Source organism: uncultured Mailhella sp., from assembly GCF_963931295.1.
GTDB lineage: Bacteria > Desulfobacterota > Desulfovibrionia > Desulfovibrionales > Desulfovibrionaceae > Mailhella.
Map to the genome: position 1 here is coordinate 630,883 of NZ_OZ007001.1, position 57,671 is coordinate 688,553.

The 57,671-nt window shown below is 61.8% G+C and carries 43 protein-coding genes (2 of these 43 only partly in view); 29 read left to right on the forward strand and 14 right to left on the reverse strand.

What is annotated here, in order from left to right:
- From ABGT79_RS02475 to ABGT79_RS02495, 5 genes are all read left to right on the forward strand, one after another.
- Positions 1-312 carry the 3' portion of a permease gene (locus tag ABGT79_RS02475; RefSeq protein ID WP_346664860.1) on the forward strand. It extends 774 nt beyond the left edge of the window, so 312 of the gene's 1,086 nt are visible here — the last part of the coding sequence; its start codon lies beyond the left edge, outside the window; its stop codon occupies positions 310-312.
- A 282-nt stretch (positions 313-594) separates the two neighbouring features.
- Positions 595-843, forward strand: a complete 249-nt coding sequence (locus tag ABGT79_RS02480; RefSeq protein WP_346664861.1) for a thioredoxin family protein — start codon at positions 595-597, stop codon at positions 841-843.
- Between the two features lie 258 nt (positions 844-1,101).
- Positions 1,102-1,539: an arsenate reductase ArsC gene (locus tag ABGT79_RS02485; protein WP_346664862.1), complete on the forward strand. Its 438-nt coding sequence runs from the start codon at positions 1,102-1,104 to the stop codon at positions 1,537-1,539.
- Between the two features lie 26 nt (positions 1,540-1,565).
- Positions 1,566-1,946, forward strand: coding sequence for a thioredoxin family protein (locus tag ABGT79_RS02490; protein WP_346664863.1), 381 nt, complete (start codon positions 1,566-1,568; stop codon positions 1,944-1,946).
- 24 nt (positions 1,947-1,970) lie between these two features.
- Positions 1,971-2,690: a cytochrome c biogenesis protein CcdA gene (locus ABGT79_RS02495; protein WP_346664864.1), complete on the forward strand. Its 720-nt coding sequence runs from the start codon at positions 1,971-1,973 to the stop codon at positions 2,688-2,690.
- Positions 2,691-2,998: 308 nt separating this feature from the next.
- Here the strand turns inward: ABGT79_RS02495 and ABGT79_RS02500 are convergent, their stop codons facing one another.
- Positions 2,999-4,213, reverse strand: a complete 1,215-nt coding sequence (locus ABGT79_RS02500) for an aminotransferase class I/II-fold pyridoxal phosphate-dependent enzyme (RefSeq protein ID WP_346664865.1) — start codon at positions 4,211-4,213, stop codon at positions 2,999-3,001.
- 672 nt (positions 4,214-4,885) lie between these two features.
- On the opposite strand from ABGT79_RS02500, the gene ppdK reads away from it, so the two are divergent.
- Together ppdK and ABGT79_RS02510 are read left to right on the forward strand one after the other, a co-directional pair.
- Positions 4,886-7,534 (forward strand): pyruvate, phosphate dikinase, encoded by a 2,649-nt coding sequence (gene ppdK, locus ABGT79_RS02505; RefSeq protein WP_346664866.1) that lies wholly within the window; start codon positions 4,886-4,888, stop codon positions 7,532-7,534.
- Positions 7,535-8,263: 729 nt separating this feature from the next.
- A complete protein-coding gene (locus ABGT79_RS02510) occupies positions 8,264-9,736 on the forward strand; it encodes a bifunctional heptose 7-phosphate kinase/heptose 1-phosphate adenyltransferase (RefSeq protein WP_346664867.1) in 1,473 nt (490 codons plus the stop codon).
- 87 nt (positions 9,737-9,823) lie between these two features.
- Here the strand turns inward: ABGT79_RS02510 and ABGT79_RS02515 are convergent, their stop codons facing one another.
- Together ABGT79_RS02515 and ABGT79_RS02520 are read right to left on the reverse strand one after the other, a co-directional pair.
- Entirely contained in the window at positions 9,824-12,187 is a 2,364-nt protein-coding gene (locus ABGT79_RS02515) for a hypothetical protein (protein ID WP_346664868.1), read from the reverse strand.
- A gap of 74 nt (positions 12,188-12,261) precedes the next feature.
- A complete protein-coding gene (locus ABGT79_RS02520) occupies positions 12,262-13,692 on the reverse strand; it encodes a thioredoxin (protein WP_346664869.1) in 1,431 nt (476 codons plus the stop codon).
- Between the two features lie 236 nt (positions 13,693-13,928).
- Here ABGT79_RS02520 and ABGT79_RS02525 point away from each other — a divergent pair, with 236 nt between their 5' ends.
- From ABGT79_RS02525 to ABGT79_RS02545, 5 genes are all read left to right on the forward strand, one after another.
- Positions 13,929-15,476, forward strand: coding sequence for a sigma-54-dependent Fis family transcriptional regulator (locus ABGT79_RS02525; protein ID WP_346664870.1), 1,548 nt, complete (start codon positions 13,929-13,931; stop codon positions 15,474-15,476).
- Between the two features lie 537 nt (positions 15,477-16,013).
- A complete protein-coding gene (locus ABGT79_RS02530; RefSeq protein ID WP_346664871.1) occupies positions 16,014-16,979 on the forward strand; it encodes a hypothetical protein in 966 nt (321 codons plus the stop codon).
- Positions 16,980-17,085: 106 nt separating this feature from the next.
- Entirely contained in the window at positions 17,086-18,162 is a 1,077-nt protein-coding gene (gene dctP, locus ABGT79_RS02535; RefSeq protein WP_346664872.1) for a TRAP transporter substrate-binding protein DctP, read from the forward strand.
- Positions 18,163-18,223: 61 nt separating this feature from the next.
- Positions 18,224-18,694 carry a TRAP transporter small permease gene (locus ABGT79_RS02540; RefSeq protein ID WP_346664873.1) on the forward strand — a complete coding sequence of 157 codons (471 nt, stop codon included), beginning with the start codon at positions 18,224-18,226 and terminating at the stop codon, positions 18,692-18,694.
- Positions 18,695-18,775: 81 nt separating this feature from the next.
- The gene (locus tag ABGT79_RS02545; protein ID WP_346664874.1) at positions 18,776-20,071 is read left to right on the forward strand and encodes a TRAP transporter large permease; all 1,296 of its coding nucleotides are present in this window, start codon (positions 18,776-18,778) and stop codon (positions 20,069-20,071) included.
- Between the two features lie 102 nt (positions 20,072-20,173).
- Here the strand turns inward: ABGT79_RS02545 and ABGT79_RS02550 are convergent, their stop codons facing one another.
- The gene (locus tag ABGT79_RS02550) at positions 20,174-22,975 is read right to left on the reverse strand and encodes a hypothetical protein (protein ID WP_346664875.1); all 2,802 of its coding nucleotides are present in this window, start codon (positions 22,973-22,975) and stop codon (positions 20,174-20,176) included.
- 14 nt (positions 22,976-22,989) lie between these two features.
- Positions 22,990-23,706, reverse strand: coding sequence for a hypothetical protein (locus ABGT79_RS02555; RefSeq protein WP_346664876.1), 717 nt, complete (start codon positions 23,704-23,706; stop codon positions 22,990-22,992).
- A gap of 936 nt (positions 23,707-24,642) precedes the next feature.
- On the opposite strand from ABGT79_RS02555, the gene ABGT79_RS02560 reads away from it, so the two are divergent.
- The gene (locus tag ABGT79_RS02560) at positions 24,643-25,620 is read left to right on the forward strand and encodes a WYL domain-containing protein (RefSeq protein WP_346664877.1); all 978 of its coding nucleotides are present in this window, start codon (positions 24,643-24,645) and stop codon (positions 25,618-25,620) included.
- Positions 25,621-25,913: 293 nt separating this feature from the next.
- Here ABGT79_RS02560 and ABGT79_RS02565 read toward each other — a convergent pair whose 3' ends face one another.
- Positions 25,914-26,354: a helix-turn-helix domain-containing protein gene (locus ABGT79_RS02565; protein ID WP_346664878.1), complete on the reverse strand. Its 441-nt coding sequence runs from the start codon at positions 26,352-26,354 to the stop codon at positions 25,914-25,916.
- A 1,244-nt stretch (positions 26,355-27,598) separates the two neighbouring features.
- On the opposite strand from ABGT79_RS02565, the gene ABGT79_RS02570 reads away from it, so the two are divergent.
- Complete coding sequence (locus ABGT79_RS02570; protein ID WP_346664879.1) at positions 27,599-27,829, forward strand: hypothetical protein; 231 nt, start codon at positions 27,599-27,601, stop codon at positions 27,827-27,829.
- Between the two features lie 62 nt (positions 27,830-27,891).
- The gene (locus ABGT79_RS02575; protein WP_346664880.1) at positions 27,892-28,887 is read left to right on the forward strand and encodes a GGDEF domain-containing protein; all 996 of its coding nucleotides are present in this window, start codon (positions 27,892-27,894) and stop codon (positions 28,885-28,887) included.
- Between the two features lie 926 nt (positions 28,888-29,813).
- Here ABGT79_RS02575 and ABGT79_RS02580 read toward each other — a convergent pair.
- The 3 genes from ABGT79_RS02580 to ABGT79_RS02590 all read right to left on the reverse strand — a co-directional run bounded on the left by ABGT79_RS02580 (position 29,814) and on the right by ABGT79_RS02590 (position 34,724).
- Positions 29,814-31,628, reverse strand: coding sequence for an ABC transporter transmembrane domain-containing protein (locus ABGT79_RS02580; RefSeq protein ID WP_346664881.1), 1,815 nt, complete (start codon positions 31,626-31,628; stop codon positions 29,814-29,816).
- A gap of 120 nt (positions 31,629-31,748) precedes the next feature.
- Positions 31,749-33,587 carry a glutamine--fructose-6-phosphate transaminase (isomerizing) gene (gene glmS, locus ABGT79_RS02585; protein ID WP_346664882.1) on the reverse strand — a complete coding sequence of 613 codons (1,839 nt, stop codon included), beginning with the start codon at positions 33,585-33,587 and terminating at the stop codon, positions 31,749-31,751.
- Between the two features lie 462 nt (positions 33,588-34,049).
- Positions 34,050-34,724, reverse strand: a complete 675-nt coding sequence (locus tag ABGT79_RS02590; protein ID WP_346664883.1) for a hypothetical protein — start codon at positions 34,722-34,724, stop codon at positions 34,050-34,052.
- A gap of 288 nt (positions 34,725-35,012) precedes the next feature.
- Here ABGT79_RS02590 and ABGT79_RS02595 point away from each other — a divergent pair, with 288 nt between their 5' ends.
- Positions 35,013-35,300, forward strand: coding sequence for a chorismate mutase (locus tag ABGT79_RS02595; protein WP_294485293.1), 288 nt, complete (start codon positions 35,013-35,015; stop codon positions 35,298-35,300).
- 1,235 nt (positions 35,301-36,535) lie between these two features.
- Here ABGT79_RS02595 and ABGT79_RS02600 read toward each other — a convergent pair.
- Positions 36,536-37,096 carry a chromate transporter gene (locus ABGT79_RS02600; RefSeq protein WP_346664884.1) on the reverse strand — a complete coding sequence of 187 codons (561 nt, stop codon included), beginning with the start codon at positions 37,094-37,096 and terminating at the stop codon, positions 36,536-36,538.
- Positions 37,093-37,659: a chromate transporter gene (locus ABGT79_RS02605; protein ID WP_346664885.1), complete on the reverse strand. Its 567-nt coding sequence runs from the start codon at positions 37,657-37,659 to the stop codon at positions 37,093-37,095. The genes ABGT79_RS02600 and ABGT79_RS02605 overlap by 4 nt, the downstream gene beginning before the upstream one ends.
- 96 nt (positions 37,660-37,755) lie before the next feature.
- Between ABGT79_RS02605 and ABGT79_RS02610 the strand changes: the two genes are divergently transcribed.
- The gene (locus ABGT79_RS02610; protein ID WP_346664886.1) at positions 37,756-38,631 is read left to right on the forward strand and encodes a LysR family transcriptional regulator; all 876 of its coding nucleotides are present in this window, start codon (positions 37,756-37,758) and stop codon (positions 38,629-38,631) included.
- A 533-nt stretch (positions 38,632-39,164) separates the two neighbouring features.
- Here ABGT79_RS02610 and ABGT79_RS02615 read toward each other — a convergent pair.
- Positions 39,165-40,220 carry a DHH family phosphoesterase gene (locus tag ABGT79_RS02615; protein ID WP_346664887.1) on the reverse strand — a complete coding sequence of 352 codons (1,056 nt, stop codon included), beginning with the start codon at positions 40,218-40,220 and terminating at the stop codon, positions 39,165-39,167.
- Between the two features lie 12 nt (positions 40,221-40,232).
- Positions 40,233-41,198 (reverse strand): polyprenyl synthetase family protein, encoded by a 966-nt coding sequence (locus ABGT79_RS02620; RefSeq protein ID WP_346664888.1) that lies wholly within the window; start codon positions 41,196-41,198, stop codon positions 40,233-40,235.
- Between the two features lie 175 nt (positions 41,199-41,373).
- Here ABGT79_RS02620 and ABGT79_RS02625 point away from each other — a divergent pair, with 175 nt between their 5' ends.
- The 11 genes from ABGT79_RS02625 (at position 41,374) to ABGT79_RS02675 (ending at position 55,254) form a co-directional block, all read left to right on the forward strand.
- Positions 41,374-41,583, forward strand: coding sequence for a DUF2065 domain-containing protein (locus ABGT79_RS02625; protein ID WP_294485305.1), 210 nt, complete (start codon positions 41,374-41,376; stop codon positions 41,581-41,583).
- A 1-nt stretch (position 41,584) separates the two neighbouring features.
- Positions 41,585-42,973 carry a bifunctional UDP-N-acetylglucosamine diphosphorylase/glucosamine-1-phosphate N-acetyltransferase GlmU gene (glmU, locus tag ABGT79_RS02630; protein WP_346664889.1) on the forward strand — a complete coding sequence of 463 codons (1,389 nt, stop codon included), beginning with the start codon at positions 41,585-41,587 and terminating at the stop codon, positions 42,971-42,973.
- A gap of 112 nt (positions 42,974-43,085) precedes the next feature.
- Positions 43,086-44,402: a histidinol dehydrogenase gene (gene hisD, locus ABGT79_RS02635; RefSeq protein ID WP_346664890.1), complete on the forward strand. Its 1,317-nt coding sequence runs from the start codon at positions 43,086-43,088 to the stop codon at positions 44,400-44,402.
- 40 nt (positions 44,403-44,442) lie between these two features.
- Positions 44,443-45,348, forward strand: a complete 906-nt coding sequence (locus tag ABGT79_RS02640) for a phosphoribosylaminoimidazolesuccinocarboxamide synthase (RefSeq protein ID WP_294489487.1) — start codon at positions 44,443-44,445, stop codon at positions 45,346-45,348.
- A 38-nt stretch (positions 45,349-45,386) separates the two neighbouring features.
- Positions 45,387-46,151 carry an enoyl-ACP reductase gene (locus tag ABGT79_RS02645; RefSeq protein ID WP_346664891.1) on the forward strand — a complete coding sequence of 255 codons (765 nt, stop codon included), beginning with the start codon at positions 45,387-45,389 and terminating at the stop codon, positions 46,149-46,151.
- Positions 46,152-47,721: 1,570 nt separating this feature from the next.
- Entirely contained in the window at positions 47,722-49,449 is a 1,728-nt protein-coding gene (locus ABGT79_RS02650; RefSeq protein WP_346664892.1) for an ABC transporter substrate-binding protein, read from the forward strand.
- A gap of 134 nt (positions 49,450-49,583) precedes the next feature.
- Positions 49,584-49,877: an Asp-tRNA(Asn)/Glu-tRNA(Gln) amidotransferase subunit GatC gene (gatC, locus tag ABGT79_RS02655; protein WP_294488225.1), complete on the forward strand. Its 294-nt coding sequence runs from the start codon at positions 49,584-49,586 to the stop codon at positions 49,875-49,877.
- The gene (gatA, locus tag ABGT79_RS02660; RefSeq protein WP_346664893.1) at positions 49,878-51,347 is read left to right on the forward strand and encodes an Asp-tRNA(Asn)/Glu-tRNA(Gln) amidotransferase subunit GatA; all 1,470 of its coding nucleotides are present in this window, start codon (positions 49,878-49,880) and stop codon (positions 51,345-51,347) included.
- A 901-nt stretch (positions 51,348-52,248) separates the two neighbouring features.
- A complete protein-coding gene (locus ABGT79_RS02665) occupies positions 52,249-53,358 on the forward strand; it encodes an alanine--glyoxylate aminotransferase family protein (protein ID WP_346664894.1) in 1,110 nt (369 codons plus the stop codon).
- A gap of 15 nt (positions 53,359-53,373) precedes the next feature.
- The gene (locus ABGT79_RS02670; protein WP_346664895.1) at positions 53,374-54,717 is read left to right on the forward strand and encodes a malic enzyme-like NAD(P)-binding protein; all 1,344 of its coding nucleotides are present in this window, start codon (positions 53,374-53,376) and stop codon (positions 54,715-54,717) included.
- A gap of 84 nt (positions 54,718-54,801) precedes the next feature.
- Entirely contained in the window at positions 54,802-55,254 is a 453-nt protein-coding gene (locus tag ABGT79_RS02675; RefSeq protein ID WP_346664896.1) for a GNAT family N-acetyltransferase, read from the forward strand.
- Positions 55,255-55,364: 110 nt separating this feature from the next.
- On the opposite strand, the gene ABGT79_RS02680 is transcribed toward ABGT79_RS02675, so the two are convergent.
- On the reverse strand, positions 55,365-56,981 hold the full coding sequence (locus tag ABGT79_RS02680; protein WP_346664897.1) for an RNA repair transcriptional activator RtcR family protein: 1,617 nt from the start codon (positions 56,979-56,981) through the stop codon (positions 55,365-55,367).
- A 331-nt stretch (positions 56,982-57,312) separates the two neighbouring features.
- On the opposite strand from ABGT79_RS02680, the gene ABGT79_RS02685 reads away from it, so the two are divergent.
- On the forward strand, positions 57,313-57,671 hold the 5' end (the start) of the coding sequence (locus tag ABGT79_RS02685) for an FAD-binding protein (RefSeq protein WP_346664898.1). It continues 1,303 nt past the right edge of the window; the window shows 359 of its 1,662 coding nt (coding positions 1-359); the start codon lies at positions 57,313-57,315; its stop codon lies beyond the right edge, outside the window.

Below are 57,671 nucleotides of genomic sequence, written 5' to 3' on the forward strand. Positions count from 1 at the left end.
GGCCTCGTGCCCGCCAACTGGTTCGCCGAAAACCTCGGCGCGGGCGAGTGGTGGACCGTGCCCGCCGCCGTCATCGTGGGCATTCCCCTCTACTCCAACGTCACCGGCATCGTGCCCGTCATGGAAGGCCTCCTCACCAAGGGCATGCCCATAGGCACCACCATGGCCTTCTGCATGTCCGCCGTGGCCGCCAGCATCCCCGAAGTCGTCATGCTCAGACAGATCATGACCGCAAAACTCCAGGCCGCCTTCATCGGCTACCTGTGGGTGGTCTTCACCCTCACCGGCTGGCTCCTCAACGCGCTGTTCTAAGAGAGAGTTTGCGGGGGAAGGGGAGCCCCTTTTGAAAAAGGGGCTCCCCTTCCCCCGCGCCCCCCATCCCCTTCCCCAAAACTTTTCATTTCTGCCGTCAGGCTTCGCCTGCCGTCAGTCGAAGCGCAACTACCGAGCAAAATTTCGGAGAAAGTCGATCAATGAGGCACTGAGAAACGTGCAAAGAAGCCTCGAAACTTTCCCCGGCACTCCCTGAATCCCCGTTCCTCCCTGCCGCGTCTTTTGCGGACGCGACTACAAACTCCCAATGAAGAGGTTGCCATGATCATCAAAGTCTTCGGCCCCGGCTGCTCCAAGTGCAAGGAAACTGAACACATCGTCCGCGAGGCCGTGGAAGCCTCCGGCATGACCGTCACCGTGGAAAAGGTGACCGACCTGCGCGACATGATGGCCGCAGGCGTTCTTTCCACCCCCGCCGTCTCCATCAACGGCTCTCTCGTCTGCTCCGGCCGTGTGCCTTCCAAGGAAGAGGTCGTCTCCTGGATCATGACCGCAGCGGAAAAGGCATAACTGTTCCGCGGGGAAAGACGAACCGGTTCCGCCTTTCCCCGCCGGGCAGGAAAAGTCCGCGCCGAAGCGACGCAAATCTCCGCCCCTGTCCCGACACTTCGGCTCTCGCCACGCGTCCGCCTCCGCTTCCGGCAGTTTCTGAAAACGCAGTTTTTCCGAAAGGCTGCCGCCTCTCCGACCGGCAATGTCGTCCGGCACTAAGCGGCAAGGCTGCGCCGTCCGGCAGAGGCATTCCTCCCGTTCAGCACAGAGCACCGCATGAAAAAACGCATTCTCTTTCTCTGTACCGGCAACAGCTGCCGCAGTCAGATGGCCGAAGCTCTCGCCCGTCTTCTTCTGCCCTCGCTCGAAGCCTTTTCCGCCGGCTCCGCCCCGGCGCAGTGCATTGATCCGCTGGCCCGGGAAGTCATGGCGGAACTGGGAGCGGATCTTTCCCGACAAAAGCCGAAGGGCATCGACGATCTGCCCGCCGCGGACTTCGACCTGATCGTCACGCTCTGCGGCAACGCCCGGGAAAGCTGTCCCGTTTTTCCCGGAGGAGGCATGATCGTTCACCGGGGCTTCGACGATCCTCCTGCGCTGACCGGAAAAGTCGGCAGCCGTGAGGAAGAGCTGACGGTCTACCGCAGGGTACGCGACGAAATCGCCCTTTTTCTCCGCTCATTTCCCGACAATTTTCCCTTTCTTTTCCGCTGATCTTCAACGCTTCGGCAGGACTTCCCATGGTCAGACGCCTTTTTCTCTCCGTTTTTTCCGTTTTTCTGCTGTACTCTTCCCCCGCCTGCGCCGGGGAGGTTCCCGTGCCCGGCAGGGTCACCATGGTCGACATCGGAGCAGGCACCTGCATTCCCTGCAAAATGATGGCTCCCGTGATTGAAAAGGTGAAGGGACTTTACGAAGGCCGGGCTGAAATCGTCTTCATCGACATGCGGAAGGATCGCGAAGCGCCCGAGAAATTCGGCATCAGCGCCATTCCCACGCAGATATTCCATGACGGCAGCGGAAGGGAGCGTTCCAGACACGTCGGCTTCCTGGATGAAGCGGGCATACGGAAGATCCTGGACACCCTGCTTTCGGAAGCCGACGGCGCTTCCGCGCGCTGACGCTCGGCAGGAACGGTTCTTGCGATGTTCAACGACTTTCTCCTTACCATCAACATGTGGATGGCCGACTCACTCGGCTACGCACTCGTCGGCTGCTTTCTCTGGGGCGTGGTGAGCGTGCTGTTCAGCCCTTGTCACCTGGCGTCGATTCCCCTCATGACCGGGTACGTGGCCGGGCAGGAACGCCCTCTCTCAGGAATGGAAGCCGGAACCTACGCCGTCGTGTTCAGCGCGGGACTGTTTCTGTCCATCGCCGTCGTGGGGCTTGCCTGTTCCATGCTCGGGCGCATGCTGGGCGACGTGCCCCCGCTGTGGGGCCTGCCTGTGGGCGCGCTGCTCGTGTGGCTCGGCCTCGACCTCATGGGCGTGACGGCATGCCGCCTTCCGGGCAAGGGCCTCGGGCGCTTCTCCCTGCGCGGCTACCGGGGAGCGTTCGTGCTCGGAGGCACCTACGGCATACTTTCCGGCGCATGCACCTTCGGCTTCATCGCGCCCATTCTCGCCATCATCACCATGCAGCAGCGCGTGGCCGAAGGACTCATGCTCATTGTCGTCTTTGCCGCCGGGCACTGCCTGCCCATCGCCCTCGCGGGGAGTTCCGTGGCGCTCTGTCAGCGCCTCGTGGAATCGAGAGGCATGCGTACCGCCTCCGCATGGGGACGCCGTGCCGCCGGACTTCTCGTTGTGGCCGTGGGCCTCTACTTTCTTGCAACGGCGGTGACGGGCATGCCGGGAATGAACTGACGCCGCCTTGCATGCCGCCGGGGCGAGAACGCCTCCCGTGCAGGGGCAGGACGTCTGCCCGGGCCCGCCCTCGCCCATAGCTTCGGGCATAATCTTCCCGTTCACCCTGTCCTGCCGATCCGGCGAAGCCGGGAGGCAGAAACAGGGGGGCGCGGGGGGGAATTATTTCCCCCGCATGCCTTTCCTGCCTTTAAAAAAGTCGCCCCGCTCTTCGGGCTTCCTGTCAGGAGCAGGAGCCTTGGGAGCGGGGCTTGTTTCAAGGATGGCCACAGCCGCCCGCGTGGTGAGCGTCGGCCGGGCGGACGCGCCTAGCGACGGTAGTCACGCAGGAACGCGGCCAGCTTGTCCACCGCTTCTTCCAGAATGGAGATGCGCGGCAGATAGACGATACGGAAGTGGTCGGGCTTTTTCCAGTTGAAGCCTGAGCCGGGCACGAAGAGAATGCGCGTCTGGCGCAGGCAGTCCAGGGCGAACTGGGTATCGTCAACAATATTGTATCGTTCGGTGTCGATTTTGGGGAAGATGTAGAAGGCGGCCTTGGGCTTTTTGGCGGAGATGCCGGGCACGCTGTTGAGGGCCTCATAGATGAAGTTTCTCTGTTCGTAGATGCGGCCGCCGGGCACGATGTACTCGTTGACGCTCTGATAGCCGCCGAGGGCGGTCTGAATGATGGACTGTCCGGGCACGTTAGAGCACAGGCGCATGTTGGAGAGCATGTTGATGCCCGCGATGTAGTCGGCAGCCACGCTCTTGTTGCCGCTCAGGATCATCCAGCCCACGCGGAAGCCGCAGACCATGTGCGACTTGGAAAGGCCGCTGAAGGTCACGCAGAAGAGGTCGGGGGCGAGGGAGGCGATGGACACGTGCTTTTCGCCGTCCATGACGAGGCGGTCGTAGATTTCATCGGAAAAGATGATGAGCTCGTGGCGTCTGGCGATCTCCACGATGCGTTCGAGCACCTCCACGGGATAGAGCGCGCCGGTGGGGTTGTTGGGATTGATGATGACGAGGGCTTTGGTTCTGTCGGTGATCTTGCTTTCCATGTCGTCAAGATCGGGATACCAGTCGGATTCCTCGTCGCAGATGTAGTGAACGGCCTTGCCGCCGGCGAGGTTGGCGCAGGCGGTCCAGAGGGGATAGTCGGGCGAGGGAATGAGAATTTCGTCGCCGTTGTTGAGCAGGGCCTGCATGGAAAGCTGAATAAGTTCGCTCGCGCCGTTGCCCGTGTAGATATCCTTCATGGTGACGTTGGGGATATTCTTTATCTGGGCATACTGCATGATGGCCTTGCGGGCGGAGAAGATGCCGCGCGATTCGGAATAGCCCTGCGACTGCACGATGGAATCGCGCATGTCGAAAATCACTTCTTCGGGCGCGGAAAAGCCGAACGGGGCGGGGTTGCCGATGTTCAGCTTAAGAATTTTCATGCCGCTTTCTTCCATGCGGGCGGCTTCGTCCACGACAGGTCCGCGCACGTCGTAAAGAACGTTGTCGAGCTTGCTGGATTTTGAAAAAGTTCTCATCGTAGGGCTTTCTCCGGAGTGTTTTTTTTAGCGGCTGTCGTTCATGTGCCGACTGCACAATGCCGTCACAACGATAAACGTAGCACTATTCTCTGCGGACGCAAACAAAAACTCGGGCCTGTCGAAAAAAAATCGCAGGATTCCCCGCCCTTGCCGCCTTCCGGAGCCGGAAAGAGAACGGATGCGCTCCCGTCTCACGCGTATTCGTCGCCTGCGGAGCTCGCCCGGAACGGAAAAACGACGCTTTCCGGCGTTTCGGGCTTTGTTCGGCGTTTCAGGCGTCCTTTTGGACGCGAGCCAATCCGCCCCTCTTCTCCGGCGGACGTCCGCCGGACGCGTTGCCGCGCCCCAAGGGAAAAGCCTCTCATTTCTGTCCTGCTTAAGTTTGGCGCTTGCGTTTTCGTGCCCCCCGGGAAAAAGCCCGCGCAGTTTTTCAAAGCGTCTGCGCCGCAACGAAATGAGGATGTTCCGCGCGTCGCGACCGCATGTGACAGCGCAGCGGCCTCTCTTCCGCTGCGATTTTCCGCCGCAGACCGCCTGAAAAAAGTTTCTTTTTCCGCCGCTCTCTGCAGAAACCTTGTAAAACTCTTTTCCCGTATTGACCGAAATCCGGGAGTTTCGTATCCTGAAGCAAAGAACTGTCACCCTCTAGCGATGAAGGAGAACGTCCATATGCGGTACGTGTATCTGTTCCACGAAGGGAATGCACAGATGAAGAGTCTGCTGGGCGGCAAGGGAGCCAATCTGGCGGAAATGACCAATCTCGGCCTTCCCGTCCCCTACGGCATGACCATTTCCACCGACGCCTGCCGCGACTACTACGCTCACGGCGGAAAGCTGCCCGAAGGACTCGTGAACGAGGTCATGACCGCCCTCGCCAGGGTGGAAGAAAAAGTGGGCAAGCGCTTCGGCGACGAACACGACCCGCTCCTTCTTTCGGTGCGCTCCGGCGCCGTGTTCTCCATGCCCGGCATGATGGACACCATCCTCAACCTCGGCCTGAACAAGGTGACCTTCCCCGCGCTGGCGAGGCTCACGAACAATCAGTGGTTCGCCTGCGACACCTACCGTCGCTTCATTCAGATGTTCTCCGACGTGGTCATGGAAGTTCCCAAGGAAAAGTTCGAGCACATTCTCGCGGAACAGAAGGCCGCGCAGGGCGTCGAACTCGATCAGGAACTTTCCGTCGAATCGCTTGAAACCGTCATCGAACGCTACAAGGAACTCTATCGGCAGGAAGTGGGCGGCGATTTCCCCGAAAACGTGCATGAACAGCTTCTGCTCGCCATCGAGGCGGTGTTCCGCTCCTGGAACAATCACCGCGCCATCGTGTACCGCACCATCAACAAGATAGATCACAACCTCGGCACCGCCGTGAACATTCAGTCCATGGTGTTCGGCAACATGGGCGACAATTCCGGCAGCGGCGTGGCCTTCACCCGCAACCCCTCCACCGGCGAAAAGAAGCTCTACGGCGAATATCTGTTCAACGCCCAGGGCGAAGACGTGGTGGCCGGCGTGCGCACACCCAAGCCCATCGCCCGCCTTGCCGACGAAATGCCGGAAATCTACAATCAGTTCAGCAGCATCGCCGAAACCCTCGAAAAGCACTATCGCGACATGCAGGACATCGAGCTCACCATCGAACGCGGCAAGCTCTTCATCCTGCAGACCAGAAACGGCAAGCGCACCGCGCAGGCCGCCCTCAGAATCGCCTGCGAAATGGTGGACGAAGGCCTCATCGACAAGAAGGAAGCCATTCTCCGCATTGATCCCGAACACCTCGCCAACGTGCTCCACCGGCAGATCGACAGCTCGGCGAATCCGCACGTGCTGGCCACGGGTCTGGCCGCCTCGCCGGGTGCGGCGTTCGGTTCGGTGGTGTTCGACGCCAACGAGGCCGAACATCTCGGCCGCATGGGCGCCAAGGTGATACTCGTGCGCGTGGAAACCACTCCCGACGACATTCACGGCATCGTGCAGGCGCAGGGCATTCTCACGAGCCGCGGCGGCATGACCAGCCATGCGGCCGTGGTCACGCGCGGCATGGGCAAGCCGTGCGTGTGCGGCTGCGAAGCCGTCACCGTGGATTACGACGATCAGCAGTTCACCGTGGGCGACACCGTGGTGAAGAAGGGCGACCTCATCTCCATCGACGGCACCACCGGACGCGTCATTCTCGGAGCCGTACCCCTCAAGGATCCGGAACTCTCCCACGAGTACCAGACCATCCTGGGCTGGGCCGACGAGGTGCGCGATCTTCAGGTGCGCGCCAACGCCGATACCCCGGAAGACGCCGAAAAGTCCCGCCGCTTCGGCGCGGAAGGCATAGGACTCACCCGCACGGAACACATGTTCATGGCGCAGGAACGCCTGCCCTACGTGCAGAAGATGATCCTTGCCGAAACCACCGAAGAACGCACCGCCGCGCTCCTTCCCCTCCAGATCATGCAGGAAAACGACTTCTACGGCATTCTGAAGGCCATGAACGGCCTGCCCGTGTGCATCCGCCTGCTCGATCCGCCGCTGCACGAATTCCTGCCCAGCCTCGACAAGCTGCTCGTGGAAACCACCGAACTGCGCGTGCGCGGCGACAACCCCGACCTGCTCGCCGAAAAGGAACGCATCCTCGCCCAGGTCGAAAAGCTGCATGAAGTCAATCCCATGCTCGGCCACCGCGGCTGCCGCCTCGGCATCACCTACCCCGAAGTCTATGAAATGCAGATGTACGCCATCTTCAACGCGGCCTCCAGACTCGCGCGCGACGGCTACACCCCCCTGCCGGAAATCGAAATCCCGCTCACCATCAGCCTCGCCGAAATGGCCATGCTCAAGGAACGCTGCGACCGCATCGCCAAGGAATGCATGGAACTGCACAAGGTCGAATTCCCCTACCTGTGCGGCAGCATGATAGAACTGCCCCGGGCCGCCCTGCTCGCCGGAGAAATCGCCGAGGCCGCGGAATTCTTCAGCTTCGGCACCAACGACCTTACCCAGACCTGCTTCGGCTTCAGCCGCGACGACGCCGAAGGCAAGTTCCTCCCCGTGTACATCAACCAGCATATCCTCAAGGACAACCCCTTCGCCGTCCTCGACCGCAAGGGCGTGGGCAGACTCATGGAAATCGCCATCGACGAAGGCCGTAAGACCAGACCCGGCCTCATGATCGGCATCTGCGGCGAACACGGCGGCGACCCGAGCTCCGTCGAATTCTGCCACCAGGCAGGCCTCGACCTCGTCAGCTGCTCCCCCTACCGCATACCCATCGCCCGCCTCGCCGCCGCCCAGGCCGCCCTCAAGTTCCCCAGGAACAAGGAATAACCCCTGAATAGTCACTGCCAACGGAGGCCGCCCCAGAGGTCGCAGAGGAACCCTCGGGCGGCCTCAACACGTTCAGGAAAAAGGCAGGAAAGGCATGCGGGGGAAATAATTCCCCCCGCGCCCCCCTGGTTCCGCCTCAGGCTTCGCCCTCGGCGGGCGGGAGTGCAGGGGCAGGGCGAGTTGCCGAAAATGGCGGGATGGCGGAAAGGCTGGGACTGCGGGGAGCGGGTGTGCCTGGCGAACGCTGTTCGGGCTGCGGGCTCAGTGCAGGTGTGTCCTGTCGGACCCACCTGCGGTGGCCGACTCCTGTCCGACAACAGTCGGACAGTCGTGTCAAAGGACGGGATTTCCAGATAGTTGGGGAGAACACCGAGGAGCAATAGAGACTTCATCAATCATGATGAAGCTGCGATGGTGATGGAAAAACACCAATGAAGGAACGCGTTTTGCGTCTCTGCCGGAAATGGAAATCCGCCCCCGCGTTCAATTAATCCTCCCCCTGTTCTCCCCCCCATAAAAATTAAAAAGTTTTGAAAGGAGAGATGGGGGCGCGGGGGAAGAGAGGGAAAATTTTTCAAAATTTTCCCTCTCTTCCCCCGCATTCCTCCCTTCCCTCCCCCCTTTCTGCCTTCTTCTTTACTTCGGTTTTAGCGGCTGGTATTCTTGCCGGGGCTGAGGGGGCGGCGGCGCTCTCTTTTTTTTGAAGACTGCAAACGTTTGGGAGCGACCATGCTGCTTTCCTCCATTGTGAAGGGGTACAGGAAGATCAGGGTACTTTGTATCGGCGATGTGATGCTCGATCATTTTCTTTACGGGAAGGTTGAGCGTATTTCGCCGGAAGCGCCTGTACCCGTTTTCAATTTTCAGAGCGAGAAGAAGATGCTCGGCGGAGCGGGCAACGTGGTGGCCAATCTGCACAGTCTGGGCTGCTCGGCGGACATCATCTGCTTCATCGGCGACGACGAGGCGGGGCGGCAGGTGCATGCGCTTTTGGAGCAGGTATGCGATCATGTGGCCGCGCTGGTGATTCCCGGATTTCCCACCATTGAAAAAACGCGCGTGATTGCGGGCAACAATCATCTGCTGCGCATTGACAACGAGCGTCGTTTCCAGTGCGACGACGAGATTCTCGGCTCGAAGCTTGAAGAGCGCGTGCGGGAAGCGGACATCGTGCTGCTTTCCGACTATGCCAAGGGGCTGCTTTCCCCGGAGCGTTGTCAGCGTGTGGTGAAGGCGTGTGTGGAAGCGCAAAAGTCCGTCATTGTTGATCCCAAGGGCGACGATTACTCAAAGTACGCCGGGGCCACGGTGGTGAAGCCCAATCTTAAGGAATTCAATCAGGCCACGGGCCTGAGCTGTCATCCCTCCGAGCCGGATTTTCAGGACAGGCTGCGCGAAGGGGCGACCCGGCTTTTTGAGCGCTACGGCATACGGAATCTGCTGGTCACGCTGAGCGAATACGGCATGGCCTTCGTTTCGGCGGAGCATCCCGACGACGTGTTCCGTATTCCCACCGAGGCGCGGGAAGTGTTCGACGTTTCGGGCGCGGGCGACACGTCGCTCGCAACGTTCGGGGCGTCGCTGGCGGCCGGAGCCGACATTCAGGACGCCATGAAGCTGGCCAACATTGCGTCCGGGGTGGCGGTAGGCAAGCTCGGCACCTCCTGCGTGACCGCGCAGGAAATTCTCGACGCGCTTTCGCGGCGGCGCTCTTCAACGGGGCTCGGCTGGAAGCAGAAGAACAAGATCGTGAGTCGGCGCGAGGCCGCGGCCATTGCGGCGCAGTGTCGCGAACAGGGCAAAAAGGTGGGCTTCACCAACGGCTGTTTCGATCTGCTGCATCAGGGGCATCTGCATTCTCTCATGCAGGCGCGCTCGCAGTGCGACGTGCTCATGGTGGGCCTGAACACCGATGCCTCGATCAAGCGGCTCAAGGGGCCGGAACGTCCGATTCAGGACGAAAAGACCCGCGCCCTGCTGCTCGCCTCACTGGAATTTGTGGATTTCGTCATCATGTTCGACGACGACACCGCCCTGCCCCTTGTGGACGCCATTCGTCCCGACGTCATTCTCAAGGAAGGCTACACCATCGACCGCTGGCCCGAGGCGCAGCTTGTGGAAAGCTACGGCGGCAAGGCCGTCACGCTCTCGCGGCTCGACGGCTACTCCACCACGCAGACCATTGCGCGGATGAAGGGCTGAGACGCCTGAAATCACGGAGCCGGACGCGAAATGCGTCCGGCTTTTTTGTTGATGCAGGGCGTTTGCCGCCTGCGGGAGCGCAGAACCTCAGAACGGCCCGGCCATGCGCACCGACGTATTGATGAGACGGGTGCGACGCAGGGAAAATTCCCTCTGCCAGTAAGCGTCGGGCAGAAAATCCGGCGACGCGTTGCGCCGCACGGCCTCGGCCGTGGACAGATGCTCAAACAGCTCCACCGCGCTGCGGAAGGTCTGCCGTTCCGAGCTTTCAAACTCCAGTCTCGGCCGATCCAGAACATATTCCTCACCGCTCCGGGCAAAGGCCCGAAAATCTTCATCGACAAGCAGCAGCGCGGCAGCCGCGGAAGCGCGCGTCTGAAGCGCCGCCGAGCCAGACACCCGCGCAAGTTCGCGGAAGAAGCCCGGAACCTCGTCCAGCGTCCGCCACTGCCGCGACGAGAGCATCATCGGGCGCAGGCTGCCCGTCATCACGGGATCCACGCCGTTCCACCACAGGCGGCAGAACGGAAACGCCGCGGCAAAGCTCTTCATCACGCTGCGGGCCTGTTCCGGGGTCATCTGCCCGCAGGGCAGCGGCATGGAAAACACGCCGTCCGGCGTCAGATGCGCGGCCGCGTTCCGGAAAAATTCCACCGTGTAGAACACCGCCCCGCGGTAGCCGAAATACGGCGGCGTGGGCTCCGCAAGAATGAGATCCCAGCGCTCGGCGCTCTGACGCAGGAATCGAAAGGCGTCCTCAAAGTGAAAACGCACCCGCGCGTCGTCCTGCCAGCGGGCGTTGTCGTGAAAATATTTCAGGGCGAGCTCGACGTTTTCCCGGGAAATGTCCACCATGTCGAAGCGCTTCGCCTGCGGCAGCATGCCTGCCGCCACGGTGGAAAGTCCGCCGCCGAAGCACAGCGAAAGCACGCGCTGCGGCGCGCTCTCCGCGGCAAGCAGCGGCACGAAGCCTTCCGTGCGGAAGCTCGCCGAACGGTCGCGGCTGATGATAACGCGGCCGGAAAACAGAAAGCGCTCTCCGCCCGGCAGTTCCGCCGCCCAAGAATCGCCGTAACGCCCTTCACGAACGTCGAGAACGCGCGCCATGGACGCCCACGGCCCGAGATCCTCCCGAAGCTTGGCTTCCAGCGCGGCGCGCGCCAGATCGGGCGAAAACACGCCGCACGTCACGCACAGAAGCGCCGCCGCCGTTCCCGCCGCACAGGCGCAGATGCCGCCCCGGCGCGACATCCAGAGTCCGCACGCTGCGGCAAGATACGCGGCAAAGAACGCCCCGAGCAGGCTCAGCGACACGGTGATTCCCAGCCGGGGAAACAGCGCCGCGGGGAAAATCAGCGCGCCGGCCACGGAGCCCAGCGTATTGCACGCCAGAAGACGGCCCGTATTGCGCGAAATCAGGCGGCGTCGGCTCAGCGACGCAAAAAAGGCGGGCATGCTCACGCTGAAGAAAAACGCGGGAAGCCCCGCAAACAGCAGAAGGAAGAGGAGCTGCGGCCCGGGCGTCACATCGAGGCGGACGACGTCGGCATAGCGGCGCAGCATGACTGTTGTTCCGAGCGCGGCGAGCACTGCGGCCGCAGCCGTGGCGGAGGCGAACAGCGGCAGAGCTCTTCTGCGTCGAAGCAGGGTTCCGAAGGCGAGATCGCCCGCGCCGGAAGCAAAAATGATCGCCGCCGTCACGCCGGAATACAGCAGCGACGTGTCGCGGAAAAACAGGCCCAGCCAGCGCAGCGCGCACGCCTCCCAGCCCATGAACACCAGCCCGGAAAGAAAGGCCGCCGCATACAGCATGCGCGGCGCGCCCGCCTCCTGCGCCCGCTCCGGAACTTCCACGGCAAACGGACGCCGCGCAAACGCGAGCACGACCGCGCCGAGGGCCAGATTGCACGCCGCCGTCACGCCGTGCGTGAGGGCCACCCCGAAAAAGCGGATGCCGAGCGCTCCCGCAAGGAGCGATCCCGCGCACGCGCCGAGCGTGTTCACGCCGTACATCCACGCGAGCCCGTGCCCCTCCCCCGAGCGCGTGGCAAAGCAGGGAGCCAGCACGGGCAGCACGCAGCCCATGGGCAGCGAGGCAAGCAGCATGAGCAGCGCCGCCCCCGCATGGGCGAGAGCGGGCGAACGCAGCGCGTCCAGCGCGTCATGAGCAGGCGGCACCAGAAACGCCAGCGCGGAAATCAGCACTTCCAGCAGACCGTACAGCCGCAGCGGCGGCACGCCGCCTTCCGCCAGTCTGCCGCCCAGACGGCTTCCCAGCGCCAGCCCGAGAAAGAACATGGACGTCACAAACGACACCGAAAGCAGCGTCGAGCCCAGCGTGAGGCTGAACAGCCGTATCCACACCATCTGATAAATCAGACTGCAGCAGCCCGAGCAGAAGCAGAAAAACAGAACGGCGATCCGGCGTCCGTCCATGCGCGCCTCGTTCATAACTCTCTCCGAAATGCGGCGCCGGAAGGAGAGCGCCCCGAAGGACGCTCCCCTTCACGGCTTGCCGCCGCGCGTCAATACCGCTTGAAGGTGGTGAACTCCTCGCCGGACATGTCCACTTCGTGGTCGCCCTTGATGGAGTCGTCGTAGATGAAGGGATCTTCGTATTCCACGGGCGTTTCCCTGGGAGCCTGCACCTGCTTGATGTAGCTGTAGGGATAACGATAGGCGCGATACACCGAATTGGTGGGACGGGCCTTCTTGTCGGCTCTCTGGAGCTCTTCGGCCACAAAGCCGCTCACCATGCCGTACCACATGTAGGGAGTCACGTATTCCCACACGGTTTCGAGTTCGGGAGTCACTTCAAAAATGCGGCCGCCGTCGCCTTCGCAGATGAGCGTGTTGCCGTTGGGCAGGCGCTGCGCGGAACTGATGGTGGCGCTGAAGAAGTAATGCGAAAGCGAATGCGTGGGACCGTAGCCGAGCGCCTGGCCGGAATATTCCCATACCTTCTTGCCGGTGACGGGATCGAATTCAATGACTTCGGAATACGGCAGACCGTTGTTGAACACCATGATGTTGCCCTCGCCGGGAACGCCGCGGGGAATCATGTGCGCGTGATGGATCATGCCGCCGGCAAACAGTCCGCGATAGCCGCCTTCCTCCAGCTTCATGCCGAGGTGACGGAGCGGATCGTCCTTGCCGTAGTTCGGGCCCACCTGCCACACGGGCTTGCCGGTCTTGTGATCGAGAATGTAGATCACCGACTGGCCGTCGTCGCAGATGATGTTCTCGGGATGAAAACGCTGATCGCCCGCGTCATACCACTTGTTCGGGCCGAGCCAGGAGGCCGCGTTCTGGAAGTTCGCTATGCCCTTCATGTCGGCGGCGTGATCCATGTAGTTCCATGACCACACGGTGTTTCCGTCCTTGTCCACGATGACGAGCGCGGCGCTGTCCTGCCCGTTCACTTCCTTGTGGCACTGAATGAGGGTGCGTCCGCCTTCCTTGGGCATGGACGTGGGCGTGTAGTACACGGCCATGCCCTCGCGCTGAAGATCATGATGCTGCTGCGCGCTCCACATGGTCTTCTGACCCCTGGCCTTCAAATCGGGCGTCGCCTCGATTTCCACGCCCTTGTCCCATTCCCACACGATCTTGTCGTCCCAGGTCTTTTCCACCACGGCGGATCCCTCAAGAAGACGGCCCGTCCACTTGTCGGGATCGTAGAGCACCTTTTCGGCAAGAAGATTGCCGTTCGGCAGAAGCTGGGCGGGCTGCCCTTCCACGCGCATCCACTTGTTGACCACGTTGCCGTTCATGTCGATGAGCGGCAGACCGTGCGGCGTGGCGCGCAGCACGCAAAGAAGCGTGTAGCCGTTGTAGGCCTTCTCAGGATTGTAAATGGTCACGCCGGTGGGAAACACCGTGGGCGCGGCCGCGGCCGTTCCGGCCACGCCCAGCGCGAGCGTCAGCGCAAGCGCGCAGCTCTTCAGTCTGTTCATACTCTCCTACCTTTCGTCATCGGGGCGCTCTGTCCCGGAACGCCGCCGTTGTTCCTGCATGGGGACATCCATTCCTGTGCAAGAGACATGCCAGTTCGTGATATTTTTCATAATTTCAGCGCCATAGCCATATCTGCGCCTTTCGCTTCAAAATTTTTTGTTGAAATATCAAGAATCAGCATGATAGTTCAAGTCATTCCATGAAATATCGATATTCAGAAGTCACAGGAGGCGGCATGAACGTCGACGGCTTTTCTCCCGAATTCTTTCTCCACGCCACCGGCATCATCTGCGGTTCCACGGACATGCACCGCATGCTGCACGATCTGCTTGCCTATCTGTCCGGATGTCTGCCTCTGGACGCCCTGGCCCTCAGCCGCTTTGAAGAAGACAAATCCGCCGTGCACCGCTTTGCGCTCTGCCACAGAAACGGCGCGGAAGAAGGCGAATCGCTGGAAAAAATTCCCGACGGCGCGCTGCAGTTCGCCTGCGAAGTCATCCATTCCGGCAAGCGCTGCGTGCTCACCGAATCCGCCGCCGACAATCCCGTGCGCTCCCACATGCACGACTGCGGCCGTTCCCGCTTTCAGTCGGCCGTGGTGCTGCATCTGCATCGGGAGGGGCGCTACTGCGGCTCCGTGGACATGTTTTCCGAGCAGGCTCGGGCCTTTTCGGAACACGACGCCCGGGTGCTGGAACAGCTGTCCACGCCGTTCACGCTTTTTCTGACCCGCTACCTCGACGAACGCTCCGGCAGGCTCCGCGACGCGGTCAGGGAAACGCCGCCCTTTCCCATGGTGGGCGCAAGCGCAGCCTTCCGCCGGGTCTGCGAAATGGCGCGCGACGTGGCTCCCACCGTCACGCCGGTGCTCATCACCGGGGAAACCGGAACCGGAAAGGAAGTGATGGCCGATTACATCCGTCATCTTTCCGACCGCGCAAACGCCCCCTACATCAAGGTGAACTGCGCGGCCATTCCCCCCGATCTTCTGGAAAACGAATTCTTCGGACACGAGGCCAACGCCTTCACGGGCGCAGGTCGCCTGCAGAAGGGGCGCTTTGAACGCGCAGGCGGCGGCACGCTCTTTCTCGACGAAATAGGCGAACTTACGCCGGGAGCGCAGGCCAAGCTGCTGCGCGTGCTGGAATACAAGGACATGGAACGCCTCGGCGGCAGCGACAGCATTCATCTCGACATCCGCATTCTTGCGGCCACGAACCGCGATCTGGCCGAGCGGGTGCGCGAGGGACAGTTCCGCAGGGACTTGTACTATCGCCTCAATGTGTTTCCGCTGCACCTGCCGCCGCTGCGGGAACGTCGGCAGGACATTCCGGCGCTGGTGCGCTTTCTTTTGCGGAAAAAGAAGAACGAGCTGGGGCTCGCCCTCATGCCGGAACCCTCGGCGGACGATCTGCGCGAGCTTGCGGGCCGAGAGTGGCCGGGCAACATCCGCGAGCTTTCCAATCTGGTGGAACGGGCGCTCATTCTGGCCCAGCGCACGGGAGAGCTGCACTTTGCCCCGGAAGAAGACGCGCCGTGCGAAACGCCGCTTCCGTGCCGTACTGCGCCGACGAAATCGGCCCCCTCTGCGCTCTTCCCCGCAGACGCCCCCGTGATTCCGCTCCGGGACATGGAAAAGGCCTATATTCTTCATGCGCTCCGCAGGGCAAACGGCAAGCTCACGGGCAAGAACAGCGCCGCCGAGATGCTGGACATCAACGGCGGCACGCTGCGCAGCCGCATGGTCAGGCTCGGCCTGGATCCGAAAAAGCGCGCGGACTGAGCTCCGCCCACCCCCGCATGTGCCGACGCGCGTTGCAGGCGCAAGCGAGACGGCGCGCTTCGCCGTGCGCTCCCCCGGACGCCCGCGCTCCGCATCACGCACGTTCGGAGAGGCCCGGCACTCTGTACTTTTATGCACAAGTGTACCAACTTGCCCGAAATGGCTGCGGCGCAGCGGCTTCCTCTCTTGCTGGCGCGGCCTGTTGCGCTGCACTTCTGCTAAGTCGCGTGAAAAATTTGTTCTTTTACAGTAAAAAGCCCTCTGAAAAAAAATGTCTCCCCGTGTTTGACAATTTTTGAAAACCTATTAGTCTGAAAAAAATCGTCTTCCCGGATCGTCTTCTCCTCCGCTTCGCGCGGAACATCGGAGACCGTCCGTCCGCACCCGCGGCAACGGACGCATCCGACTTTCGGAGGGGCGTTGTTATCTCCTTTTCGGGAGGTAAGTCATCCCGGGCAGATGTCCGCCGGTTTTTTCTCTCTCCTTGTACGGTACAGGGCCAGAATCCGCGCGGCAACGTTTTTCCCCTGTCCCGCCATGGATCGGCTGCTGCTCACTCTGACCATCATTTTCGTCAGCCTCATTGCCGGATACGCCTTCCGGCAGTGGGTGAGCTCCGGCTCGTCCCCGATGAGCGAGACCGCCTTCTCCGCCCTGCGCCTTCTCATGCAGAAGGTGTCCATGTTCGGGCTCATTCCCCTCTCCGCCATGCTCTCCCTGTGGGGCCTGCCTTCTCCCGATCCGCGCCTGCTCTGTCTGCCCGCCCTCGGGCTGGCCGCCTGGGTCTCGGGCGGCGCGCTCGCCCTGCTCTTCTCCCGCGCCATGCGCCTCGACAGGCCCCGCACCGGCAGCATGTACTGCTGCGGCACCTTCACCAACATCGGCGCCGTGGGCTCGCTCGTGGCCGTCATGCAGTTCGGCGAGCAGGCCATCGCCATGGCCTCCCTCTACCGCCTCTGCGAGGAAATGTTCTACTTCGGCGTGGCCGTGCCCGTGTCCCGCAGCTTCGGCTCCGATTCCGGCAGCACGCGCTCCCGCCGCTTCCGTCTCGATCCCGTGCTGATCGCCATCGTGACCGCCCTCGCCCTCGGCCTCTTCCTCAATCTCGCCGGGGTGCGTCGTCCCGCGGCGCTCGGCACGGTGTCCACCGCGGCCATGATCGCCGCCACCGTGGGCTTCCTTCTCTCCATAGGCATGGGACTGCGTCTTTCGCGCATGAGCATGTATGTGCGCGAATCCGCCGTCATATCTCTCATCAAATTTGCGTTCGTGCCCGTCATCGTCACCTCGCTGGCCGCCCTGGCCGGTCTCGGCGACGTGGACGGCGGCATTCCCCTCAAGGTGACCGCCATCCTTTCCGCCATGCCCGTGGCCATGAACGCGCTCATTCCTCCGTCGCTGTTCCGTCTGGACCTCGACCTGGCCAATGCCTGCTGGGTGTTCACCACGCTCGAACTCGTGCTGGTGCTGCCCATCCTCATTATTATCCTGCCGCTGCTGTAGGCGGCTCAACCGTACTTCCGCCCCAGTACCCGGGCGGGAGTACTCTCCCTGCTTACGGGTGCAACGTGACTTCGCGTCACCGAGAATATATCCTGAGGAGGATTTTATGAATCGTCTGTTCCGTACCGCCCTCATGGCCGCCGTGTGCGTGGGTCTGCTCTCCGCTCCGGCCTTCGCCGCCTACAAAAAGGAATACAAGCTGAGCGTGGTGCCCGCCGCCACCTCCGGCTGGGGCCTTTCCGCAACCTACTTCGCCGATCTCGTCAAGGAGCGCACCAACGGCCGCATCAACATCAAGGTGTACCCCGGCGCTCAGCTCATGGCCGGCAAGCAGACTTCCGAACTGCTGCTCGTGCGCCGCGGCGCCATCGACTTCGCCCTCGCCTCCACCATCAACTGGTCGCCCCAGGTGCAGGAACTCAACCTCACCGCCCTGCCCTTCTTCGTGGCCAACAATCCCGACCGCTACAAGGCCATGGACGCCATTGAAGCCGGCGAGTCCGGCAAGATGCTCGTCGCCGCCGTGGAAAAGACCGGCGTGAAGTTCATCGGCTGGGGCGAAAACGGCTTCCGCGAACTTACCACCAGCAAGGGCCCCATCAATCATCCTTCCGACATGAAGGGCATGAAGCTGCGCGTGTGCGGCACGCCCATCTTCGCCGACATCTTCACCGCTCTCGGCGCGAATCCGCAGGCCATCAACTGGTCCGAGGCCGTGACCGGCTTCCAGCAGGGCATCGTGGACGGTCAGGAAAACCCCACCAACGGCATCAACATCACGCTCCAGATCTGGACCTGGCACAAGTATCACACCGACTGGCACTACATGATCGATCCGCTGCTGCTCACCTCCAACGCCAAGGTGTGGAAGTCCTTCTCCAAGGAAGATCAGGCCATCCTCATGGAATGCGCCAAGGAAATGGAAAAGTACAGCAAGGCTCTCTCCCGCCTCGGCTTCGACGACGGTTCCTCCCTCGCCTTCCTCCAGAGCATAAACAAGGTGCCCGCCGTGACCGATCCCTTCAAGACCATGGAAGAACACGGCATGAACATCGTGAAGTTCACGCCTGAACAGGTCAGGGAATTCTACGACGCCACCAAGAGCGTGCGCGACAAGTGGACCAAGGAAGTCGGCCCCGAACTCGTGAAGGCCGCCGAGGCCGACATGAAGGCCGCTCAGTAAAACAACATGTTCCGGGAGCGGCCGGGCCGCTCCCGTCTTTTCATCATCGGGGATTCTCACTATGTGGAACTTTCTGAACGCACGCTTCGAGGAACTGCTCGGAGCCGTACTGCTGGCCGTGATGGCGTGCATATCGTTCATCAACGTGATCGTGCGCTACTGCACCAATTTTTCGTTTTCCTCGTCGGAAGAGCTCACCGTCAACCTCTTCGTGTGGATAGTGCTGCTGGGAACCTCCCGCGCCTTCCGCGAAGGCGGGAACTTCAGCATGAATCTGCTCTACGACGCCATGCCCCGCCCCCTCAGAAAGCTCCTCTACATTTTCGGCACGCTGTGCAGCATCGCGTTCTTCGCCGCCCTCTGCTGGCAGGGATACATTGAAGTCAAGGACGAAATCGAACTCGAAGTGATTTCCGAATCGCTGGCCATTCCGGTCTGGATCTACACCATCGCCACGCCGCTCTTTTCCGCCCTCATCATCGTGCGCATTCTCCAGAAGCTCTGGGAAGACTTCCGTTCCAGAAACTACTAGTCCCCCGCAAGGACCCTGATCCGCACGTCAAACCGCTTGCTTCAAACGCCTTCCGCGTCTTTGAAGTCTGGAGAATTTTGCATGGATACCTCACTTTTTCACGATCCGGCCTTCTGGCTTCTCGTCACCTTCATCGTTCCGCTCATCTTCCGCGTGCCCATAGCCATCTCTCTCGGCGTTTCCGCCATCTTCGTCGGCTGGTGGTGGGACATGGGCATCGACATGCTCTCCTACAACTTCTTTGCCGGCATCGCCAAGGTGCCGCTGCTCGCCATTCCGTTCTTCATTCTCGCGGGCTTCATCATGGAACGCGCGGGCATCGCGGCCCGCATCGTCATGCTCGTGGAAACCCTCGTCGGCAACATGACCGGCGGCCTCGCCGTCGCCACCGTGGGCGTCGCCACCTTCTGGGGCGCCGTCAGCGGCTCCGGCCCCGCCACCGTGGCCGCCCTCGGCCTCATCCTCATTCCCGCCATGGTCAAGAGCGGCTACGACAAGCCCTTCGCCGCCGCCACCGTGTCCGTCACTTCCGGCCTTGCCATCGTCATTCCGCCGAGCATCGCGTTCATCGTGTACGGCGGCATTGCCGACGTCTCCGTGCCCGCCCTCTTTGCCGCAGGCTTCATTCCCGGCGTGGTGGTCGCCATCTTCCTCATGGCCTCCGTGCTCATCACCTCCAGAAAGAAGGGTTATCGCGGCAAACCGCGCTCCATGCCCGTGTCCAGGGCCCTGCGCGAAGCCTTCTGGGGCGTCATGACCCCGGTCGTCATTCTCGGCGGCATCTACGGCGGCGTGTTCACCCCCACCGAAGCCGCCGCCGTGGCCATCTTCTACGGCCTGTTCGTGGGCGTGTTCATCTACCGCACCATCAACAAGCTCTCCATCCTTGTGGACGTGCTCGTGGAATCCGTGAAGGCCACCGCCGTCATCATGTTCGTGGTCACCTGCGCAGGTCTCTACGCCTGGGTCGCCAGCACCGTGGGACTCGTGGAGCGCGGCGCTTCCGTGCTGCTCTCCCTCTCCGACAACCCCATCGTGCTGCTCCTGCTCATCAACGTGATCCTCTTCATCGCGGGCATGCTGCTCGACGCCATTTCCATCTACTACGTGCTGCTGCCCTTCCTGCTGCCCATCATGGCTCATTTCGGCTGGGATCCCGTGTGGTTCGGCGTCATGATGACCATCAACCTCGCCCTCGGTCAGGTCACGCCGCCCGTGGCCGTGAACCTCTACGTGGGCGCAAAAATCAGCAACCTCACCATGGAAGAAATCACGCCGCCCGTGCTGCCCATGCTCCTTGCGTCCGTGCTGGCCCTCGTGGTCATCGTGCTCTTCCCCGACATCACCCTCTTCCTGCCGCGCCTGCTCGGCATGTAACCATCCCGGCTCCGCATTTCGGGGCCGGAAGCCTTCGGCTCGTCTAAGAAAGAAAAAAGGCCGCCCGGCAACGGACGGCCTCTTTTCATGCCTCAAAGAGGGCTATACCTTTCCCAGAAAATCACGCTGGAAAAAGCCGAAATGCAGGTGATGGAACAGGGAGTCGCGATCGACGCCCCGCACCTCGGCCTTCATGGCGTCCAGCACGGCGGCGTCTTTCCAGTCGTCCACCACGCGGCCGCGCCGGGCAAGATCCTCGGCCACGGACTTCGCATCCCTGAGGCGCGCTGCGGCGGCGTCCAGCGCCTCGTCATCGAGGCAGTCCCGAAGGCTCATGCGGTAGGCGTTCTCATCCAGCAGACGGAGCTTTTCATAAGTTTCCCTGTCGATGAACGACGGCCGGAACAGCTGATTGAAGCCCAGATGCCTGCGCATGACGCCGAGCTGATCCTCATTGAGCGTGCTGCCGTCCACCACCACGGAAAGATGAACTCCCGCGCCGGAAAGCTGCGCCTGAAGCGCCGGATTCCCGGCAATGTTCACCTGCGTCGCGTCGTCGGGAAGATCGGGCATGAAGATGCGCAGAATCCGCTTCTGATCGTCGCTGAGGGCAGATGCGTCCACCATGACCGGCAGAGGTCCGGCATGCGCGGCCTCAAGCGCCTGCCGAAGTTCGTCCCTGCCGGCAATGTCCACCTTCGCCACGCCCACCTTGCGCGCGCCGAAGCTCGCATCGTTGTCGATGCCCGTCACCTTCACCGCGCCGGTTTCGGGATTGATGTCCACAAGATAGTTCTGATAATGACGGTCCGCCTGACCGGAAAGCGCGTCCGCCCATTCCAGCCTGTTCAGCTCGCGCATGAGATTGGCCCGCATGTCGTCGAGCAGGCCTTTCTTTCTGAGTCCGCTCACGACCTGCCCAAGCGTCAGCTTGTTGCCCCGGCCGTCGGGCACGCACGGACGCCCCGTCATGAGGTCGCAGGCCGTGCTGCCCGGAGCCTTCTCCATGAACAGTCCCACGCGCCCGTCGTACACGCCTATGCGGGAGCGGGCCACGGCGTCGCCGCAACCTGCGGCATCGGCGCTGCGGCTGGCCGCCACGTTGATCTGCATGACGCGCGCCCCGGCCCGGTAGCCGAGCCGGTACACGGTGAGATCGGGAAAGCCCTGCCGCGCGGCCGTTTCCGGCTTGAACACCAAAGGCACGTCTTCGCCGTTCTCGCTGCGGTACACGCACAGCGTCACGGTGTTGGCCGCGCCGTGCCCCAGCACTTTGGCGCTCTTCAGCGTGTCGCTGCCGGCCTTCATTTCAAGCTGATCAGTCGGAATGCCCCGCAGCGACGCCTCAAGAAGCGTGGAAATAGCCACGTTGTGCTCGAAGGCCGCGGCAATGTATTCGCCGCGCAGCACGGCGCGATCGGCTGCCGTGCCCGCATACATGGCGGCAATTTCCTCCGCCTGCGCCTCGACAATGGGCTGACGGGTCGAGAGCGTGCCGGCAAATTTTTCCAGAAACGCCGCGCCCGCGCCCTCGCAGAAGTCGCTGCTGCGGGCTGCGGCAAACAGATTGACCGCCTCCCGGACCGAAATGGAAACGCCGCACCTTCCGAGAAAGTTGCGCAGGGCAACGCTGTTCGACAATCCGCCGCTGCCTGCGAGGTACAGAGCGTAGAGCAGCGTGGAATTCTTGTCCGTGCTGCCGGAACGAAGCCGCCGCCACGCCTGCATCAGCCCGCTTCTGACTCTGTCCGGCGAGGACGCGCCCGCCTGAACGTCCCCTTTCAGGGCCCTGAGATCGGCATTGTACCGGGCAAGGCCGCCGGCGACATCCATCAGCGCGTTCCGCAGTCTGGTCAGGCCGGTCTTCGAGGCCAGGGCGCGGCACATGTCGGGATCAATGACGGGCATGAGCTCGTCCACGGCCTTCACGACCTCCCCGTGCAGCGAACAGCCGGACAAATTTCCGAGCCTGACGGCGCAGCGGTCCAAAAGATCGTTCAGGCCTGCGTGCAGACTCCTGTCCTCCACGCTCATGCCGTCGGTGTTCAGCAGCGCCACCGCGGCCCGCGCCCTGTCGAGCACGTCCCTCACATCGGCGGCCTCGCGGCGGAACTGCTGTTCCGACATGCCCGCGCCCTGCTGCTCCAGCCTGTCGAGCGCGTCGAAAAGTTCCCTCATCTGCCCGGCCACGCGCCTTTGCAGCGTGCGCTCGTGCATGCCGGGCGCAAGCGCCTTCATGCCGCCGGAAACGGTCATGTCGCCCATGTCCGCCATACGGTCCCGCATGTTCGCGCGCACGACCTGCTGCTCGGCGGAAAGCCCTTCCCCGCTTCCGCCCGCAAGCTGGAGCGACGCCACAAGATTCAGCGCCTCCGAGGCCCGGTACTGGGTGGATTGCAGCAGCGAAGAAAGCAGCGCGGAATCGTTCCCCGACGCCTCCATGAAGCGGCGCACCTCGCCGTAGAGCGCGTTCTGCGCCTTCGTGTACGCCGAAAGCCTGTTCAGCAGCGCCTCGGGAAGCGGCACCCCGGCAAAGGAGCGGGCCGGAATGCCCGCCAGAGCCGCGGCCGCCTTGTCGCAGGCCCGGGCCGCATCCATGAGGCGGCCGTGCGTGCGCCGCAGGCCGCTGAAAAGCCCCGGACGCGGAATATTCCGGGCAAGCTCGGCGTACACCGAACCGGTCAGACAGGGCAGATTGCCCGACGCGCGCCCGAGCAGCCTGTCGAGGCGCTTCTGCGCGCCCTGAAGCTGCACCGCCACCGGCATGGCGGCAGGCCGCGCCGCCTCCGGGCGGATTTCCTGTTCCACGGCGGGAGACGTCGCAACGGCATGGCTGCCGCTGACGGAAGGTTCCGGCAGATCCGATATCAAAGGAGTATGAAGAGGATTATGAACCTGACTCATGTGCTTCTCCCCCGCTAAACCCGCATCCACATGCTGAAGGGCACGCTTTCTTCGCAGCGCATGTCCCCGGTTTCCAGACAGTCCAGAAGACCGTCCACGTCGTCGCCTCCGCGCTCCGCGCCTTCGCCCGTGAGCGACCAGCGGCAGCCCAGATCGTTCACGAACACGCGCAGCTCTCCGCTCCCGGGCCTGCTTTGCAGGCAGACTTCCGCCAGACGAAAGGCAGCCTCAAGATCTTCCCGCTCCTCCGCAGGATCGCCGAAGGCCCGGTTCCAAGGCAGACTCACGCCGAACCGAAACGAGCCCTCCTTCAGCAGAAAAAGCACGCGCATCCCCTGAAGGCCGCCTCCCGCAAGCCCGAAGCCCACGTATCCGCCTTCGTAAAAAGGAACGTCCCCGTCGGAAGAAGGCGCGGAGGCCGCCGCCTCTTCGGAACCGCCGACGTTTGCGCCCGCCCGGGCGTCTTCGTCCTCGCCGGAGTCCGAAACGGCGTCCGAAGCCTCGGCCTCCGAGCTCTCCTGCCGACCGCTCCAGGCGTCGAGCACGGCGTCCATGTCTCCGGGCAGCACGGGAACAAAGGACACGGGACGCATGTCCGTGGCAAAAAAGTTGTCATCCGTTCGATCCAGCACGTCCAGGGCCGACAGTGGCACCGGCGGACAGGGAATATCGTTGTCTTTCAGAAATTCCGTCAACCCCTCGGGAAGACGTACCGCTTCGCGTTCAGACATGCAGGCCTCCTCATGACGCCAAAGTTGGCGGCGCGCCGGAAAAAACGCTCCGTATGAAGGATAAAGCAAAAATCGTGCCGCAAGACAACGATAGACGCAGCCGCTCTCTTCGGCAATCCCCGCGCCGTGCCCCCGGGCCCCGGCCGCCCCTCACTTCGGCCCGTCCCGGCCGCCCCGCCTTTCCGCCCTTGCCCTCGCTTCGACAGCCCGGATAAAACCGGTTCCAGATTCCCCCGCTCCTCATTTCGGCAGGCCCGCATTTCGTCCGCTCAGCGCCGGGCGTCCCCGCGCCGACAATTCCCTCCCCGATGCGGCCCCCGGCTCTTTCCGGCTCTCAGCTTTGCGCGGCCACCGGGCAACATCCGCCCTTGCCCCATCGCGTCCGCTCCCGCCCGGCGTCCCGGCTCCGACCCGAATCAAAACGCCGCCCGAAATCCCCGCCGAAACCACGCCGATCAACGCCCCGAAACGTCCGCCGCCCGGCGCAGCGCTCCTTGAACACTTCCGGCGCATACAAAAAAGCCGCATTCGCCCCCTCCCGGGCGCAAAACACGCTCTTTCTCCGGCTCTTGCCCGCTTCCGTCGTTTCCCGACTGCAAAAATCTGCGGTTCCGGGCCACACTGCTGTGGATTGATTATAAGAATCTCTTTGACTTTCCCCGCAATTTCGGATGTCCAATAGGACATATCTTTCGTTAAAAAATTCTCTCCTGCGCTCCGGCTCCGCGCCGGAACCTCGGCGGACGTCCGCCAAGGGACCGAAGCCGCGTCGGAGCGGCGTTGTCGGCGTCTCTCCGGAAAGATGCATCGGAAAAACGTTCGTGGTCAGGGGCTCGGACGTTCGGCGTCTTTCAGGCCAGCCGACAGCCGGGCTCAACATCCGCCCGTCCCCGGCGGGCGCTTCCGCCCGGAAAATTTTTCTGGAGTTTCCTGTCGATGTCTTCTCATCCACCCTCCGAGCTCGCTCACGCCGCCCCTTCGGGGGAAAGCGGCTCCCGGATTTCCCGTCTGCTGCGCATCGTGCAGGCCATCCGTCAGGATCCGCATCGACCCCTCAGCGCGCTCCAGGCCGAGCTCGGCATCGGCAGAAGTCAGTTCTACAAGGACAAGGCCGCCCTCGCCGAAGCCGGATTCCGCTTCAGCTACAGCAAGAAGAACGGCTTCCGCATTCTGGAAGACGCTCTCGTGCCGAACATCGACCTGAGCCTCTCCAACCGGCTCATTCTCATGCTGGCGCTCGAACAGCTCTGCCTCACCGGCGACGGCATGCTCGCCTCCCTCGCCGTGGACGCCGGGCGCAAGCTGGCGGGCGGCATGCCCGCGCCCTTCCGGGAACAGATGCTCTCCACCTTCGACCGCAGCTTTCCCCGCTGGAAGAACCATCGGCCGCCGGAAACGCTTTCCCTGCTGCTGGAAGCCGTAAGTCAGGGCAGGAGAATCCGCATTCTGTACGCCGCAAGCAGCGCCTGGGACTCCCGCTGGCGGGAAATAGATCCCCGGCATCTGTACCTGCGTCAGCGCGCGCTGTACCTGTACGCCCGCACCGTGGACGAATCGCCCTTTCAATGGCAGGGCTTCCGCGTGAGCCGCATCCGCAAGGTGGAAGACACCGGCATGCGCCTGTTCTGGCCCGCCGACGCCGACGACGGCTTCCGCCATCAGCAACCCGCCCCCGGCGACGACAACGGATATCCGGTGACCATCCGCTTCACCGGTCAGGCCTCCCATTATATCCGGGAAAAGGTGTGGCGGGAGAGCCGGAACATGGAACAGACCGGTCCGGAAGAAATTCTGTTCACCGTGCGCGTGTCGGATCCGCAGGAAGTGGTGCGCTGGGCCCGCGTGTTCGGCGACGAGGCCGAAGTCATGGAATGCGGCGAACATGAGCCCTGCCCGCCTTCCGACCTCTCCTAGCCGACCCGCCGCCCGAACAGCGGTCTGCCCTTCGACCTCGTTCCGCAACGAAGACACCGGACTTTCGGCGTTCAGAAAAGCGCCTCGCGACACGCCACGGAATTTCTCCATTTCCTCAAAGAATTGCCCCGGACATCTCGTCCTGCGCCGATGCGATTTGAACGAAAAACTGCCCCCCGGCACAGACGCCACACCAACGCTACTCAGACCTCGTTGCCCGTCGGGCAATCGAAGCGCCGGCGCAACGCCCGGGGATCAGCTCCCCCCCCATTCCTGCCGCTTGAGCGGACGGACTATCGAAACACAGCGCCCTCCTGTTTCGCGCGTTCTTCAAAACGTGCGCAGCGCTCGCGCAATTCCGCATTCTCCTTCCACAAACGACGATTCTCCACCGAGAGTTCCCGGCGTTCGTCCTCCAGACGATCCAGCCGATTTTCCATTCTGGCGCAGCGCTCGCACGACGCGGCAGACTCCGGCGCTCTGGACTCCTCCGCCTGCGAGGCCTGCGCCCCCTCCGTCGTGCAGCCCGGACGCATGGGCCCCCTGCCCATGAGAAGCCATTCCAGCCCCACGCCGGTCTTTGAACAGATTTTTAGTATGACGTCCACGTTGGGCAGATTTTCGTTCCGCTCATAAAAGCCCAAAGCTCCTTTGCTGATGCTGAGAATCCGGGCAAAGGCCTCCTGCGAAATGCCGCCCCGCGCCAGTTTTATGCGTTCTCCAAGAGTGTTCATAGGACAAACAACGTTCTGACAGCCAACATCCTGTTTTGAACTTTATCCTGCATGGGGCCTTAAACGGCTGCAAAAAGCATGAAAACAAGACGTTGGATAAAATTTTAAGTTTTGCCCTATAATTCTGCTTTACTTGAACAGAAAAATATTCTAAAAACAGATTTACGGGCGTTTACTGATCGTATTGACATTTCGACTTTAACCGCTACGTGTGGGAATATCAACGTCCAAATCCCATGAGATTTGGCAAAAACAATGGCGCTGCAAGGTTTCCGTTATAACAATTTTTACTAATAAAGACAGATAGATACGGTTTTGTTTTTCCTTGCTGTCTTCGAGCGTCGTTCTGAGAATCTTCTCGGAAAAACGCGGCGGTCGTCGTTTGCGCGAGATCTGCGCAGACGTTTCTCGTGTCCGCAGGGAAGCTCCGCCCATCGCATGCTTTAACCGGCGGCTTTTTGCGCCCTCTCCGCACGCTTTGCGCAGCGGAAAAAAACGGCCGCCTCGGAGCCTTGACGCGCCCGCAGGCGGGCAGCATGACCTCGGACCCCAGTTCGGACGGCAACGGCACGGCGCTTTTCACAACGCCCGTCGGTCTGCACCCGCCGCGCCTCCCCGTCCGAAAGCACCCCGCATTCCCCGCCCCTCTTCCCTGCTCTGCGCTTTGCGCAACATTCTGCTCTTCGCCGCTCGTCCGGTTTCGTTCCGGCGCACTCCTCTTCCGCCTCCGTTCTCAACCGTACCGTGCCTTTCCGGCATCGAAACGCCCATGTTCCGCCGTTGAGCCGCGCGCCTCGCACCGCCTTGCCTGCGCCCATCGCCGCGCTCACGCTTTTGCGCCGCTCCGCGCCCTTGTCCGCACTTTCTTCCGCGCCCGCGTCCGCCACGGTTGCGGCGCTCATCCATGCCTCCGCTGCCGCGGTGTTTGCCGCGCCCTCTCCAGCCGCCCCTGCCGTGCCCGCGCCTCCCGCTTCGACGACGTTTTTTCCCATCAACGGCCTCTCCTTCATCGCCGCGCCGAGGTCGCCCGCTTCCGCAAATTCCCCGCACTTCGGCCCGCAACAGCCGCTCGCGCCTTTGTCCTCCGGCCAGTCTCACCCGCACAGGCCGCCGCAGATATCCGCAAGGCAGGTCTCGATGTTCCCTTTCCGCGAAAAAGTCGTCCGCTCAACGCCCGCCCGGTCGAAACGCCGCTCTCCGCCTTGTCATCACGCCCCGCACTTTGCTCCGATCCGCGCCGCATCATGCAGCTCCATCGCCTGCTTCTGCGACGCGCCGTTGCCGTTATCATCGCATCATCATTGAAAAAATACTTCCACAATCATTGTTTTTCCGTCGCCATGCATGCAACAGTTCGCCAAAACGCCGACGCTTCTTTTTCGCCTCATCCGAAAACAGTTGATTTTCCCGAGTTCAACATGATAAAGAAACAGCGAACTCTCATTATCATGCTGTTGTTGCATATGCGCGATTAGTATAACATACTTTTTAAAAATATCTTTTGTTTCAACAACATAAAAAATCCAGGGGCCTTTCGATGAAACACGCCTCTTTCACGGACGAAGAGAAAAAAAGACAGGTCATGGAACTGACCAGTCTTTTTCTGCACAAGCACTACGGCGAGAACAGCACGGAACTTCTGCTCGCCCACCTCGACGACGTGTTCAGCTGGGTAGGCGCGGCGGAACACGAATATTCGGCCGATCCCGACGTGGTGGCCAGCACCCTGCGCTCCTTTGCGGGCAAAGTGCCCCATTGCAATATTTCCGACGAGCATTACGACGTCATTCAGCCCATGCCGGACATCTTCATCTGCTCCGGAACGTTGTGGGTGTCCACGTCGCCCGCGTCCGAAACGTATCTGCGCGTGCATCAGCGCATCAGCACCGTGTTCCGCTGGAGCGAAAAAGGCCCCCGATGCTGTCACCTGCACCTCTCCAATCCCTACGACGAAATGGATGAAGGCGACGTCGGATTCCCGGAAAAAATGTCGCTCGAATCCCGCCGCTACTTTCAGGAACAAATCGCACTGCAGAAAAAACAAATCGAGGAACAGCACGCCTTCATCGTTCACATGTACGTGGAAGACCTCTCCACCGGCCTGCACAACAGAAACAAATTCAATCAGGTATGCGAAAGCCTGCACGGCAGGGACTGCGGAAGGCTCGGCATTGCCTACTTCGATCTCAACGGTCTGAAGAAAACCAACGATCTGCACGGACATCAGGCCGGCGACGCGCTCATCCGGCGCACGGCCGAACATCTGCTGTGCCACTTCGACAAGAAAGCCTACCGCATCGGCGGCGACGAGTTCGTCGTCATCGACACCGAATCCGACAAGGACACCTTTCACGGCCTGGTGCAGGCCACGGCCCAGGCCATGCACAACGACGACATCTCCGTGGCCCACGGCGTTTCCTGGCGCTCGGAACACGGCAACATCGACGAACAGCTCAACGAGGCCGACAGAAACATGTATCTGGCCAAGCGCGAATTCTACGCCCGCTCGGAAAACAATCGCAGGCAGCGCTGAACCAAACGCCCTCCGCTCCGAAGACGGCCGGCTCCGGGGAGGCGGCCATCCGCGGCTTCCGCCGGAGCATGTCGCCCCGGAGTCTGCCTCCGCGCCCGACGTCGCGGGTTCGCGCCCGGAGTCATGAGCCTATGCCCTACGTCGCGGGTCTCCGATCCCGCCGGGGGAAACGCCGTTCCTTCGTCCGTGCGTCGGCGTTCCCGGCCATGAGAAAGAACAGACTGCGGGGAACGTTGGCACAACCGGGCCGCCCTTCCGCGGAACTGTCTCAGGCCCGGCTTTCCATGCCCTCGCAGGCGCCCGCTGCTGCGCATGGACGAAAACCTGGCCCGTCATCGCGCTTTCCGTCCTCCGAAAACACCGTTTCCGCCTTCCTCCGCGCCGGTGCTTGAACCGGCAGCCCTCCGCAAGGCGTCCTTTTTCCCTCTGCCGGCGGGGGAACAGCTGACGCAGAGCAAAAAGATTGCCGCAAAAGCATGTCTTTTCCCTCTCCCGCGTGAAAACAGCCGCGCCCGGTGCGCCGCATGACGTGCGTGTTCGATGCGCCGCACGGCAGAGACACATATGCCCTGCTCTATCCCCGGCTGCCATTCCCCCAGGCAGCGCAGACTGCGATTTCTCAAGCAGCGTGGGCGGTCTGCCGGACTCTTCGGGAGAAACGGCGTCGGCGCAGCCTGCGTTCTTCCGAACCGCCAGGAACATTCAGCGTGGGGACGTGGAGACATTTTTCTCGAACAGCGAGGGAATTTCACGGCGAGGGACTTCTCAGAACCCTGCCCCGCGCGTTCCGTCCTGCCATCGGAATATTCGCGCAGTAAAAGAACCGGCCATGCGTCGCCCGCTGCTGCCATGCTTCCCCGTTGCAGAGCGCAAAAAAGGCGGCGTGAAGCACGCCGCCTTTTCCATACTCACATTGCAGCCGCAGGCTAGGCGACTTCTTCCGCCTTTTCCTCAACCTCGCCGTGATGAATGGGAGCCTTGAACTGCATGTTGTACAGCGTGCGGTACTGACCGCCCGGAATGGCCATGAGTTCCTCGTGCGTGCCGAGTTCCGCAAGATGGCCTTCGTGAATGACGGCAATGCGGTTGGCGTTCTTCACCGTGGACAGGCGATGCGCAATGACGAACACGGTCTTGTCGCGCATGAGGTTGTCGATGGCGCGCTGCACGATTTCTTCCGACTTGTTGTCCAGCGCGGACGTGGCTTCGTCGAGAATGACGATGGGCGCATTCTTGACGAAGGCGCGGGCAATGGCCACGCGCTGCTTCTGGCCGCCGGAAAGCAGAATGCCGCGTTCGCCGATGTAGGTGTCCACGCCCTTTTCCAGCGAGTCGATGAACTCGGAAAGACAGGCGCACTGCAGGGCGCGCTGCACGTCTTCATCCGTGGCCGAGGGATTGCCGAGCAGAATGTTGTCCTTGATGGTGCCGTCGAAAAGGAAGTTGTCCTGAAAGACCACGGCAATGTGCTGACGCAGATCGTTGAGGCCGAAGTCGCGGATGTCCACGCCGTCTATCTTGATGCTGCCGCCGGTCACGTCGTAGAAGCGGGGCAGCAGGCTCACGAGCGTGCTCTTGCCGCCGCCGGAATTGCCCACAAGCGCCAGCATTTCGCCCACGCGCACGTCGAGATTGATGTCGTGCAGCACTTCCACGCCCTTGGTGTAGGAGAAGCACACGTGCTCGAAGGTGACGTTGCGCTTCACGGCAGGCAGCGACACGGGATGTTCCTTTTCCGTGAGCGCCCTGGGACGTTCCAGAATCTGGAACACGCGGTCGATGGCCAGAAACGACTGCTGCACCGAAACCGCCACGTTGGTAATGTTCTTGAGCGGCGTATAGAGCATGAGCAGCGCGGTGATGAACGACACGAAGTTGCCGGCCGAAATGGTGCCCTGCACGATGAGCCAGCTGCCGAGCGCGATGGCGAGGCCGAGGCCGATGGAAATGACGAAGTGCATGAACGGCGTGATCCACGCGGTGCGGCGCGTCATGGCCACGGTAAGGGTGAACACGTCGTCGAGCAGGCCGTTGAAGCGCTTTTTCTGGCGATCCTGAAGGTTGTAGGCCGCGATGGTGCGGTTGCCGGAAAAGGTTTCGTTATAGGTGGTGTTGAGCTGGAACATGCAGCTGTTGTTGCGCGAAACCAGCGAGGTGAGCAGCTTTTTCACCTTGGTGAGCGGAGCCACGGCCACCACGAGAATCACGATGGCCAGAATGGAAAGCTGCCACGAGTTGTAAAGCAGCACGCCGATGAGCGCGATGGAAGAGCAGATTCTGGTGATGAAGCTCTTCAGATTGCCGAGCAGACCGGAACAGGCGAGTTCGGCGTCGGAATTGAAGCGGAAGAGCACCTCGCCGGAGGTGGTCTTGTCGAAGTAGGAAGGCTCGATTTCCACGAGCTTTTCGTAGAGTTTCGCCTTGAGCCCCAGAGTAAGCTTGCCGCCCACCCACGCATTGAGATACGCGCCGCCGAAGTTCAGCAGGCCCTGCACCGTGGTGAAGCCCACGATGAGAATGGGAATGTACCACGGCGATTCCATGCTCTTGCCCACCACGACCACGTCGGTATAGGGCTTGAGAAAGAGCGCAATGACGGCATCGAGACTGCCGACGGGCACGCAGATGAGCAGAGAAAGCAGCGCCATGGGCCAGAAAGGCTTGATGAACGGCCACATGCGCTTGTAGTTCCTGGCGAACTGGTTTTTCTCCATCATCTGCCTGACGTCAATTTTTTTCATAGACAACTTCCGTTGAGGCGGGTTCAGGGAAAGCCGTCGCGCCGAAATCGCGCGCGGCACAGGATGTGGAAAGGCCATGGTAGCCCCTATGGGCCGCCATGGCAAGAAATCTCTCCACCGCTATTCCACGGTCACGCTTTTGGCGAGGTTGCGCGGCTGATCCACGTCCTTGCCGAGGTAGTCCGCCATCTGATAGCTGAAAAGCTGGAGCGCAGGCAGCGCGAAGAAGCAGGAAATCACCGGATGCGCCGCAGGCAGCACCCACAGCTCTTCCACGGAACGATCCGGAACCTTTCCGTTTTTCTCCTGCACGAGAGCGATGACTCTGCCCTGTCTCGCCAGCACTTCCTGAATGTTGGACTTCACCTTGGGAAAGAGCGCGTTGTCGAGCGCGAGCGCAAACGTGGGGAACTGCGGATCAATGAGCGCAATGGGACCGTGCTTCATTTCGCCCGCGGCGTAGCCTTCGGCGTGAATGTAGGAAAGTTCCTTGAGCTTGAGCGCGCCTTCCAGCGCGAGCGCGTGGCACTGACCGCGGCCGAGATAGAAGAAGCTGCGCGAAGAGGCAAAGCGCAGGGCGAGCTGTCCGGCCCGCTCCTGCATGGCCGGAAGCGCGGCCGAAAGCTTTTCCGGCAGCGCGTGCAGCGCGGCAAGCAGTTCCCTGTCGAACACGGCCGGCGTGCGGCGCTGCCCGTAGTAGAGCGCCATGAGCGCCAGCAGCACCATCTGACTGCACATGGCCTTGGTGGACGCCACGCTGATTTCAGGCCCGGCCTGCGTGTAGAGCACCACGTCCGCCTCGCGCGCAATGGACGAGCCCACCACGTTGCAAAGACCGATCACCCGGCAGCCCTTTTCTTTGGCAAGACGCAGCGCGGCCAGCGTGTCCGCCGTTTCGCCGGACTGGCTGATGACCATCACCGCTTCCCCCGGCAGCAGAATGGGATCGCGGTAGCGGAACTCCGAGGCGATGTCGAGATCCGTGGGAATGCCGCCCACGTTTTCCAGAAGCTGCTGTCCCCAGAGACCCGCGTTGTACGACGTGCCGCAGGCCACAATGTGCAGACGCGTGGGCACGGGAATGTCGTCGAGCTCCTGAAGGTGCACGGAAAGCGCGCCGTCGCTCCCTTCCATCACGCGGCCGGTGAGGCAGTCGGTGATTACGCGCGGCTGCTCCATGATCTCCTTGAGCATGAAGTGCTTGTAGCCGCCCTTGGCCGCGGCCTGCATGTCCCACGGCACATGGCTCACGCTCTTTTTCACGGGCGAAAGATCGGCCAGCGAAAACACCTGCCATTTCGCGCCCTCGATGCGGGCCACTTCGCCGTCTTCCAGAAACACCACTTCGCGGGTGTAGGGCAGAAAAGCCGGAATGTCGGAAGCCACGAAGCATTCGCCCACGCCCACGCCCATGAGCAGAGGCGCGGCCATGCGCGCTGCGTAGATGACGCCCGGTTCCTCCACGCCCATCATGACCACGGCGTAGGCGCCGTGCGCGCGGCGCAGCGCGCGGGCAAAGGCCTCGCAAAGGCTCGGCGCGCTCTTGCGCTCCTCGCCGATGAGATGCGCCAGCACTTCGGTGTCGGTGTCGGAAAGGAAGGTGTGCCCCCTGGCGGACAGTTCGTCCTTGATTTCCTGAAAGTTCTCAATGATGCCGTTATGGATGATGGCGATGTCCCCATCCTGCGAGAGATGCGGATGAGCATTCTTCTCCACGGGCAGGCCGTGCGTGGCCCAGCGCGTGTGACCGATGCCGGAAGTGGCCAGAAGATAGGCGTTGTTTTCCAGCTTGGCCTCCAGTGCCGCCAGCTTGCCCGCCGCCTTCACCACCTGGAGGCGGCCCGCCTGCTCAAAGGCCACGCCGGAAGAGTCGTAGCCCCGGTATTCCAGACGATGCAGCCCCTCCACCAGAAGGGGAACGGCAGGACGATGCCCGCTGTAGCCAATGATTCCGCACATATGAGGACTCCTGTTTCAGGGAAAATATATCGTCCTTATACTAGGGGAAGGCCCGGGGGGCAAGTACCGAGTGAAGACAAAATATTTCAGCATGTTGAAAGAGATTCCCGGGAGAAATCTCCACGCATTCCGTCTTCCTCGCCGACGAGCGCCGCCCCGCGCCTTTGCTTCTTCCGCAGGCGACGCTTTCTCCCTGCATCCGCCCCCGTCGCGCCTGTTCCTTTGCCTGCTGCGCCTTTTTCGCGCGGAGCAGGATTCCGCCGCATCCCGCGCTCATCCCTCTGCGTCCGCTTTTCCCACTCCCTCAAAATTTATCGCTGCGCCGAACGGCATCATGCCTCCAGGCCTTCTCCCGCTCCCCGCAGCGTTGCGCCCTGCCCTTCTCCGGAACGTCGTCCGTCCGGCAGAAAAAAGACCCGCTCTCCGAAAAGAACGGGTCTTTGTCATGACGCGGAAAAAACGCTACTTCGCGGCGGGAGCCTTTTCAGCGGGAGCCGCGGCCTTGGGAGCGGTGGCCTTGTCGGCAGGAGAGGCAGCCTTGGGATCCGCAGCCTTGGCGGAATCGGCGGAAGCCTTGTCGGCGGGAGCGGTGGCGTTGCCGGGTTCGGGCAGCGCAGGCTTTTCCAGAGAAGGAAGCTCGCCGAAGGTGGCGGGATCGGCGTCGAGAATGGCCTTCACGGCTTCCGTCATATCCACTTCGGGAGCGTAGGAAGGCATGACTTCGTCGCTGAACAGACCAAACAGACCGTGCTCGGTCTGGCACTTTTCAAAGGCTTTCTTCATTTCGGTCTGCATCACGTTCATCACGTGTTCCTGATCCTGCTTGATGACGTTCTGCAGGAAATAGACGCGGCTCTGCAGCTGCTTCTGCAAACGCTGCACTTCGGCCTCGTTCTTGTCCTTCTGCGCCTTTTCGACCTTCTGCTGAAGTTCGGTCAGAACGGCCATGGCCTTGTTTTCCAGTTCGCCGACGCGGGCTATGCCCTGCTTGCCGAGCTTCGTATCCTGATACAGCTTGGAAATCTGCACCACGCCGAACTGAGGAACGGGCTTCTGGGGCTTGGCTTCTTCGTTGCAGCCGCCGAGCAGCGCCAGCATGGACACAAGGGCAAGAGCGGAAACTATGTTTCTGTTCATTATTGTCATCTCCTGTGGTGAAATATCCCGATCTCCGTAGCCGGAGCGGAAATGTCCTGAAAGAGATACGCTTTTTGCCCGTTCTCGGCAATGGGGCGAGACGGGGAAAAATTTTGCGCGCGGCAAAAACCCCGCCCTTGACACCGACGCCCGGCAAGAGCATTCCCAGCTTATGGGGAACGTTCAACGCATTCCCCCGAAGTTCGGCCTTCTTTCCCGCAAAGCGGCAAACGGCGCGCCCGCACGAAGAAGACCACACCAACGCGCCCCATACCTGCGAGGCTACGCATGGCAGACCCCAGATCGGAAGCGGCCATAGAAAAACTGAGAGCGGAAATTGACGCCATAGACGACGAAATGCTCACCCTCGTGCGCCGACGCTTCAACCTGAGCCGCCGCATCATGACCGACGAACACCGCTACGGCATGCCCGTGGAAGTGTTCAGCCACGACAGAGAACAGCAAACCATCGACCGCCTGAAAAAACTCAACGAAGACTCCGACTGCCCCATGCGCAGCGCCCATATCGGCAACATCTGGCAAATGATCTTCTCCTGCACCCGCGTGGGCTGGTGAGAGAGGAAGATGTTAGGCGGGGGAAGGGAGGGAACCTTTTGAAAAAGTTTCCCTCCCTTCCCCCGCGCCCCATCCCACCTTTCAAAACTTTTTAATTTTTGAAGGGGGGGGAACCGGATGATGGAAGGAAAGCGAAAGTCAGAAAAATGCCACAGGGGATAAGGAATCATTAAACCGCCCCCGGCCTTTTTTTCTTTACGACAGCAATACCAAAACGAGGTTTCTCCCCTCGTTTTCTCCATCGCCAGCGATACCCTGTCATCACTGATGCGGGAACACTATCGGCTTGCGGTCACTATCGACACGCACGGCACAATTATTTCACGCGCCCGGCGTCCGCAACGTCCCGTTTGCGCAAGACATGCTCTACGCTCTGCGGAACTTGCACGACGGGCATTGCGTTTAACGGCGGGAGTGAATCCCGCCTGCTTATGCCCGTCGGCCGGGCTTCTGACGTCGCCCGGGGCCCCAGAGCGTTGAAAAGCGGCCCTTCTGCCCGCACTCCCCCTCCCCTTTGCCTCGGGCATAATCTTCCCGTTCACCCTGTCCTGCCGAACCGGCGAAGCCGGGAGGCAGAATCAGGGGGGCACGGGGGGAATTATTTCTGACCTTGCAGTTCTCCCGAAAAACTCGCAGGCCCGTTTGCGCAAGACACGCTGTACGGGCTGCATCACTTGCACGACGGGCATTGCGTTTAACGGCGGGAGTGAATCCCGCCTGCTTATGCCCGTCGGCCGGGCTCCTGACGTCGCCCGGGGCCCCAGAGCGTTGAAAAGCGGCCCTTCTGCCCGCACTCCCCCTCGCCCTTTGCCTCGGTCATAATCTTCCCGTTCACCCTGTCCTGCCGAACCGACGAAGCCGGGAGGCAGAATCAGGGGGGTGCGGGGGAAATTATTTCTGACCTTGCAGTTCTCCCGAAAAACTCGCAGGCCCGTTTGCGCAAGACATGCTCTACGCTCTGCGGAACTTGCACGACGGGCATTGCGTTTAACGGCGGGAGTGAATCCCGCCTGCTTATGCCCGTCGGCCGGGCTCCTGACGTCGCCCGGGGCCCCAGAGCGTTGAAAAGTGGTCCTTCTGCCCGCACTCCCCCTCGCCCTTTGCCTCGGGCATAATCTTCCCGTTCACCCTGTCCTGCCGAACCGGCGAAGCCGGGAGGCAGAATCAGGGGGGCGCGGGGGGAATTATTTCCCCCGCATGCCTTTCCTGCCTTTCCTCTCTTCCTGCCTTTCTTCCTACTCCAGCAGGGAGACGGAGGCTTCGATGACGCCGGCGATCAGCATGACGAGGATGGGGTTCATTCTGGCCTTGAGGAGGAGGGCCAGGCTGAAGGCGAACAGGGCGACGAGGCGCAGGTTGATGTCCTGCAGGGAGGAGAAGGCTTCATGGTTCCAGAAAGCCGACATGAGGATATCCACGCCGGAGGCGGCGATAAGGGCCACCACGGCCGGGCGCAGGATGTCGAACACGCCTTGAAGCAGGGTCATGTCCCTGTATTTCAAGTACATTTTAGCCACCAGTGTGACGATGAAGCAGGCCGGGAGCACGCAGCCTGCGGTAGCGATGACGGCTCCGGGCAGACCTGCCAGGCGCGTGCCCACGAAGGTGGCCGCGTTGACCGCGATGGAGCCGGGCGTCATTTGCGATATGGTGACGAGATCGGTGAACTCACGCATGGACAGCCATCCGTAGTTTCCCACCACCTCGCCCTGAATGAGCGGCAGGGCCGCGTATCCGCCTCCGAAGCTGAACGCGCCTATCTTGAGAAAACAGAAAAAAATATCCCAGTACATCATTGTTTTCTGCTCCTCATGAGGCGCATGGCGTGTACGAGCCCCACGCCGATGCACGCCAGCACCACATAAATCACGTTGATGCGGAGGCACACCGCCGCAACAAGCGCCCCCGCCATGACGAGCACTGCCGTCAGATCGCGCTTTTTCACGTATCCTTTCGCCATGTCCCACACCACGGCGAAAATCACGGCTCCCACGCCGGCCTGCATGCCCAGAAGCAGCCGCTTCACGAGTTCGTTGTCGCCGACGGCACGATAGCCCAGCGCAATCAGCGATATGATGACCAGCGGCGGAATCGTGGTGGCCACCACCGTGATGAGCATGCCCAAAAGTCCTGCCAGCTTGTAGCCCACCACGATGGCCCCGCTGATGGCTATGGAGCCGGGCGCCGTTTCCGCTATGGCCACGAGATCCAGCATTTCATCGTTCTCTATCCAGTGAAACTTGTCCACAAACGTCTTCTTCATGAGAGAAACGATGACGTAGCCTCCCCCGAAGGTGAACGCGCTCAGTTCCAGCGTGGAAAAAAACAGCTTCCATAAAAGTCCGCGTTGCCCTGCCATGTCGTGCTCCTTTGAGCAGCAACCATGAATCGGATTGATTAAGAAGTAAAATAGTATTATCTGATGAAATCCATAACCGTTTAATTATGTATCGCCATGACGCTCCGACATCTGCATATTTTCGTGACGGTGTTTCAGGCCGGAGGCATCACGAGGGCGGCGCATATTCTTCACGTGGCGCAGCCGTCCATAAGCCTCGCCGTGCATGAACTGGAAGAACACTACGGCGTGCGCCTGTTTGAACGCACAGGACGAAAAATCGTTCCCACCGAATGCGGCAGAAGCTTCTACGGCTACGCGCTGCACATTGTTTCCCTGTTCCGCGACATGGAACACCACATGGCCGACTGGAACAGCGCCGGAACCCTGCGCATAGGCGCAAGCATCACCGTGGGAACCCATGTGCTCCCCGCCCTGCTCGATCGCTGCAAACAGCGATTTCCCGATATCCGCGCCGAAGTCGTCATCAACAATTCCGCCACCATAGAACGCTTCGCCGTGGATAACGCCATTGACGTGGGACTCATCGAAAACAATCCCGAACACCCGGATATCCACAGCACCCCGTTCAGAAAGGACCGCCTCTGCGGCATCGCTCCGCCCGGTCACCCCCTCGCCGGTCGCTCCGGCGTCACCCTGCCGGAACTCGCCAGATTCCCCCTGCTCCTGAGAGAAAAAGGAAGCGGCAGCCGAGAAATCCTCGACGCCTGCTTCGCCCTCGATCAGCTCTCCGTCCGTCCCCTCTGGGAAAGCGTCAGCAACCAGGCCATCATCAGCGGCGTCGCCGCAGGCCTCGGCGTCGCCGTGCTCTCCGAACTGCTCGTCGCCCCCGGCGTACACACCGGCCGCGTCAGCCCCTTCTCCCTCCAGCCAGCCCTCGAACGAAACTTCATCATCATCCGACACAAAAGCAAATACCTCACCCCGCCCCTCCAGGCATTCATTGAACTCTGTCTCGACGGAAAAAATTAGGAAGGGGATCAGGAAAGAGCCTCGGGGCGCTGCCCCGAACCCCGGAAAGGCAGAAAGAAAGGAAAGGCATGCGGGGGAAATAATTCCCCCCGCGCCCCCCTGTTTCCGCCTCAGGCTTCGCCCTCGGCGGGCGGGAGTGCGGTTGCAGGATAAGTCGCGAACGCCGGACGCACGGCAGAAAGGAGCGCAAGGCCTGGGCGTGCTCGGCCGGCGCTGTTCGGACTGCGGACGCAGTGCAGGTGTGCGCTGCTGCGCCCACCTGCGGTGGCCGACTCCTGTCCGGCCTGCGCCGGACAGTCGTATCAAAGGAAAGGATTTCCAGATGTTTTTTGGGAAGGAAGAAACGGCGAAGGCTGACAATGCAGACCGAAAAATGTCTTCTCAACGATCTGGGGCCCGCGACCTGTCTTCAGACGGTCGCGCCGACGGGCATAAGCAGGCGCACTTCCGGCATTAAACGCAATGCCCGTTGTGCAGGTTCCGCAGGCGTACAGCGCGTCCTGTGAAAACGGGCCGCAGCGCCCAGCCGGGCGTTATTTGTCCTGGCTCGCGGGTTCGGGTTCCGCCTCGACCTTCTTCGGATGGCTGAACATGCTTCTGCGGCGTTTTTCCGCGGCCGAGTAAATGAGCTGGAACACGTACTCCTCAAGGCCGCTGCGGGCCTCGCCGGGAAGATCGACAAGCGCGGCCTCGGCTCTGGCCATGGTCTTGTGCCCGCCGCCACCGCCCACGCCGGTGAACACGCACGACGCCACGGCGCCGAGATCCATTTTGCCGTAGCCGCCGCGGAACACCACGATGACCCTCCCGGCGCTCACGCCGCACACTGCCACCCAGCGCAGACCGTGAACCTTGAGGAAGAAATCGGCAATGACCACGAGAATGTCCGAACTTTCCACCTTGCCGAGCCACACGTAGCTGCCGCGTCCGCAGGGACGCAGCGTTTCAAAGGCGCGCGAGAAGTACGGAAGCCATTCGGGCATGTATTCGCTGCGAAGGATGCGGTTCATGAGATTGGCGTCGCCGAAGCGGCTCAGATAATGATAGGCGCGCAGATCCACGTCGGTGCAGCCTCGGCCGAAGGTGGCGGTGTCGGTGCGGATGCCGTATTGCAGCGCGGTGGCCAGCAGCCTTGCGGGGCGAATGCCTGCGGAATAGAGGTATTCGGTCATCATGGTGCTCACGGAGCCGTAGTCGGGACGGATGTCCTGAAACGGCGCGGAGCAGGGTTCCGCGGCCTTGGGATGATGATCGATGACCACGGAGAACTCCAGATCCGCGAACGCCGGATTGTGATGCGCCTGCGAATCGACCAGGGCGAAGCGCTGGAACTTCCTGCGCATGGAAGGACGCCACTTCACCACCGGAATGTTCAGATACCGGATCATGGCCAGATTGTCCGGCCGGGTGATTTCGTTGGTGCGGGCGATGGTCACGCTCTTCACTTTTGAGCGTATGATGCGCTGAAGGGCCATGGCGCTGGCAAGAGCGTCGGGGTCGGCGGTGATGAGTATGGCCCACGACTCTTCCCTGACAAGCAGAGCCTGAAGCTGCGCAAGCTGCGCGGAAAGTACGCGGAAATAAGCCATAATCTTCTGCTCCTACGATTTTCGGTTGCGCACGAATTCCAGTGCTTCCCGAAAGAGCTTCTGCTCGAAGCGCTGCGGCAGTCCGTCGAGACAGCGTTCCGCCTTGTCGAGGTATTCGTCGGCCATGGCGCGGGATTCGGCGTCGAAGCCGAGACGGCGTATGTCCGCGGCAATGCGCGCCCTGTCCTCAGGGGTGAAGGAGCCGTTGCGGAACTTCTCGCAGAATCCCTCTCTGTCGCAGCGGGGCAGGAACTCCAGATATTTCATGATAGGCGGCGTGAACTTGCCCTCTTCCAGATCGCCGGCGGTGGGCTTGCCGGTTTCCGCTTCGTCGGCGAAATCGAGGGCGTCGTCCACCATCTGGAAGGCGATGCCGAGGTTCAGACCATAGTCGGAAATGGCGTCCACGTCCGCAGGCGACGCCTTGGCGTACAGCGCGCCCAGACGGCACGAGCCGCGGATGAGCCAGCCCGTTTTTCCGGCCACGACGTCCACGTATTCCGCGTGGCTGTGCGAGAGCGAATGCTGAAGCGCAATTTCATGGGTTTCGCCCGCGGCGGTCATGAGCACCGATTCCGACACGCAGGCGAGAAGCTCGGGCCTGCCGAACGACGAGGTCTTGTGACTTGCCGCGGCGAGCAGCGCATCGCCCGCGAGAATGGCCCGCGGCACGTCGTAGAGCACGTGCGCCGAAACCCGGCCGCGGCGCGAGGATGCGCCGTCGAGCACGTCGTCGTGCAGCAGCGTGGCGACGTGAATCATTTCGGGAATCACGGCCACGTCGTAGAGGCCGTCGCCTTCCGCTCCGAACAGGCGCGCCGAGGCGAGCGTCATGAGCGGACGAAGGCGCTTGCCGCCCGCAAGAAGCACATGTCCAACAATATCGCGCAGAGGCGCGGGCATGGCGGCCAGTTCCCTTTCCAGAGCGGCGTTGACCTTCACCTGCTCGTATTTCAGCACGGACACAAACGTTATCATAAATTCAGACCTTTGCCCTGCGGGCGTCGCGGAGAATCTTTCCCTACGTTTTGAACGCATTTTTCATTCTTCGCAAGCATTTTCGTCCCGCTGTTCCCGCAAAGCCCGGCGCCGCACGGCATGAGAAGGCAAAAACCCTCTTTACAAGTCGGCCGATACCTAGGATACTGCCCCGATGAATTTCAATTTTTCCCTCTTCCTCACCGCGCTCGGCCTGGCCTGCGTTCTCGAAGCGCTGCCCTGGCTCATTTCGCCCGGCAAAACGCGTCAGACGCTTCTCGAAATGCTCTCGCTGCCTGAAGAGACGCTGCGCAGGGGAGGCATTTTCCTCATGGTTCTCGGCGTTGCCGTGTGCGCCGCGGGCCGTTTTCTCCGTGGAGACTGACATGAATATCGACGCCCTCATTCTCGCGGCCGGCAAGGGCACGCGCATGCCCTCCCCCAGGCCCAAGGTGCTCCAGACGCTTCTTGGCGAAACCATGCTTGCGCTGGTCACGTCCACGCTGGCGGCCATGCCCCGCGTGAACCGCATTCTCACTCTGGTGGGCAACGAGGCCGACATGGTTTCCGCCGAGGCCGCCCGCACGGCCGAGAGGCTGGGCATTGCCTCCTCCTGCATCCGGCAGGAAAAGCAGCTCGGCACCGGCCACGCCCTCATGACCGCCATGCCCGAGCTTGACGGCGACGGCTGCGTGCTCGTGGTGAACGGCGACGCGCCCCTCGTCACCCCCGAGGTGCTCAATCACTTTCTCGACGCCGCAGAAGGCGCGGACGCGGCCTTTCTGAGCCTCGAACTCGAAGACGCCGCCGCCTACGGCCGCGTGGTGCGCCGCGAGGGCAGGGTGAGCGCCATCGTGGAGGCCAGGGACTTCGATCCCGCCCTCTACGGCCCGCTCGAAGACGCGCACGAAGTGAATACGGGCATCTATCTCTTTTCTCTGCCCGCGGCGCGCCGTCTGCTGCCGCGCCTCACCTGCGACAACCGCGGCGGGGAATATTACATTACCGATCTTGTCGCGCTGGGCCTCGCCGAAGGCATGGACGTGCGCGGCATACGCGCCGAGGGCGCGGGCTGCGAAAAAACGGCCCTGCTCGGCGTGAACATGCCCGCGGAACTCGCCGCGGCCGAAGAAATTCTCGCCAAGCGCCGCGCCGACGAACTGCTCGCTTCGGGCGTGGTGCTGCATGCTCCCTCGCTCGTGCGCGTAAGCCCGCTCTCCCGCGTGGAAAAGGGCGCGGAAATCTTCGGCCCCTGCGAAATCTACGGCGACAGCGAAATCAAAAGCGGCGCGCGCATTCTCTCGCACTGCGTGCTGCGCGACGCCCGCATCGACGGCGGCACGGAGATCCGCGAATTCTGCCACATCGAAAAGGCGGAAGTGAAAAGCGGCGCGCTCATCGGCCCCTACGCAAGACTGCGTCCGCAGGCCTTCGTCGATGAAAACGCCCACGTGGGCAACTTCGTGGAACTCAAGAAGACCCGCCTAGGCAAGGGCTCGAAGGCCAATCACCTCACCTACCTCGGCGACGCCGAAGTCGGCCCGGGCGTGAACTTCGGCGCGGGCACCATCACCTGCAACTACGACGGAAAAAACAAGTTCCGTACCGTGATAGGCGAAGGCTGCTTCATCGGCAGCAACACGGCGCTCGTGGCCCCCGTGACCGTGGGCGACAACGCCCTCGTCGGCGCGGGCTCCGTCATCGTGGAAGACGTGCCTGCCGGAAAGCTCGCCCTCGGCCGGGGCAGACAGGTCATCAAGGAACGCAGAAAGTGACGCGGCGCGCAAGACGCGGCGCAAAACTTGACTATTGCCCCCGGAATCTCCATTCTTTGCAACGCGACGACGCTCCGGCCCGCCGCATGCTTCCAACAGCAAGGAGTCATCAATGTCTTGTCGTATATTGAACATCAAGTCGCCCGCCGACGCGGAAGCCGCCGAGCTGTTCCGCCGTCTGGCCGAACGCGGCAATCCCGCCGACGGCAACGGGCAGGATGTGGAAAATCAGGTGCGCGCCATTCTCGCGGACGTGCGCGAACGCGGCGATCAGGCGCTCATCGAGCGCACCCGCCAGTTCGACGCCCCCGACATTGAACCGCCCCTCGCCGTTCCGCAGGAAGAACTCGCCCGCGCCGCGGCTTCCATTTCCGGCGAAGAACGCAGCGTCATCGTGGAAGCAGCCTCGCACATCCGCACCTTCCACGAGGCCCAGAAGGACAAATCCTGGTTCATCACCCGCGAAGACGGATCCATTCTCGGTCAGAAGATCGAACCCGTGGACCGCGCCGGTCTCTACGTGCCCGGCGGCAAGGGCGGCAACACCCCCCTCATCTCCTCCATGCTCATGGGCGCGATTCCCGCGCAGGTCGCAGGCGTGAAGGAAATCGCCGTGGTCACGCCCCCCCGCGCCGACGGCACCCTCAATCCCTACATGCTCGCCGCCGCCTACCTGCTCGACATCAATGAAGTCTATCGCGTGGGCGGCCCCTGGTCCATCGGCGCGCTCGCCTACGGCACCCAGGAAATCCGTCCCGTGGACGTCATCGCAGGCCCGGGCAACATCTTCGTCACCACCGCCAAGAAGCTCGTGCAGGGCAAGGTCGGCATCGACATGATCGCCGGTCCCAGCGAAATTCTCGTGCTTGCCGACGAAAGCGCCAATCCTGAATGGGTCGCCGCCGACATGCTCTCCCAGGCCGAACACGACAAGCTCGCCTCGGCCATTCTCATCACCACGAGCTCTCTGCTCGCCGATCGCGTTTCCGCCGCCCTCGACCGCCGCGTGGCCGAACTGCCCCGCGTCGACATCGCCCGCGCCTCCCTCGAAAACTGGGGAGCCATCATCCTCGTGCCCGACCTTTCCGTGGGCGTGGACATGGCCAACCGCATCGCCCCCGAACACATGGAACTCTGCACCTCCTCTCCCTGGGAAGTGCTGCCCGCCATCCGCCACGCCGGCGCCGTGTTCATGGGCCAGTATTCCCCCGAACCCGTCGGCGACTACTACGCAGGCCCCAATCACGTGCTTCCCACGCTCGGCACGGCCCGCCACTCCTCCGCGCTCAGCGTGCAGACCTTCTCCAAGCGCACCAGCATAGTGGCGGCTTCGGCACAGTTCACCAGCGCCCACGCCTCCTCCATCGCCCTGCTCGCCAGGCTCGAAGGTCTGGAAGCTCACGCCCGTTCCGTGGAACTCCGCGGCTGATCCCGCCGCCCACCAACGCCCTTCACTCACGAGGTTTCCCATGAAACAGCTTCCCTATCCCGTTATCACCACCACCGACCTTCCCGGCTTCAAGCTCCACTCCAAGGGCAAGGTCCGCGACATCTACGATATCGACGAAAACACCCTTCTGCTCGTCACCACCGACCGCATGTCCGCCTTCGACGTCATCCTCGGCGAACCCATTCCGTGGAAGGGCGTCATTCTGAACCAGCTCACCCTCTTCTGGATGAACAAGTTCGCCCACCTCATTCCCAACCACATCATCGAATCCGACGTGGACAAGTATCCGGCTTCGCTCCAGCCCTACCGCGATCAGCTCGTCGGCCGCTCCGTGCTCGCCAAGAAGGCACAGCCCCTCAAGGCCGAATGCATCGTGCGCGGCTACATCGCCGGTTCCGGCTGGAAGTCCTACAAGAAGGACGGCACCCTCTGCGGCGTGCATCTGCCCGCCGGCCTGAAGGAATCCGACAAGCTGCCCGAAATCATGTTCACCCCCTCCACCAAGGGCGAAATGGGCACCCACGACGAAAACATCAGCCTCGAAAAGATGCGTGAAATCGTCGGCAAGGACCTCGCCGACAAGGCCGCCGAAACCTCCCTCGCCATCTACCGCGAAGCCTCGGAATACGCCGCCAGCCGCGGCATCATCATTGCCGACACCAAGTTTGAATTCGGCATCGTGGACGGTCAGCTCACCCTCATCGACGAAGTGCTCACCCCCGATTCCTCCCGCTTCTGGCCCGCCGACAGCTACGAACCCGGCCACAGCCAGCCCAGCTTCGACAAGCAGTACCTGCGCGACTGGCTCGAAACCCAGGTGTGGGACAAGACGCCTCCGGCTCCCGCCCTCACCCCCACCGTGCGCGACACCACCGCGGAAAAATATCAGGAAGCCTTCCGCCTCATCACCGGCCGCTCCCTGTAACCTCCCCAGGCAACCATCAGAAAAGGAGAGGAATACCTATGATTCTTGAAGGAAAAAAAGCCGTCATCTTCGGCGTGGCCAATAAGCACAGCATCGCCTACGGCATCTCTTCCGCCTTCCGCCGCGAAGGCGCTTCCCTGGCGTTCAGCTACCTCAACGACGCCCTCAAAAAACGCGTCGAACCCATTTCCGAAGAACTTTCCGGCGACTTCACCTTCCCCTGCGACGTCTCCAGCGACGAAGACATCGCCCGCTCCGCCGAACTCGTGAAGGAAAAGTGGGGCAAGGTGGACGTGCTCGTCCATTCCGTGGCCTTCGCTTCCAAGGACGACCTCAAGGGCCGCTACCTCGATACCTCCCGCGACGGCTTCAAGCTCGCCCTCGACGTGTCCGCCTACTCCCTCGTGGCCCTCTGCAAGGCCTTTGAACCCCTGCTCAACCCCGGCGCCTCCGTCATCTGCATGACCTACTACGGCTCCGAAAAAATGATCCCCAACTACAACGTGATGGGCGTCGCCAAGGCCGCCCTTGAAGCCTCCGTGCGCTACCTCGCCACCGACTTCGGACCCGTCAACGTCCGCGTCAACGCCATCAGCGCCGGCCCCATCCGTACCCTCGCGTCCTCCGGCATCTCCGACTTCCACCAGATCGGCGCCATGTTCGAAAAACGCGCCCCCCTCCACCGCCTCGTCACCATCGACGAAGTCGGCAACGCCGCCGCCTTCCTCGCCTCCGACCTCGCCTCCGGCGTCACCGGCGAAATCCTCTACGTCGACAACGGCTTCCAGAGCACCGCTCTGTAAGAGAGAAAAGGCAGAAAGGCAGAAAAGACAAGAAAGACAGGAAAGGCATCGGGGGAGATAATCTCCCCCGAACCCCCATAATTTGCGGGACGAACCCTCTCGGGTCCGTCCCGCAGCTTTTTGGGTGTACGGAAGCGATTTCCCACGCCTTCACGTCTTTTCACTTCCCCTCAGGCACAGGTTCCCTCCCTTCTGCTCAAAACTTCTCCTCAGATCAACAACGACCTTCTCTCTCGAAAGTTCCCTCCCGTCCGTCAGCGGGTCTCTCCGTCCCTCCCCTGCTCAAATTTTCCCTCTGTCTGCGTCCCCACGCCCAGTTTGCGCAAGACATGCTGTACGGTCTGCGGGACTTGTACGACGGACATTGAGTTTAACGCCGGAAGTGAATTCCGGCTGCTTATGCCCGTCGGCCGGGCTCCTGATGTCGCCCGGGGCCCCCAAAACGTTGAGAGAACACTTTCCGGTCTACATTGACCACCCTTAATGTTCCCCCCCCAAAAAAAACATCTGGAAATCTCTTCCTTACTCACGACTGTCCGGCGCAGGCCGGACAGGAGTCGGCCACCGCAGGTGGGCGCAGCAGCGCACACCTGCACTGCGTCCGCGGCCCGAACAACGCCTGCCAAGCTCCCCGGAATCCGCAGTTCCCGCCTTTCCAAACTTCCGCGCCCTTGCCTTCCCGTTCACCCTGTCCTGCCGAACCGGCGAAGCCGGAAGGCAGAAACAGGGGGGCGCGGGGGGAATTATTTCTGACCTTGCAGTGTCCCGAAGAGTACGCAGGCTCGTTTGTGCAAGACACGCTGTACGGGCTGCGGGACTTGTACGACGGGCATTGCGTTTAACGGCGGGAGTGAATCCCGCCTGCTTATGCCCGTCGGCCGGGCTCCTGATGTCGCCCGGGGCCCCAGAGCGTTGAGAGAACGCCTTCCGGCCTTCACTCTCCCCCTCGCCCTTTGCTCCGCGCATAGTCTTCCCGTTCACCCTGTCCTGCCGAACCGGCGAAGCCGGAAGGCAGAAACAGGGGGGCGCGGGGGGAATTATTTCCCCCGCATGCCTTTCCTGCCTTTCCTGCCTTTCTGTCTTTTCTGCCTTTCCGTGGGCTCTTCCGCCTGGGGGGAGATTAGGGTAGAGTTGGGGGAAGGGCAGGAAGTTCAGCAAGGAGGTTGGTCATGGACTGGATGGACAGTTTAGGCACGGTTCTGATTATTGTGCTGGCGCTTTTGGCGGCCATGGCGATACGCCGGGGCGGGGGCACGACGTCGTGCTGATTCCGGGTTGATCCGCTGAGCATGCGTGACATGCGAAAGAACGACACGGAAGGAACGAAAAAAGACGAAGGTGGCAAGGAGAGCGGGCAAAAGCGCTGACTGCGCACTTGCTCTCACATGCAAGCTGATTTATGCTCAAGGCTCCGGGCGTTATGACGTTCGGAGTCTTGTTTTTCCGGATCGGCACCTTTCCGCTGTCGCGGCGGAACGGGGGGCGGGGTGCGTCTTTCGTTTTTGCGTTGCGGCTCGCCGTTCCGGCAATCCGGTGGGCCCGTTTGCCCAGACGAACAAAGGATACCGCCATGAAAGCCCGTTTTCGACTTTTCCTTCTTCTTTCCGTGTGTCTTGCCATGCTTGTATCCGGCTGTTCGCTGCTGGAAAAGCAGCGTCTGCCGTTCCAGAGGCAGGACGAAGTCACGATGTGGGTCAACAGCATTGCCGGGCTCCCAGGCGTGGAACAGGGGCGGCGCGCCGAAATCGTCTGGAAGAATCCTTCGTCCTCTCAGGCGCTGAAGATTCGCGCGCTTTCCATTGCCGCGAGTCGTCCGGGCAGGCAGGGGTATCCCGCCAGGAAGGAACTCGCCTCGCTCTACGCCGCCGCCACGGCCGATCAGCGCTCCACCTGGGAAACCATGTACTGGCACGACCTCGACGCCATGGACAGCGATTCCCTCAGAAAGCTCGCCTCGTCCGTGTCTGCCGATCAGGAAAAGAGCTTCCCCTGGAACCTCGTCATGCTCAAGGCCGCGCGTCGCGGTCTGGTTTCCGATCCTTCGGCCGTGCTCTCGCGGCTGTCCAATCCCATGCTCTACGCCTCTCCCTCCATGCTCGGACTCGGACAGGTTCCTGAAGTGAGTCAGAGCGGCCCGGTGAGCGTGGCGCTCGTCATTCCTCAGACGGGTTCCGCCTCGGCCCTCGGCCGTCAGGTGGCCGCAGGCGCGCAGGCCGCCGTGGACGATCTGCGCCTCTCCGGCAAAAACGTGGATCTGCGCATCATCGACACCGGCCTCACCGGATGGCAGCAGGCCGTGCAGTCGCTGCCGCCTCAGTTCGTCATGGTGGGCGGCCCGCTCATTCCCGGCCGCTACAAGGCCGTCAAGGCCGCCGCTTCCGGCCGCGCCCTCTTCTCCTTCACGGCGTCGCTGCCTTCCGGCGACGAAGGCGTGCATGCCTGGCGCTTCTTCGCCAGCCCTGAAGATCAGATCAAGGCCCTGCTCGACGGCGCGTCCTCGCTCGGCATCACCTCGTTCGGGGTGTTCAGTCCCGGCGATTCCTACAGCAAGCGCATGGGCGGCCTGTTCATGCAGGAAGCCGCCGCCCGCGGCTACTCCGTGACATCCGGCTCCTACACCGCCGGAAAAATGAACGCCTGGCCCAAGGAAGCCGGCGCCTTCGTGAAAACGCAGGTGGGCTCGCAGCGCGGCAGCATTCCCGTGGCCACCGCCGACTTTCAGGCCATCTTCCTGCCCGACAGCTGGAAGAACATGGACATGCTCGTCTCCAGCCTGCACTACAGCGGCGCGCAGAACCGGCTCATGATGGGAACCTCTATCTGGGAACAGAGCCTCGGCCCCACCAGCCGCAACAACGCCGCCACCTTCGCCCTCACCATCTTCCCCGGCGTGTGGAACGACAGACTTTCCGGCCCCGGCGTGAGCGCCTTCCGCAACGCCATGGCCGCCAAAAATCAGCGTACCGACGACTGGTCCGCCCTGGGCTTCGACTTCGTGCGCTTCGCCGCGGCTCTCAATCTGCAGCCCGGCTGGACCCCCGCTCAGCTCAACCGCGCCCTGGCCTCCGCGCCTTCCCTGGACTGGGCTTCCGCGCCCATGCGCTGGGACGCCTCGGGCAAGGCAAGTCGTCAGCTTTTCCTGTTCCAGCCTGCGTCCACCGGACACATTCCGGCCGACATGCAGACGATCAGAGACCGCCTCGCTTCCGGCGACCTCTCCGTTTCCGAACCCGCCGCGCCTGCCGCTCCTCAGCGGCCCGTGAGCTTCGATCAGCTCGTGGACTCCCTCAGCAAGTAACCGCGTTCCGCGCAACGCCCACAGCGCTGCGCGGAACTTCCCCGCGCGAAACACTCAGCGCCCCCGACGCCGAGATCAACGCGCCAGTTTCGACAGAACACGTCCAACCCACCCTGTAAAAGAGAAAAAACCGCATGTCTCTCGACAAAAACGACTTTCTGCACCTGTGCCGCCTCTCCCGGCTGGCCCCGGATCCCGCCGCGCAGGAGGAAATGGCGCAGCAGTGCTCCAGCATTCTTGCCTACATGGACAAACTTTCCGAACTCGACACCACCGGCGTGGAACCTTTGTATTCGCCCGTGATTCATGAATGCGCCTTCCGCGACGACGTTGCCGTGCGCCGCTGCGACCGCGCCGACATCCTCGCCGGAGCCCCCGCCACCGACGGCGCGTTCTTCATTGTTCCCCGTATCGTGGAGGGAAAATAAATGGCCGAACTGTTTGAACTTTCCCTCTGCGAGGCCCGCGACGCCGTGCGCCGCGGCGAAACCAGCGCGGAAGAACTCACCGCCGCCTGCCTCAAGCGCATCAACGAAACCGAACCCAGAATCAACGCCCTGCTCGCCCGTCGCGACGAAGAGGCACTGGAACAGGCCCGCGACATGGACAGAAATCGCCCGGCCGACCTCTCCGACAAGCCCCTCTGGGGCGTGCCCATGACCGTGAAGGACGCCATTACCCTCAAAGGCCTCCCCACCACCGCCGCCTCAAAAATTCTGGAAGGATTCCTCTCCCCCTACGACGCCCTCGTGGTCGAGCGCCTGAAACAGGCCGGAGCCGTCATTCTCGGCAAGAACAACATGGATGAATTCGCCATGGGTTCCACCACCGAACACTCCGCCTACAAGACCACCGCCAACCCCTGGGACGTTGCCTGCGTGCCCGGCGGCTCCAGCGGCGGTTCCGCCGCCAGCGTGTCCGCCTGCCAGTGCTTCGCCTCCCTGGGCTCGGATACCGGCGGCTCCATCCGTCAGCCCGCCTCCCTGTGCGGCTGCGTCGGCATCAAGCCCACCTACGGACGCGTGTCCCGCTACGGCCTGCTCGCCTACGCCTCCTCCTTCGATCAGGTGGGCCCGCTCGCCCGCACCGTGGAAGACGCCGCCGCCGTGCTCCAGGTCATTGCCGGTCACGACGAACGCGACAGCACTTCCTCCCCCGTGCCCGTGCCCGACTACCACGCCGCCATGACCAGCCAGAACGACCTCTCCGGCCTCACTCTCGGCATGCCGCGCGAATTCTTCGGACACAAGGGCCTCGACGAAGGCGTGGCCGCCGCCTGCAACAAGGCCGTGGAAACCGCCAAAGAACTCGGCGCCAAGGTAGTGGAAGTCTCTCTGCCCCACACGGAATACTCCATTGCCAGCTACTACATCCTCGCCGCCGCCGAAGCCAGCTCCAACCTCGCCCGCTACGACGGCGTGCGCTACGGACACCGCACCGCCAACCCCAAAAACCTCGAAGACATGTACACGAGCTCCCGCACCGAAGGCTTCGGCCCCGAAGTGCAGCGCCGTATCCTGCTCGGCTCCTACGTGCTCTCCGCCGGCTACTACGACGCCTACTACCGCAAGGCCGCTCAGGTGCGCCGCCTCATCCGGCAGGACTACCTCGACGCCCTCAACGCCTGCGACATGCTCCTCGCCCCCGTCTCCCCCGTCCCCGCCTGGCAGATGGGACACATGTCCGACGACCCGCTCCAGATGTACTTCATGGACATCTTTACCCTGTCCCTCAACCTCGCCGGCCTCCCCGGCCTCTCCATCCCCGTCGGTAAAAGCGGACACCTCCCCGTCGGCATCCAGCTCATGGGCCGCGCCTTCGACGAAGGCCGACTCTTCCTCGCCGGCGACAAGCTCACCCGCGCCCTCGGCACCCATAACCAGCACGCCCCGATGTAGAGAAAGGCAGGAAAGGCAGAAAAGACAAGAAAGGCATCGGGGGAGATAATCTCCCCCGAACCCCCATAATTTGCGGGACGAACCCTCGCGGGTCCGTCCCGCAGCATTTTTGGGTGTACGTCGAAGCTTCCCCCGTCTTTTTTCCTGTTTTTTTGCCTTCCTTCTGCTCCGTTCCTCTTTCTGTCCGCGCACCTCTCAGCATTGCCACACGCGCCAGTTTTCCCGCTTTCAACATTTGAAAAGCACTTCCTTCGACACGTTCGCTTCGAAACCAGCCATCGGAAACGAACGCCGCAACACATACCCCGATAAATGCCGACGCATTTTCGCCAGGCGTGCGGCTCCTCTATGCGGCGGAAAAGCTTACATCGTTCCAAAGTCGTTTTCTCCCAAAACTTCGCATCCCCTCTCCCCAAAATATCTGGAAATCCTTTCCTTTGATACGCCTGTCCGGCGCAGGCCGGACAGGAGTCGGCACCGCAGGTGGGTCCGTGAGGACACACCTGCACTGAGTCCGCAGACCGAACAGCGCCCGCCAAGCTCCCCGGCCTCCGCAGCCCTGTCTTTCCAACCTTCCGCCCTTTTTCGACAACGCGTCCTGCATCCGTACTCCCGCCCTGCCGAACCGGCGAAACCGGGAGGCAGAAACAGGGGGGGGGGCGGGGGGAATTATTTCCCCCGCATGCCTTTCCTGTCTTCTCTGCCTTTTCCGCCTTTCCAGAGCGGGGGCAGGGAAAGGGCCTTGACAGGGCGTGGGGTTTCCACGAAAACGCTTGTTATGTTTCAGGTACGGACGGAGGGATTCGTCCGGCGAGTTCTCCCGGGAGGGAGGGGGCGGGGAAGGCAACCACAAGCGGAAAAGCGTCTTCTCCGTTCATGAGTTTTGCTTTCCGCGCATGATATGAACAGCTTCAAGCCCTATGCGGCCATGCCTTTTTATCCCGGCCCTGTTTCCGTTCATCCCGATGTTGCCCGCGCGCTTTCCCGCGACTATGCTCCGCCGCGCATAGGCACGGAATATCTTGAACTTTACAAGTCGGTACGCGTGCGCCTTCAGAAAGTGCTCGGCACGAAGGAAGACGTGCTCATGGGCACGGGCGAAGGCATGCTTGTGTTGTGGGGCGCGCTCAAGAGCTTGCTGAAGCCCGGCGACACGGTGCTTACGGTGGGCACGGGCGTTTTCGGCGACGGCTTTGCCGACATGGCCGAAGTCATCGGCTGCAAGGCCGTGCGTATTTCCGAGCCCTACGACAAGACCATTTCCGCTTCCACGCTGGAAAAGGTGAAGGACGCCGTCAAGGAGCATCATCCGGTGCTCATGACCGCCGTTCACTGCGAGACGCCTTCCGGCACGCTGAATCCGCTGGAAGAGCTCGGCCGTCTGAAAAAGGATCTCGGCGTTCCCTTCCTGGTGGTGGACACCGTGGCCAGCGCGGGCGGCGCGCCCGTACACGCCGACGCCTGGAACGCCGACTGCGTGCTCGGCGGCTCTCAGAAGTGTCTGGCCTGCCCGCCCGACATGAGCTTCATGAGCGTGAGCGAGGCTGCGTGGGAACGCGTGCGCGAGGTGAACTACACCGGCTACGACGCCATTCGTCCTTTCGATCACGCCATCGAAGACCCCATGCGCTTCCCCTACACGCCCAACTGGTGGGGCGTGGCCGCGCTGGATGCTTCGCTTTCCGCACTGGAAAAGGAAGGCCTCGAAAACGTGTTCGCCCGTCATGAAGCGGTGGCCCGTCAGTGCCGCGAAGGCGTACAGGCTCTCGGTCTCTCGCTGTGGCCCGCAAAAGACGCCGTGAATTCCCCCACCGTGACCGCCATCCGCGTGCCCGAAGGCTGGGCGTGGAACGACTGGCGCGTTGCCCTCGCCGAACGCGGTCTGTACGTGGGCGGCAGCCTCGGCCCGCTCGCCGGCAAGGTGTTCCGCATGGGTCACATGGGAACCCAGGCCAATGCCGAAGCCATGACCTCGGCCCTCGCCGTCATGAAAGACATTCTCTCAAAATAACAAAGGATCAGATGCATGAGCTACACCAAGGAAGACGTGCGCCGCTATCACGGCCTGCCCCGCCCCGGCAAAATTGAAGTGATGCCCAGCAAGAAGGCCACCACTCAGGACGACCTCACCCTCGCCTACAGCCCCGGCGTGGCCGAAGCCTGCCGCGACATTGTGACCGACGAAGCCGCAGCCGCCAAGCTCACCGGCCGCAGCAATCTCGTGGCCGTGGTCACCAACGGCACCGCGGTGCTCGGTCTCGGCAACATCGGACCGCTTGCGGGCAAGCCCGTCATGGAAGGCAAAAGCATGCTCTTCAAGCTCTTTGCCGACGTGGACGCCTTCGACATCGAACTCGACTGCTCCGATCCCGATCGCCTCATCGACATCGTGAAGGCCCTCGAACCCACCTTCGGCGGCATCAACCTCGAAGACATCCGCGGTCCGGAATGCTTCTACATCGAGGAAGAGCTGAAAAAGTCCATGAACATTCCCGTGTTCCACGACGATCAGCACGGCACGGCGGTCATCACCGGCGCGGCGCTCATGAACGCTTCGCGCATCACGGGCCGCGACATCGCCGACATGAAAATCGTCGTCATGGGCGCGGGAGCCGCCGGCATGGCCTGCGCCCGCTTCTACGCCTCCATGGGCGTGAAGAAGGAAAACATTTCCATGTTCGACATCAAGGGGCTCATCCACGCGGGCCGCACCGACCTGTCCGACGTGCAGATGACCTTCGCCCAGAAGGAACCCGCCCCCGGCGCGTCCATTGCCGATACCCTCTACGCCGCCATGGAAGGCGCCAACCTCTTCCTCGGCCTCTCCGGCCCGGGAACCCTCAAGCCCGACATGCTGAAGGGCATGGCCGAAAAGCCCGTAATCTTCGCCTGCGCCAATCCTGTGCCGGAAATCGGCTATGAAGAGGCCAAGGCCGTGCGTCCCGACGCCATCATGGGCACGGGCCGTTCCGACTATCCCAATCAGGTGAACAACGTGTCCGGCTTCCCGTTCATCTTCCGCGGCGCGCTCGACGTGCGCGCAAGCAAGATCAACGAAGAAATGAAAATCGCCGCCGCCCGCGCTCTTGCCGATCTCGCCCTCGAACCCGTGCCCGAAGACGTGCGCGCCGCCTATCACGGCCGCGATTTCACCTTCGGCCCGGAATACATCATTCCCATGCCGCTTGATCCGCGCATCATCGAATGGGTGGCCCCGGCCGTGGCCAAGGCCGCCGTGGACAGCGGCGTGGCCCGCGGCAGCATGGAAGACATCGGCGGCAGCGTGGAAGCCTACCGCCTCATGCTGCGCGAACGCATGAGCAAGGCCAAGGCCCGCATGGCTTCCTACTGGGAAAGCTACAACAAATAAATCGGACGAAGCGGGAACGTCCCGCCTCTCGTGAACCGGGGCGCGTCCGTCATGGACGCGCCCTTTTTGCTGCACGGAGTTGCCATGATCATACGCCTCATAGAGTACCACAAAAAACGCTTTCTGCCCCTGCTTCTGGAAGCCGACGAACAGGAAAACATGATAGAGCGCTATCTTGAGCGCGGCGAGCTCTTCGTGGCCTTCGACGAAAAGGATGAAGCCGCGGCCGCCGCCGTGGTCACGAAGGAAGACGACGGTCTGTACGAACTCAAGAACATCGCCGTCGCCCCGGAACTGCGGAGGCAGGGCCTCGGCCGGGACATGATCGCTTTTCTTTTGAACCGCTACCGCGGCAAAGGCATGCTGCAGGTGGGAACCGGAGAGAGCGAGGCCACGCTCGGCTTCTACAACGCCTGCGGCTTCACCTTCTCCCATGTGGAAAAGGACTTCTTCACCAAGAACTACGATCATCCCATCGTGGAAGACGGCAAGGTGCTCCGGGACATGATCTATCTCAGGCAGCACCTTCCGGACTGAGCACGCGCCCTTCCCCGTCCGCCTTTTCAGCAGGCAGACGCGGTCGCCCGCGTTTCTGACGGCGGATGGTCTGCGTTTTTCGCTCGTGGTTCGTCTGCGGGCAGCAGGCGTCACTCTTCGAGGCTCTTCACGCTCTCCCACGACAGATTAAAGGATCGCAGATACTTGTTGAGCCTCGCGGTATCGTCGGCGCTGGTCTTTCGGAGTCTTGAGCTGGCAAAAAGGAGGCGTCCCGCTTCCGAGCGGCGGGTGCAGGAAAGGCAGACTTCGAGCACCTTTTCGAGCTGCACCTTGTCGAAGAGGTCGAGCTCGCGGTCTATGAGATGCGAGGCCCGCGCAATGAGCGGGAATTCCACGCCTTCCAGTTTTTCCATCCGCCGCCGCCAGAGGGAACGCAGATAGGCTATTTCCTTTTCCACGGTCTCCTTCGTTATGATGCCCTGAAAGGCATAGGTGTGCATGCGTTCCAGACTGCTCGACAACGTGCGGAAGTTGCCCGGCCAAGCGGCTTCCGGCGAGCGGGCGAAATCGAGATAGAGCTCACGCGCCTCGGGAAGAAAGTCCGCAAAAATGCCGCGCTGTTCCGAAAGCCGCTTGAGTTCGTAGTCAATGTTCGACTCGATGTCTTCCGGGCGCTCGCGCAGGCTCGGCAGGCGGAAATACCACAGATTGATGCGCGCAAAAAGATCGGTGCGGAACTTGCCGTTGCGGGCGTCGGTGAACAGATCCCGATTGGTCGCCGTGATGAGCTGAAAATTGCTGAACACCGGCTTGTCCGAACCGAAGGGGAAAAATCTCTTTTCCTCCACGGCCTTGAGCAGCAGCGCCTGCACGTCGGGGCCGAGTTCCCCCACTTCGTCGAGAAAAAGAATGCCCGAATGCGCCATGGCCAGCATGCCCTTGCGCTCGGACGTCGCGCCCGTGAAGGCTCCGCGCACATGCCCGAACAGCGCCGACATGGCCGAATCGCCGCGGAAGGAGGCGCAGTTCACTTCCACAAGCGGCCCGGTGACCATGCCGGTCTGGAGCCTGAGCTCGTAAATGCGCCGCGCCATGATGGTCTTGCCCGTGCCCGTGGCCCCGTAAAGCAGAATGGGCGCCGTGGAGTGACGCGCCACGTGTTCGATATCCTTCACCAGCTGGTTGAACACCGGATTCTTCGTGCGGATGCCCCCGCGGATGATGTCCTGCGACTGCTTGCGCTGTTCGATGTCGCCTATCTTGGATATCCAGTTGTTGATGGCGTTGTCGTAAATCTGAATGGTCGAATGGATGCGTCCGAAACGATCCTTGGAACTGCGCAGCTGAATGATGCGGCAACGTATGCGCTTGATGTTCACCAGCATCATGATCATGAACGAATGCGCAAACATGTTGCCCGGGCCGAAGTGCAGATAGTAGTCCTCCTCCTGATCGTTGAAGGAAAAGGAACTGAAGAACTGATCGAAGAAAAGATAGTTTTCCGCAAAGGACTGCGGCGAAAAATTGCTTCTGGTGTCGATGACCACGGGCACCACTTCGGTGTGCGGGGCGAGTTCCTCCAGATCATTCTGCAGGGCGTTCAGCCTGTCCTTGAGCGAGGGAGGAATGAAATAGTAGAGCCTGTGAATGAAAAATTTGCGCACCTGCACAAGTTCGACGAGCGGCCGCCAGAGCTTCCAGCGGGAATCGGCGTCCGCTATGTCGTGATCGATGGAAATGGTGCTGAACACCACGTTTTTTTTCATGCAGCCTCCTGGCGCGCGTTTCCGTTGTCCGGGCCTTCCGATGCGGAAGACGCATGCCGTTATAGCACAGGACGGATCCGGGGGAAAACGGACTTGACCAAAACATCACAAGAAAAATGCCTTTTCATTAAATCCATTTTTCACGAACCGCATTTTTCTTAAAAAATCATCTTTTTCTCTGATAATCAAACCTTTTTCTGAAATTCTCCTGAAATTTATCGAGCATCTTGCACAACATGGCGTTTTTTCAGCATATTATTTTCCGCGAATCTGGCACGATTCTTGCTCTTTTTTTATCATGCAATCACGCATCTGTCACCAAGGAGCATATATGAAATCCGTCAAACACGATTGGGGTACTCTTTACGAGACCGATGTGCTTATTCTCGGCACCGGCGCTTCCGGCATAGGCGCGGCCCTGAACTCGGCCGGCAAGGGCCTCGACGTTCTCATGGTCGGCAAGGGCACGCTCGAAAGTTCCGGCTCCCTCGGCGGCGGCAACGACCACTTCATGGCCGTGCTCGACACCGACGAGCCCTACGACAACAAGGAAAGCTTTGTCGCCTTCTACATGAAGTCCGCCTACGGCTACCGCGAAAAACAGATCGAACAGTGGCACGACGCCCTCAAGCCCTGCGTCAAGATTCTCGAAGAGTGCGGCGTGGAATTCCTCCGTCGCGACGACGGCTT

Coding starts and splice junctions, on each gene's coding strand:
- ABGT79_RS02480 (WP_346664861.1), top strand. CDS start 595: ATGATCATCAAAGTCTTCGGCCCCGGCTGCTCCAAGTGCAAGGAAACT.
- ABGT79_RS02485 (WP_346664862.1), top strand. CDS start 1,102: ATGAAAAAACGCATTCTCTTTCTCTGTACCGGCAACAGCTGCCGCAGT.
- ABGT79_RS02490 (WP_346664863.1), top strand. CDS start 1,566: ATGGTCAGACGCCTTTTTCTCTCCGTTTTTTCCGTTTTTCTGCTGTAC.
- ABGT79_RS02495 (WP_346664864.1), top strand. CDS start 1,971: ATGTTCAACGACTTTCTCCTTACCATCAACATGTGGATGGCCGACTCA.
- ABGT79_RS02500 (WP_346664865.1), bottom strand. CDS start 4,213: ATGAGAACTTTTTCAAAATCCAGCAAGCTCGACAACGTTCTTTACGAC.
- ppdK (WP_346664866.1), top strand. CDS start 4,886: ATGCGGTACGTGTATCTGTTCCACGAAGGGAATGCACAGATGAAGAGT.
- ABGT79_RS02510 (WP_346664867.1), top strand. CDS start 8,264: ATGCTGCTTTCCTCCATTGTGAAGGGGTACAGGAAGATCAGGGTACTT.
- ABGT79_RS02515 (WP_346664868.1), bottom strand. CDS start 12,187: ATGAACGAGGCGCGCATGGACGGACGCCGGATCGCCGTTCTGTTTTTC.
- ABGT79_RS02520 (WP_346664869.1), bottom strand. CDS start 13,692: ATGAACAGACTGAAGAGCTGCGCGCTTGCGCTGACGCTCGCGCTGGGC.
- ABGT79_RS02525 (WP_346664870.1), top strand. CDS start 13,929: ATGAACGTCGACGGCTTTTCTCCCGAATTCTTTCTCCACGCCACCGGC.
- ABGT79_RS02530 (WP_346664871.1), top strand. CDS start 16,014: ATGGATCGGCTGCTGCTCACTCTGACCATCATTTTCGTCAGCCTCATT.
- dctP (WP_346664872.1), top strand. CDS start 17,086: ATGAATCGTCTGTTCCGTACCGCCCTCATGGCCGCCGTGTGCGTGGGT.
- ABGT79_RS02540 (WP_346664873.1), top strand. CDS start 18,224: ATGTGGAACTTTCTGAACGCACGCTTCGAGGAACTGCTCGGAGCCGTA.
- ABGT79_RS02545 (WP_346664874.1), top strand. CDS start 18,776: ATGGATACCTCACTTTTTCACGATCCGGCCTTCTGGCTTCTCGTCACC.
- ABGT79_RS02550 (WP_346664875.1), bottom strand. CDS start 22,975: ATGAGTCAGGTTCATAATCCTCTTCATACTCCTTTGATATCGGATCTG.
- ABGT79_RS02555 (WP_346664876.1), bottom strand. CDS start 23,706: ATGTCTGAACGCGAAGCGGTACGTCTTCCCGAGGGGTTGACGGAATTT.
- ABGT79_RS02560 (WP_346664877.1), top strand. CDS start 24,643: ATGTCTTCTCATCCACCCTCCGAGCTCGCTCACGCCGCCCCTTCGGGG.
- ABGT79_RS02565 (WP_346664878.1), bottom strand. CDS start 26,354: ATGAACACTCTTGGAGAACGCATAAAACTGGCGCGGGGCGGCATTTCG.
- ABGT79_RS02570 (WP_346664879.1), top strand. CDS start 27,599: ATGCAGCTCCATCGCCTGCTTCTGCGACGCGCCGTTGCCGTTATCATC.
- ABGT79_RS02575 (WP_346664880.1), top strand. CDS start 27,892: ATGAAACACGCCTCTTTCACGGACGAAGAGAAAAAAAGACAGGTCATG.
- ABGT79_RS02580 (WP_346664881.1), bottom strand. CDS start 31,628: ATGAAAAAAATTGACGTCAGGCAGATGATGGAGAAAAACCAGTTCGCC.
- glmS (WP_346664882.1), bottom strand. CDS start 33,587: ATGTGCGGAATCATTGGCTACAGCGGGCATCGTCCTGCCGTTCCCCTT.
- ABGT79_RS02590 (WP_346664883.1), bottom strand. CDS start 34,724: ATGAACAGAAACATAGTTTCCGCTCTTGCCCTTGTGTCCATGCTGGCG.
- ABGT79_RS02595 (WP_294485293.1), top strand. CDS start 35,013: ATGGCAGACCCCAGATCGGAAGCGGCCATAGAAAAACTGAGAGCGGAA.
- ABGT79_RS02600 (WP_346664884.1), bottom strand. CDS start 37,096: ATGATGTACTGGGATATTTTTTTCTGTTTTCTCAAGATAGGCGCGTTC.
- ABGT79_RS02605 (WP_346664885.1), bottom strand. CDS start 37,659: ATGGCAGGGCAACGCGGACTTTTATGGAAGCTGTTTTTTTCCACGCTG.
- ABGT79_RS02610 (WP_346664886.1), top strand. CDS start 37,756: ATGACGCTCCGACATCTGCATATTTTCGTGACGGTGTTTCAGGCCGGA.
- ABGT79_RS02615 (WP_346664887.1), bottom strand. CDS start 40,220: ATGGCTTATTTCCGCGTACTTTCCGCGCAGCTTGCGCAGCTTCAGGCT.
- ABGT79_RS02620 (WP_346664888.1), bottom strand. CDS start 41,198: ATGATAACGTTTGTGTCCGTGCTGAAATACGAGCAGGTGAAGGTCAAC.
- ABGT79_RS02625 (WP_294485305.1), top strand. CDS start 41,374: ATGAATTTCAATTTTTCCCTCTTCCTCACCGCGCTCGGCCTGGCCTGC.
- glmU (WP_346664889.1), top strand. CDS start 41,585: ATGAATATCGACGCCCTCATTCTCGCGGCCGGCAAGGGCACGCGCATG.
- hisD (WP_346664890.1), top strand. CDS start 43,086: ATGTCTTGTCGTATATTGAACATCAAGTCGCCCGCCGACGCGGAAGCC.
- ABGT79_RS02640 (WP_294489487.1), top strand. CDS start 44,443: ATGAAACAGCTTCCCTATCCCGTTATCACCACCACCGACCTTCCCGGC.
- ABGT79_RS02645 (WP_346664891.1), top strand. CDS start 45,387: ATGATTCTTGAAGGAAAAAAAGCCGTCATCTTCGGCGTGGCCAATAAG.
- ABGT79_RS02650 (WP_346664892.1), top strand. CDS start 47,722: ATGAAAGCCCGTTTTCGACTTTTCCTTCTTCTTTCCGTGTGTCTTGCC.
- gatC (WP_294488225.1), top strand. CDS start 49,584: ATGTCTCTCGACAAAAACGACTTTCTGCACCTGTGCCGCCTCTCCCGG.
- gatA (WP_346664893.1), top strand. CDS start 49,878: ATGGCCGAACTGTTTGAACTTTCCCTCTGCGAGGCCCGCGACGCCGTG.
- ABGT79_RS02665 (WP_346664894.1), top strand. CDS start 52,249: ATGAACAGCTTCAAGCCCTATGCGGCCATGCCTTTTTATCCCGGCCCT.
- ABGT79_RS02670 (WP_346664895.1), top strand. CDS start 53,374: ATGAGCTACACCAAGGAAGACGTGCGCCGCTATCACGGCCTGCCCCGC.
- ABGT79_RS02675 (WP_346664896.1), top strand. CDS start 54,802: ATGATCATACGCCTCATAGAGTACCACAAAAAACGCTTTCTGCCCCTG.
- ABGT79_RS02680 (WP_346664897.1), bottom strand. CDS start 56,981: ATGAAAAAAAACGTGGTGTTCAGCACCATTTCCATCGATCACGACATA.